The following is a 57,409-nucleotide window of genomic DNA, read 5'->3' as shown; positions in this document are numbered from 1 at the left end:
ATGCCTATGATTTGAGCAAAGCCGGGCATAGCTCGGCCATCTGAGGCCTGCCGAAGGCCCCCCGCCCGCAAACGCGGCCGATCTATTGTCCGGTCGCGGCCTCATCCGCTTTCAAATCCAGCGCCGCAGCCAAAAGCGCGGCGGTATATTCGGTTTGCGGCGCATCAAAGATTGCCCCCGCTTCGCCCGCCTCGATGACATCACCTTGACGCATGACAATCATCTTGTGGCTCATGGCGCGCACGACGTGCAAATCGTGACTGATGAAGAGATAGGCAAGACCGTATTTCACTTGCAAGTTCCGCAGGAGATCGACGATTTGCACCTGCACGGTCATATCAAGCGCCGAAGTCGGCTCGTCCAGAACCACCAATTTGGGGCGCAATATCATCGCACGGGCAATGGCAATCCGTTGACGTTGACCGCCGGAAAACTCATGCGGGTAGCGATGCATCATCTCGGGGCTAAGCCCCACTTCGACCATCACATCGGTGACCATTTGCCGCCGGTCCTTGCCCGCAGAGGTGCCATGCACACCCAGCCCCTCGGCGATGATCTGCTCGCAGGTCATGCGCGGGCTGAGTGATCCGAAGGGGTCTTGAAACACGATTTGCATATCGCCGCGCAGGCTGCGCAAGCCGCGTGTCGATATCTTGTGCAAATCACGGTTATCAAACTGAATACCGCCCTGTGAGGCAATCAAACGCATAATCGCCAAGGCCAACGTCGTCTTGCCCGACCCGCTCTCGCCGACGATGCCAAGCGTTTCACCCGCCCGCACAGAAATCGACGCGTCATTCACCGCTTTGACATGGCCAACGGTTTTTTTCAAAAACCCCTTTTGGATCGGAAACCAGACTTTGAGATGCTCGGTCTGTGCCACCACCGGCGCGTCCGCAGCCACCGGCGCGGGCCGCCCGACCGCACGGGCCGCCAGAAGTTTTTGTGTATAAGGATGCTGTGGCGCGGCGAAAATATCCGCCGTTGGCCCCTCCTCGACGATCTCTCCGTCTTTCATCACGCAGACACGATCAGCAATCCGGCGCACCACGCCCAAATCATGGGTGATGAACAACAGCCCCATGTTCTCTTCGCGTTTGAGCTCGGCCAGCAATTCCAAAATCTGCGCCTGAATGGTCACATCAAGGGCCGTCGTCGGCTCATCCGCGATCAAGATGTCAGGCTTATTGGCCAAAGCCATAGCGATCATCACACGTTGCCTTTGCCCGCCCGATAATTGGTGCGGATAGGCACCCAACCGGGTTTCGGGGTCGCGAATGCCGACACGGAGCAGCAATTCGATAATCCGCGCACTCAGCGCCGCGCCGCGCAGCCCTTGATGCAACTCGATCGACTCCGCCAGTTGTTTTTCCAACGTATGAAGCGGATTGAGCGAGGTCATCGGCTCTTGGAAAATAAAGGAAATATCGTTGCCCCGCACCCGGCGCAGGTCGCGTTCATTTGCTCCGATCATCTCGGTGCCGTCATAGGTCACCGATCCGCTGACCTCGGCATTGCTGCCCAAAAGCGACACGGTCGACAGCGCCGTAACCGATTTACCCGAACCGGATTCGCCCACCAAAGCCACGGTTTCCCCGCGATCCAAAGCAAAGCTCACTCCTTTGACCGCCGCGTGGACCTTGCCATCCTGACGAAAGCCCACAGTCAGGTTTTTGACCTCTAGAATACTCATTGAAAGGTCTTTCTGGGATCAAACGCATCGCGCACGCCCTCGAAAATGAAAACGAGCAGCGACAGCATAATGGCAAAAGCGAAGAAGGCCGTGAAGGCGAGCCAAGGGGCTTCAAGGTTCTGTTTGGCCTGCAAGGTCAATTCGCCCAAAGACGGCAAAGATGCAGGCAAGCCGAAGCCAAGGAAATCCAGCCCCGCCAGCAAGGCGATTGTGCCCGTCACGATGAAGGGCAACATTGTCAGCGTCGCCACCATCGCGTTGGGCAACATGTGGCGGAACATGATGGTCGCGTTGCTGACGCCCAATGCCTTGGCCGCGCGCACATATTCAAGATTGCGCGCGCGCAAAAATTCGGCCCGCACCACGCCCACAAGGCTCATCCAACCGAACAGCACCGTGATGAACACCAACAGCCAAAACCCCCGCGGCAGGATCGAGAACATGATGATGATGACGTAAATTTGCGGCGTCGAAGACCAGATTTCCATCGCCCTTTGGGTGATCAAATCCACCCAGCCGCCAAAATACCCCTGTAACGCGCCCGCCGCGATTCCGATCGCTGTCGAGATCACCGTAACGATCAATGTGAACAAAACCGACAGTCGGAACCCATATATCACCCGCGCCAACACATCGCGTTTGGTGTCATCCGTGCCCAGCAGGTTTTGCCCGTTCGGCGGCAATGGCGCGGCACCGGGGCGGTCCACAGGCGTGTCATAACTGTAGGGGATCGGCGGCCAGATCGACCAACCTTTCTTGAACCCCTCGGCGCTATATGTGCCTGCGTCGATCTCTTTCAAAATATCCTCAGGATCGTCGAAACAATCCTCGATCCCGCCCGACCGGATCAGGCATTTAACCTCGGGATCGCGATAAATCGCTTCGGTTTTGAAATCCCCGCCAAACGCCACCTCGGGGTAGAATTTGAAAATCGGCATGTAATACCCGCCGCGATAGTTCACGAGGATCGGTTTGTCGTTGGCTAAAAACTCGGCAAACATCGACAGGCCGAAGAGAATGCTGAACAGGATCAAAGACCAAAAGGCCCGTCCGTTGCGGCGGAAATTACGCCACCGGCGGGCGTTGAGCGGCGAGAGCGTGATCAAAGCCATATCGCCTATCCCTCCCGCTTTTCAAAATCGATGCGCGGATCGACCAACACATACATCAGATCCGACAGGATGCCGACCACGAGACCGATCAGGCCAAAGATAAACAGCGTGCCGAACATCACCGGATAATCGCGCGCCACGGCGGCCTCGAACCCGAGCCGCCCCAACCCATCAAGCGAGAAAATCGTTTCGATCAACAAGCTCCCGCCAAAGAACACGCCGATGAACACGGCCGGAAATCCGGCAATCACGATGAGCATCGCGTTGCGGAACACATGACCATAAAGCACCCGCGACGCGGTCAATCCCTTGGCCCGCGCGGTCATCACATATTGCTTTTTGATCTCGTCGAGAAAGCTGTTCTTTGTCAGCAGGGTCAGCGTGGCAAAGGCCGAAATCGTCGATGCAATCACCGGCAAAGCGATATGCCACAGGTAATCCTTGGCCTTTCCAAAGGCGCTAAGTTGATCAAAGTTCTCGGAGGTCAGCCCGCGCAGCGGGAAGATTTGCCAATACGAGCCGCCCGCGAAGAGGACCATCAACAAAATCGCAAACAAAAATCCCGGGATCGCATAGGCGACGATGATCAACCCCGACGTCCATGTGTCAAAGCGCGATCCGTCATGTACGGCCTTGCGAATACCCAAAGGGATCGACACCAGATAGGCAATAATCGTGGACCACAGGCCCAATGTGATCGACACCGGCATCTTTTCAAGCACCAGATCAACCACCGAGATCTTGCGAAAATAGCTCTCGCCGAAATCAAGCCGCATATAATTCCACATCATCCCGAAGAACCGCTCAAGCGGCGGTTTGTCGAGGCCAAATTGTCGTTCGAGATCAGCGATGAACTCCGCCGGAAGGCCGCGCGCACCGAGGTATTTGTCATCCCCGCCAGCGCTGGCCATATCCGCGCCGCCATCATTGCCGCCACCGGCAAAGCCCTCGAACACATCGCCCTGCCCTTGCATTTCGGCGATGATCTGTTCGACCGGCCCGCCGGGGACAAATTGCACAAGCGCGAAGTTGATCACCATGATCCCAACCAGCGTCGGGATGATCAGCAGCAACCGCCGTAAGATATAGGCTCCCATTGCGGCGGACTACCTCAACGCGCCGGAGGCTTTGAGCGCCGCCGCTTTGTCAGCATTCCACCACCAGAAATCCAATACGCCCAAAGCATAGGGCGGCAATTCGGCGGGGTGTTCATACATGTTCCAATAGGCCACCCAAGAGGTCGGATTATACCAAACGGGGATCATGAAAAACTCATGCCGCAAGGCCCGGTCCAATGCCATGAGCGCAACATCCTGGTCCTCCCGCGTCGTCGCATTGAGCGACACATCGATCAATTTATCGACCAAAGGCGAAGCAAGACCCGCAGGGTTGAAGACGTTGTTTTCCACCTCGGAGGTGCCATACATTTGGATCAATCCGGTGCCGGTGCCCAAAAACGCGGAATAGCTGTCGAAGATCAGATCGTAATCACGGTCGCGACTGCGCAGGGTGAACTGGCTGGGATCAACCTTTTCGACCTTGATATCAATGCCCATGGCTTCGAGGTTTTGCGCAAAATTGGTGACGACCGCCTCCAATGTCGCGGAGCCGGAGGAGTTAACCGGGAAATCCAGCGACAGCTTTTGCCCCGCCGCATTGCGCCGGATACCGTCATCTCCCACCGCCCATCCGGCGGCGTCGAGCATCTTCATCGCGGCGCGCAGGTTGCGCCGGTCGGTCAACCGGTCCGGGTTCGAAGTATGTGCCAAAAGCGCCGGCTCGGTCAACATATCTTCGGGCACCAAATCCCCGAGCCCGCGAAGCAACTCAAGCTCCGCTCCCTCCGGCGCGCCTTTGGCTTCCAAGGGCGAGCCTTGGGTAAAGCTGTGGCGCTGCGCAAAAAGCCCGTATTGTAACGACGCATTGGTCCATTCAAAATTGAACGCCAAAGCAATCGCCTTGCGCACATTGCGGTCCTTGAGCACATCCTTGCCAAGGTTGAACACGATCCCTGTCGGGGTCGGCGGCGTGCCATCGGGCAATTCTTCGAGGATCACATCGCCGCGCGTGCGAGCCGGAAAATCATATCCTGTCGCCCATTTTTTGGAATCGCCTTCGGGCCGGAACGTATATTCGCCCGCCTTGAACGCCTCGAAACCCGCGCTGTCATCGGCGAAATATTCGATACGGATGCGATCGAAATTATGCCGCCCCTTGTTGATCGGCAGGTCCTTACCCCAATACTCGGGATTGCGTTTGTAGACGATGCGGCGGTTCACCTCGGCGCTTTGCATCACATAGGGGCCGGAGCCCGGTGCGGCATCAAGGCGCGGCTCGTCAAGGCGGGCCCCGGTTTTTTCATACCAAGCGCGCGGAAACACCGGCGTGCCGCCCACCTGATCAATCAACGAGCGGCGCGAAATGCCGGTGGCAAAGGTGAATTTCACCGTGTGATCATCCAGAGCCTCGGCACTTAGTATCCGTTTTTTCACTGCCGTCGCGTAGGACGGCAATCCCTGCTCGAGAAACAGGTTATGGGAAAACACCACATCATGCGCCGTCACCGGCGTGCCGTCGGAAAACCGTGCTTCCGGGCGCATATGGAAGATCACCCATGTTTTGCCTTCGTCATACTCAAGACGTTCGGCCAACAATCCGTAGCTTTCGCCATAGGTATCCGCGGGCAACCCGCCGCTGGTGGCGGGCATTTCACCCAGCAAACTTTCATAAATCATCCAGCTATAGCGCCCCGCGCGGCCCTTGCGGCTGTAGGGGTTCATAGAATCAAATGTGCCCGGTGCGGACAGGGAAATCTCCCCGCCCTTCGGCGCATCGGGATTAACGTAATCAAAATGAGGAAAATCCGCAGGATATTTCAAATCCCCAAAGAAGGAATAGCCGTGCGAGCGGATGATGCCATCGCCTGTGTCAGGCTGTGCATGGCTTTCTCCGCGCGCCAACCCTGCGGCACATACCGCCAAAGCGATCCCCATGACGCCCGCCGTTACCATATGGCGCAGGCCCTGTCCGGCGGCAGCGCCCCGGCGGCGCACCAGCGCGACAGCGCCTTTGCGATTCGAGTCGCGGCGGGGCTTTAAGGCGGGTTCGAGTTCGCGCATACGTGTCCTCCTCAGCACCGGAATGTCCGGCTGACAGTTTGGTCAAGGCTAGCGGAGGCAGCACCGGAGTTTCAAGTTGAGATTGCGTGAGGCAAGCGTGATCAGAGCCGGAAAACGCAAAAAAGGCCGCATCACAAGAGATGCGGCCTTTTCCAAATAAAATCAGTGCGCAAGCTTAGTCGCCGAGCGTGTCGAGATAGGCGATCAAATTGGCGCGGTCAGCAGGTTTTTTCAAACCCGCGAAGGACATTTTGGTGCCCGGCGCGAAGCCTTTGGGGTTCTCAAGGAAATGGTCAAGATTCTCAGGCGTCCAGGTTTCGGCCACCGCCACCAAGGCACCGGAATATCCAAATCCGTCAACGGCTCCAACGGCCCGGTTCACAATGCCGTACAGGAAAGGACCGGTGGCATTCGCACCATCTTCAACCTTGTGGCAGGCTTTGCATTTGCCGAAAACCTTCGCGCCCTTGCCAACATCCGCCGAAGCAAGAAGCTCTTCAAATGTCGGGCCCTCTTCGGCCTCCGAAGCCGCGCCTTCATCGCTCGCCACTTCGATGACATAGCCAGCGGCGTGATCGCCCTCGCCATGACCGCCGCCGGTTTCAAACAGCATATCGGCCGTGAAATTGCCCAGCAAGAATACCAGCAAAGTGCCACAACCCGCGCCCAAAGCTTTCGTCAGTGTCATTGTATCAAACATGGATCAGCCTGTTCTAAATCGGTGTCTTTGGGCGCGTATGTATTCGCTTCCCCTTACCGAACGCAAGGTATAGTTTCCGCGACCAAACGCCTCGACGCGTATTTTGCACCTCTTTGGATGGTTTATAGACGGGAATATTGGACGAATGACGAAACGAGTGGCTTTCCAAGGCGAACTGGGCGCCTATTCGCATCAAGCCTGTCGCGAGGCTTTGCCTGAGTATGAACCGATGGCCTGCAGCACCTTTGAAGACGCCATCGAAGCGATCCGCAAAGGCGAGGCGGAATTGGCAATGCTTCCCGTGGAAAATTCCACCTTCGGGCGCGTGGCCGATATCCATCACCTGTTGCCGGCGTCGGGCTTGCATATTGTCGACGAAGCATACGTGCGGGTACATATCAACCTGCTCGCCCTGCCCGGCACCACGTTGGACGAGGTGACCTCGGCCACCTCACATTCCATGTTGTTGGGACAATGCCGCGAATTTCTAAGCAAACACGGCATAGAGCGGATCACGGGCGCGGATACCGCCGGATCGGCACTGTTGATCTCCCAACAAGATGACAAACGCAACGCAGCATTGGCCAGCGAACTTGCCGGCGAGATCTACGGGCTTGATATATTGGCCCGCCATATCGAGGATCAATCCAACAACACCACGCGGTTTTTGATCATGTCGCGCACTCCGGATCTGTCGCGGCGCGGCAATGGCGGCATGAAGAGCACTTTTATCTTTGAAGTGCGCAACATTCCCGCCGCCTTGTACAAAGCCATGGGCGGGTTTGCCACCAATGGCATCAACATGACCAAGCTGGAAAGCTATATGGTGGGCGGCTCTTTCACTGCGACGCAGTTTTACGCCGATATCGACGGCCATCCTGACGACCGCAACGTGCAACTTGCGCTGGATGAATTGGATTATTTTACCAATTCGATGACCTTGCTGGGCGTCTATCCAGCGGCGAAAGTGCCGCAAAACGACAGTTAGCCATCACTCGACAGGGCGCTTTGCGTCTTCGCCGGCCTCTACCGCCGGAAAACCCGAAAAGCGCGCTACAAATTTGTGGGGTGTTATTCATTTATGCATTTCATTTGCGCATTCTGCGACGGAAGGACCGACGGCCACCGTATCACCAAGGACATTGATCGAAAGGATGACCCGATGAAACCTCTTTGGCTTAGCGCGCTCACTCTTGCCAGTCTCTTGGTCGGCGCCGTCGCTCTGGTACTTTCGGAACAATTGCGCGAGCCGCAAATCGAGGTTCTACAAGCGCCGCCAGAGGTGATCACTCTTAGAGCGCTTTGACTAAGCCCTAACGCCCGGCGCGGACCGCCTCAGGCCGTGCGAGCAAAACGATCTTCAAGCTCTTTGGCGTAGCCGGCCACTTTGAGATGAAACCGCTTGTTCAAATTGGTGCGCGCCAATTTCAAAGATTGCACCAAAAGCCGCGCCGACAGGGTTTTCGGGGCAAGTTCAACACTCAGACTGAGCCGTGTGCGCCCGCGCGACAACGCCACCAGATCCAGCCGCAATTCGCCTTCGATTCCCTGCGAGGTCGATTTGAAGACCATGTGGTTGGGTGCATCGTATTCGGTCATTTCGACATGCATGTCACGGGTCTTGCCACGCATCGGAAACCGCACGTCCCATGCCATACCTGCACTCGGCACAGGTCGGTCCTCGACCCGCTCAACCTCGGCCCCGCGCCGCAAAACCGACCGCTCGAACCCCGAAAAATCCGACACCTGCGCAAACACGTGCTCGATCGGGGCTTCGATATCTTCGCGGGTGGTAAACTGCATCGTGTCTGCTCTCGCCGGTTAGCCGATTTTCTGAGCGTTCAGTCTCGCCCTAATCCAATCTGTCCGCAAGCCAGTTGCGTAGAATAAAATGTGCAATTGCACCTTTCCGTGCAGGCAACATCTCGGGGTTTTGGCCGGCAAATGCGGATAGGATCTCTTCGCGGGTGAACCAACGCGCCGCCTCGATTTCTTTTGGATCAATGGTGACCTCGGTGCTCAGCGCCGCCCCCCAGCACCCGAACATCAAAGAATTGGGAAACGGCCATGGTTGACTGGCCAGATATTCGACCTCCCCGACACGCACCTGAGTTTCCTCGAACACCTCGCGGCGCACAGCGCCTTCGATTGGCTCGCCCGATTCCACGAATCCCGCCAACAGCGAATACATCCCTTCGGGCCACCCTGGCGAGCGCCCCATCAATACCGAATTGCCATGCGTGATCAACATGATGACCACCGGATCAGTGCGTGGGTAATGCTCGCTGCCACAGGCGGGGCAAATGCGTTGCCATCCGGCCAGGGCCATCTGTGACGGCTTTCCACATTTCGAGCAGAACATATGGCTTCGGTGCCAATTGAAATTCGCAAGGGCCGAGGCCACTAATTCGGCCTCCATCGGATCCAGTTGCGCCGCCATCACAAGCCGCAATTCCGCGAATGCCCCCTCGGGCACAGCCGGGTGCGCCTGCAACGAGCGATCCAGAAAGTTACCCATCTGCGCCGCGTCACTTTCTTCGGGCTCCCAATCGGACAGATCGGCGGCGAATAGATATGCGCCGTGCCTGTCACGCCCGAGCAAAATCCTTGCCTCAGAGGCCTGTTCGAAGATCGGGTGGTCCATCGGCAGCAACATCAATCCGCCCAGCCCCCGATCCGCGATCAACGGCTTTCCGCGCCAGAGCGCCATCGTACGGCTGCTTGGTGCAGCCTGCGCCGCTGCCAGCGCCGCAGGATCGCTGCGCACCTCGCCCGCACGGTCCAATCCCGCGCCGCCAAATGTCACCGTCTCTGCAATTCTCATGCGCGTCCCTTTCTCAGCCGCTCATCCATGCACCCCGATATCGCCCATACGTGCCGCATAAGTGAGTGATGCCCCGACAACCAACAAAGTGCAATGCACAGCACATTCACCACACTTGAATTTTTTTTGCAAATACAGCCTAAAGTTGATTGCCTATATAAAACATTGTGTTAAGACAGGGGCGGAAGTTTCAAGTGATGCTGTTTATGCAAGCCTACCCTGTGCCTAAGACGCACAACCCCGCCACTCTGCTACTAAAACCAAACAGGTCCACCTTGTCATATCCGCTCCCAAATCCCGCTGCGCCCCATGCTTCGGCGCAAGCAACGCTTCGGCTTCTGGCCACGTCCGACATGCATATCAACCTGCGTGGATATGACTATTTTGCCGACCGGCCCTCTGCTGCGGGTGGTTTGGCACGGATCGCAACATTGGTGCGCCAACAGCGGCACAGCGCCGAAAACAGCCTATTGGTGGACAATGGCGATTTCCTACAGGGTAGCTTGATTGGGGATTACATCGCCTATGAGCGCCCAGATGACAACCCCGCGTCCCACCCGGCCATCGCGGCGATGAATCGGCTGAACTATGATGTCGTTGGTCTGGGCAATCACGAATTCAACTTCGGCATCGACTTCCTCGAAACCGCCCTAAACGATGCCCGGTTTCCAGTGATTTCCTCGAATGTATTTTCCCCCGCCCAAGCCCAACGCCACAGCATTTTCGAACAATCCTTCATGCCGCCCTTTGCCATCCTGTCGCGGCAAATCACCTGTGACGATGGCTCTACCCAGCCTCTGCGCGTCGGGTTTTTCTCTGTACTGCCGCCACAGGTGATGGTCTGGGACCGTAGGCATGTCCTCGGACGCGTGGAAATCCGGGACATCGTCGAAACCGCCCGCACCTTGGTGCCAAAAATTCGGGCAGAGGGCGCCGATATCGTCATCGCCCTATGCCATTCGGGCATTGGCGATGAACAGTACCGCCCGGACATGGAGCACGCGGCTATTCCGTTGGCGGGCATCGCCGGTATCGACGCGATGGTCTGCGGACATAGCCATCTGCAATTTCCGGGGCCGGATCACGCCGCCAGCCCCCAAATCGATCCCGACGCCGGCACCCTATGCGGCACCCCCGCCATCATGCCGGGGTTCGGCGGCAATGTGTTGGGACAAATTGATCTGACCTTGCTGCGCGAGGGCAACATCTGGCGGGTCAAAAGCCACGAAAGCCGATTGATTCCCACCGCCGCCCGCGGCGCGGATCATCGTTTGCTGCCTTTGATTGAAGAAGACGAAGAGGTGCTCGCCTGTACCGAGACCGCACATGCTGAAACGCTATCGTACTTACGCCGCCCCGTGGGGGCGATCGACCGCGCAGTGCATAGCTATTTCTCGATGCTGGGCACCGATGCGTCGGTTCAGATGGTCACCCAAGCCCAAAGCCACCACCTGCGCAGCCTCATCGAAGGCACTGAATGGGAGGGATTGCCCGTGCTGTCCGCCGCCGCCCCCTTCAAAACCGGGGGGCGCGGCGGGCCGGACAATTACACCGACCTGACCTCTGGCGCGCTGACGATTGGCAATCTGGCCGATCTCTACGTTTTTCCCAATATGTTTCGCGCGGTTCATGTGACGGGCACACAATTGGCCGGATGGCTCGAACGTGCGGCGGGGGCCTTTTGCCAGATCACGGCAGGGGGCCAAGATCAAATGCTGCTCGACCCCGATTTCCCCAGCTATAATTTCGACGTGATTGACGGGCTGACCTATGAAATCGACCTGACCCAACCTTCGCGGTTTACCGCACGCGGACAGATGCAAAACCCCGCCGCATGCCGCATCACAAATCTGCGCCACAATGGCGCATTGGTCGAACCCGGGGCGCGTTTTCTGGTCGCAACCAATTCTTTTCGGGCCGGCGGCGGCGGTGACTTCCCCGGGGCCGAAGGCGATAGCGTCGTCCTGCGTGGTCATAAGACAAGCCGCGACATCCTGCTCGACTATGTTCAATCGGGTGCCGCCGAAGGCCTGGACCATCGCGAAATTTGGTCCTTTGTTCCGGCAGGGAAGGCGACAGTGTTATTTGACACCTCGCCGTCCGCCCGCGCCCACATCGATGAAATCGCCCATTTTGCGCCTGAACTCCTTGGCGATCTAGACAGCGGGTTTACCCGCTTCCGGCTGACTTTGTAATCACGCGGACGGCATGCGCGCCAAGGCGGGCGGCCTCCCCTGCGGCACGCGCACGCCGACACTTCATCTAGACATCTGCCGCGAAATCGGATTTTGCATGCGCACCGCCCGCCGCCTTCGCGCGGGGATTAACAACAGGACGTTTCACATGCGCACCCTTCCCCTCGTCTGGCTCTGTCTCGCGGCGGTTTTCGTTGGGCTTGTCGCTGCGGTCATGACCCGCCCCACGACATCCGATCTTATGGACCATGTGCCCGGCGCCCTGCGCCGCGCGGTGATGGCCCAAAGTTTTATTCCCGAGAATTTGATCGTGGCAGAGGGGCTGACTGAAATTTGCAAGGTCTCGGCCACGGCCTGCTTTGAGATTGTCAAACCGCAGGTGAGGCAGGATTTCACCGACCATTTGATTTATAACCGTTACGCGATGACCGGATTTGGCCGCACGCTTGCGTGCTATGGCCTGTTTGGGCAGATCCGTTGCGGCATCCGCACGCCATAAACCGCAGGTGTCCCTTCGGACACACCGCGTGCGTAAGGCTTGCGAATCCACTGCGCTGCCCCTATATGCAGCCGTGAGAGGTTGGCGCGGGCGAGCGCCTCGCCAACCCGGTCAGATCCGGAAGGAAGCAGCCGTAACGAGCCCCGCTTGGGTCGTTGTCCAGCCTCTCACCTTGCTCCGCCGCGTCGTGCGGACGCAAACCGGCCCTATATTGGCCGGTTGCCTGCCACCCATGCCCGACCGGAGGGATGTTCATGATCTGCATTTATGTCCTGCCGACGGCCGCCTGACCGCTGGATTTGGCGCGGCTCACCTCCCATTGGCCAATCTGCTCGGCGTGCTGCGGCCCCGAACCTATCGCGCTATGACCGATAGGCCCGCCGCCCCCATGCATTGCAATGCCGATCTCGGTTGGAGCCGCTATTTTGCCGATCAGATCACCGAAGACGAGGCGCGTATCGGGTTTTATCGCATCACCCATCTGGAGCGCGCCGGCGCCACGGGCCTCAATGAAGCGGGTCCTGTCGCGTTGCATTTTCCGCCGGGGCTGACCACTGGCGAGGTCGCCGTCGGCGATTGGGTTCTGGCCCAGGACACCGGCCGCGTCGTGCGCATCTTGACCCGCCGCTCGCTGCTGACCCGCCGCGCAGCCGGTCCCGAAGTGCGCCCTCAATTGATCGCGGCCAATGTAGATACGCTGTTCATCGTCACCTCCTGCAATGCCGATTTCAACGTCGCGCGGTTGGAACGCTATGTTGCCTTGGCGCTGGAGGCTGACACCACCCCGGTCATTTTGCTCACAAAAACCGATTTGGCCACAGGCCGCCCCGCCGAAGATTATGCCGCCGAAGCACAAGCGATCTCGGACCGGATCGAAGCCGTTTTAACCCTGAATTCCAAGGACGAAAACGACCTGAAGCGGTTGCGCAAATGGTGCGGGGCGGGACAAAGCGTGGCCTTTATCGGCTCGTCCGGGGTTGGGAAATCCACGTTGATCAACGGGCTGACGGGAATTGACCGCGATGCTTTGCGCGCCCGATCCGTGCCGCAAGCCACAGGAGACATCCGCGAGGATGACGCCAAAGGCCGCCACACCACCACCGCCCGCAGCCTGCATTTGCTCGATGGCGGCGGCGTTTTAATCGACATGCCGGGGATGCGCGAATTGGGATTGATCGACGCCGCGGCGGGCATCAACACCGTGTTCGAAGATATTGTTGATCTGGCTGCCACCTGCCGGTTTCGCGATTGCGCGCATGACGGCGAGCCGGGTTGTGCCATCGGCGCCGCGATTGACGCCGGCGCGTTGGACGCCGAGCGGGTCGAACGTTGGCGCAAGCTGACCGATGAAGACAACCGCAACACCGAAAGCGTCGGCGAAAAACGGCGGCGCGAGAAGAAACTTTCGCGGTTTCACAAACGGGTGCAATCCGAAGGGCAACAGGGCAAGCAAGGCAAATATCGCCGTTGATCCCGCCCCGGTATTCGGCACCCTCTCCACACCGACATTCCCCGCCGAAGCCCTACAATGCGTCCCAAGAGCTAAGCTTGAATTCTATGGCTTTGCGGCGCGCGATCAATGCGGCGCCGATGCCAAAGAAAACGCCAGCCAGAACTCCCGTAACCACGATAATCTGGGCCGAAAATAAATTGTCGCGATTGTAGATCAGGGCCAATATCGGAAGGAAAATCGCCGCGAACGACACCCCGTTCACCACGACCGTGTGCCAGAAATCTCGATAAAACGCGGGTCGGTGCGGCACCCCGATGCGGCGCAAGAGGCGCTGCGCCCAAGGATCGGCATCACGCGGCGCAACACCGGCGCGCGCCATTTCGCGCAGTGCATTTTGATATTTGGAGCGGTGAATCTGACCCGGCTGCAGGAGCATCTGACGCGCCCTTCCGTCTCTGACGACAATCACATAAAATCAATCTATACCTAAGAAGAACTCTACACGCTTCCCTTAGGTCACTCAACGCCGCCATCCTGCCTAGAGGCGGCCCGCTGCAAAAGTGTCACACTGCCCGATATCGCCGCGGTCATAGCCACGCTTAAACCATCCGGCGCGCTGCGCGCTGGTGCCATGGGTGAATGTGTGTGGCTGCGGCACGCGCCCGGCGTTGCGTTGCAATGTGTCGTCACCGATCTGGCGCGCGGCATGGAGCGCCTCGTCAAGATCCCCCGGCTCGAGCAATCCGCCAACGGCGCGGGCCCAAACACCGGACAGGCAATCGGCCTGTAACTCCAACCGCACGGTCAGAGCATTGGCCTCGACCTGCGACACCGCCGCGCGGCGGCGATTGACCTCGGGCAAGATGCCCAATTCGTTTTGCACATGATGCGCGACCTCATGGGCGATCACATAGGCGGCGGCGAAATCGCCCTTGGCGCCCAATTGCTGTGCCATCGTGGCGAAGAATGCGGTGTCGAGATAGGCTTTGCGATCCGCAGGGCAATAAAACGGCCCCGTCGCACCGGACGCCCCGCCGCAGGGGCTTTGCGTGACACCTGCATAAAGCACCATGATCGGTGGACTGTAGGGCTTGCCGACCTGCTGTGCGAAAACCTGCTCCCAAACTTCTTCGGTGGTGCCGAGAACCCGCGCGGCGAACGCTCCGGCTTGCTCTTCTTGGGCGGTTAATGTGCGGCTGTTGTTTTGTTGCTGCATCGGCGCCGCACCCTCAAGCAAAGGCGTCACGTCGATCCCCGCAAAATAGCCCACGGCCAGAACAATCAGCAGGCCAACGCCGCCAATTCCGCCCGCTTTGGCGCCGCCTCCACGGCGACGGCGATCTTCGATATTGCGGCTGGCGCGGGTGCCCTTCAAACGCATGGCGTATCCTCCGGTGTGAGCCGCGCCGCTATACGCGGCGCTTTGGCCGACCTTACCGTGATGAGAGCATAGATGAACAGAGCCGCAAGCGCGCCCTAAAGCAGAATATTATCCACCGTCAGGCCTTGCCCGCCGACGACCATAACCACCGGCACACCACCGATTGACACCATCGCGCCGCTGCCATCCTCAAGATCGGCCACGGTGACGGGGTCGGTGATCGGATCCGTCACATAATCCTCGACCCGCTCATAGATTTCCAACGTATCATTGGCCGGATCAAAATCGGTGATGGTCACCACGTCATATCCTGCTTCGACCGCACCATGAATTTCGACATGAACCACATCTTGCCCCGTCGATGTGGTGACGAGATCGCCTTCATCCACATAAATTTCGTCGCTGCCGCGTCCTGCATAAATCTCATCAGGGGTCACCCCGTCTTGGTCCACTGCGACCAACAAATCCGCACCATTGCGCCCCTTGAGGACATTCCCGCCATAGCCATCCGCCACGAAATCATCGCCGCTGCCGCCGCTGATCGTGTCATTTCCACCTTCGTATTCGGCCTCGGTGCCAAAAGGCGCGAAATCGTTCGGGAAGGAAACATAATCATCGGGGTAATTCATAACCCGCCAATCAACGCCCGACACATCCGACCCGTCGCCCAGCACGATTTCATCATCGCCAGCACCGCCATCGACGATATCATCGCCCGCGCCCGCATCCAAAGTGTCGTCGCCATCCGAGCCGAGGATCGAATCCTCGCCGCCGCCCGCATCAATGTTCATTGGACCTGTGACAAAATGCGTTGCCGCAATTACCTCGTCATATTCATCTCTGGTGATTTCACCTTCGCCAACCAGATCAAGCCCATAGGCTTCGAATCCGTCACGAAAATCCTCGGAAATGATTGCGTCATCGCCGTCAGAATATTCATCAGGCTCCTCCGACTCCTTGGCCCCGGATGCGTCATCATCAGGCATCAACAACGACATCGTCAGGCCAAGCCCCAGTAACATCAAAATCGGTAACATTTTCATCACTCTTTATTAAACTCACCCCTGCCTAACCTCGTTTGAAAGTTCCGTAAACGTGCCGGAATAGAAATCACTGTTCCCCGTTTTCGAACAATCGCACATCTGCCGCCCATAATGGCACGAAGCACAGTCAACGGTGGACCTTCGCCGCGCGCGCATTTATCCTTTCCCGGATAAGAATCTAGGAGCCTTCATGAGCCAGCACGGCGACACAGAGCAGACCGCCTATAAGGTCCTTGCGCGCAAATACCGCCCCGAGACCTTTGCCGATCTCGTCGGGCAGGATGCGATGGTGCGCACGCTGAAAAACGCCTTTGCCGCCGACCGGATCGCGCAGGCGTTTATCATGACCGGCATTCGCGGCACCGGCAAAACCACCACCGCACGGATCATAGCCAAGGGCATGAATTGTATCGGCGTGGATGGCACCAGCGGCCCGACCACCGAACCTTGCGGACAATGCGAGCATTGCACCGCCATCATGGAAGGTCGTCATGTCGATGTGATGGAAATGGACGCCGCATCGCGCACCGGCGTGGGCGACATTCGCGAAATCATTGATAGCGTGCACTACCGCGCCGCCTCGGCCCGCTACAAAATCTACATCATCGATGAAGTTCACATGCTCTCGAACAACGCCTTCAACGCGCTTTTGAAGACGCTCGAAGAGCCGCCCGAACACGTCAAATTTATCTTCGCCACAACCGAAATCCGCAAGGTGCCGGTGACGGTGCTGTCGCGCTGCCAACGGTTTGATTTGCGCCGCATTGAACCCGAAGACCAAATCGGATTGCTGCGCAAAATCGCCGATAGCGAAGGCGGCGAGATCACCGACGAGGCGCTGGCCCTCATCACCCGCGCCGCCGAAGGCTCGGCCCGCGATGCGACCTCGCTCCTGGACCAAGCCATCAGCCACGGCGCGGGCGAAACCACCGCCGATCAAGTGCGCGCCATGCTGGGCCTTGCCGATCGCGGCCGCGTTATGGATCTGTTTGAAATGATCATGCGCGGCGATGCGGCGGCGGCTTTGACGGAATTGGGCAGCCAATATGCCGATGGGGCCGACCCGATGGCCGTGCTGCGCGATCTGGCGGAAATCACCCATTGGATTTCTGTGGTGAAAATTACCCCTGATGCCGCCAATGACCCGACCGTATCGCCCGACGAACGCGCCCGCGGCACCGATTTGGCCGAGCGGCTCGGCATGCGCGCGATGACGCGGATGTGGCAAATGCTGCTCAAGGCACTCGACGAGGTTGCCGCCGCGCCCAATGCAATGATGGCCGCCGAAATGGCGGTGATCCGGCTGACCCATGTGGCGGAATTGCCGTCACCCGAAGACCTTGTGCGCAAATTGCAAAACACACCGCGCCCCGATGGCCCCGCCCCGCAAGGCGGCTCTGGTGGCAGCTCTGGCGGCGGGGCAGGCACACATAACAATGCGCCCGCGCAAACCGGCGGATATGCCTCTGGACCGGCCCATCCCATCGGCAGGCCTTCCCATACACCGGCCATGTCGTCCAGCGGTGCAGGCGCCGGTGCGCCAACCGCGATGCTCGCCGGTGAACCGAATGCCGCGCTGGCGCGCTACCCGACTTTCGATCACGTGATCGACCTGATCCGCGCCAACCGTGATGCCAAACTGCTGATCGAGGTGGAAACCACCCTGCGCCTTGCCTCTTACCGGCCCGGACAAATCGAATTTGTCCCAACCGATCGCGCCCCTGCCGATCTATCGCAACGCCTTGGCCAATGCCTGCAACGCTGGACCGGCAATCGCTGGGCGGTGATCCTCGTCAATGAGGGCGGCGGCGAAACCATCGCCGAACGCCGCGATGCCAAAGAAAACGCCATCAAAGCCGAAGCCGCCGCGCACCCCTTGGTGCAAGCCGTGCTCTTGGCCTTCCCCAAAGCGCGCATCACCGATGTCCGCACCCCCGCAGACATCGCCGCCACGGCGCAAGCCGAAGCCCTGCCAGAAGTCGAGGATGAATGGGACCCTTTCGAAGCAGACTGACGCCCGCGCCCGTCGCCGTGGTTGCCACCGCCCTGCTCGTGCTCGGCGCGGGTCCGGCTTTGGCCGAGGTCTGCGACAAAGAGCGGCCCAACTGGTCGCCCGCAGACGGACCCGCCAGCGGGCTGAGTGAGACATTCCACGTGTTCACCACCGCGCCCGGCCTCGTGCTCATCGCGCTGGTTACCGCCGCGCTCTATTTCAAACGACCCAGCCTTTGGACCCCGACAGCCCTCGTCGCGGGCCTCTTGGCGCTGCTGACATGGGCAGGCGCGAAACTTGACCCGACCGGCTTTTACCAAATGGCCCGCTCGGAAGGCTGTGTCGCCGACCCGACCTTGCCTATCATTATCCTTGCCGCCATATCGATCATAGCAATCATACAATCACTGCGGCCCGCGCGCCGCGAGAAGGAGTTATAAAAACATGCTCAAAGGTTTGGGCGCCATGGGTGACATGGCCAAAATGATGAAGGCTGCCAAAGAGATGCAGGAAAAAATGGCCTCGCTGCAAGAGGACATGCATGCCATCACCGTCACCGGAGAATCCGGCGCGGGCCTTGTCAAAGCCACCGCCACCGCCAAGGGCGAATTGAAAACGCTCGACATCGACCCGTCGATCTTTTCCGGCGATGACAAAGAGGTCGTCGAAGACCTGATCCTCGCCGCGATCAAGGACGCCCAGCAAAAAGCCAATGAGCGCGCCCAATCGGAGATGAGCAAGATCACCGAAGGCATGGGGCTGCCTGCTGACATGAAGCTGCCGTTCTAATACGGCACCCATCCGAACGGGGCGGGAAAAAACGCCCGCCCTGTTCTGCTTTCCCGAAAATATCCCCGCCGGAGGCTCCTGCCCCCCGCATCTTCCCGCTAGGTTCCCACCATTGAGCAGCACCCGCGACATTGATGCCCTGATCGAGATGATGGCCAAGCTTCCCGGGCTTGGCCCGCGCTCGGCGCGGCGCGCCGTGCTGCAATTGATCCGCAAACGCGCGCTGCAAATGGAACCTTTGGCGGACCTCATGACCTCCGTCGCTGCCACCGCTTGTGAGTGCCGCAATTGCGGCAATATCGGCACGCAACCCGTTTGCGATATCTGCCTGTCGAATGAACGCGCCACGGGGCAAATATGCGTTGTCGAGGACGTCGGAGATCTATGGGCAATGGAACGCTCGGGCGTGTTCAAGGGGCGTTATCATGTGTTGGGGGGGACGTTATCGGCGCTGGACGCCATCGGGCCTGAAACCCTGCGCATCCCCAAATTGTCAGAGCGGGTTGAAAGCGAGGAGGTCACCGAGGTGATCCTCGCGCTCAACGCCACGGTCGATGGCTTGACCACCGCACATTACATTGCGGATCAATTGGACGGCCGTTGCCGGATCACATCCTTGGCCCAAGGCGTGCCAATCGGCGGCGAATTGGATTACCTCGACGACGGCACGATCACCGCCGCGTTGAATGCACGGCGCGAGGTCTGACCGCCCCTGCCACCGCTTTTGCCTCGTGGGTGGTGATGGATGCCTCCGGCGGGGATATCTTCCAGAAAGCAGAAAGGCACGCGGAATTTATTCAATTGGATCGAAGAGGGCATTTTTCAGAGTGCAATCACGCAGGGTATCTTGCCCGCAGGGCACCGGATCGAGCGTTTTTGACAGGCAAATCCGCGCCTCTTGAATGCGGCCCTGTTTGCATGTCACGGTGATCATATTCGGCTCTAGCGCGGGGTTTGATTGAAGGAAGGCTTCCTCGATCAATTTGGCGGGCAACGTCACCGGTTTCGTGAGGTTTCGAAACACCGGCGGGCGGGTGATCCCGTCATAGGCCTTGCGCGCCAGCGCGTAGTAGTCCGGCGCTGATAGCCCCGAGCAAACCCCGTGTTTCTTCCATTGGTACCACGCAAGGCCCGATGTCCCCATGATATCGGCCATGTCGGCGGTCATGCTGCGGCTGGGGTGACGAGCGGTTGTCGGACAAAAGGCGGGCCAACCGCGATGATATTGCGGCCAAAGCCCATGCAGCACCCATCCGAAATCCGCCGCCGCATCACATTGCGGCGATCCACGTGCATCGCCTTCCAAGGCGCACCATGTCGGCGACCAACTCAATGACAGAACATAATAATCAAACACGCCGCTGGGTTCGCCATCGGCCCGCGATGGCGCGGCCCAAAGGCAAAATCCGGCCAAGCCGGCAAACAGTGTCAAAACCGCGATGCGCATTCACTCTTCCCTTATAGGTTTTTGCGTAGTATATCGCCGGTAAGTTCCCCCACAATGGAAACCAGACCCTGCGCGCAGGGCCGCCTCTTTCAGGCGACGGGAAAGATTTGCCCGACAGGTTTCCGGCGTAGGCCCGCCCGCCGGTGGCGCACGTTCCGGCATACATACAAGTAAGGAGGCCGACATGGCACAACCGATTATGGCAAAAGCCACAGCTGTTTGGCTTGTGGACAACACCACCATCACCTTTAAACAGATCGCGGATTTCACCGGCATGCACGAATTGGAAATCCAAGGCATCGCGGATGGCGACGTCGCCGCAGGTGTGAAAGGGTTTGATCCGATTGCCAACAACCAGTTGACCCAAGAGGAAATCGACGCTGCGGAAAAAAACCCGCTGCATAAGTTGAAATTGAAATTCAACTCCGCCGCCGTCGGCGAGGAAAAGCGTCGCGGCCCGCGTTATACCCCCTTGTCCAAACGTCAGGACCGCCCGGCGTCGATCTATTGGCTGGTAAAATTCCACCCCGAGCTCAGCGATGCGCAGGTGTCAAAATTGGTTGGTACCACCAAACCGACCATTCAGGCGATCCGCGAGCGCACGCACTGGAACATCGCCAACATCCAACCGATTGATCCGGTGGCGCTTGGCCTGTGCAAACAATCGGAATTGGATGCAGCTGTGCAAAAAGCCGCCGCGAAAAAGGCTGCTGATGGCGCCTCCATGACCGACGATGAGCGCCGTAAATTGCTGTCGACGGAACAAAGCCTGTCAATGGATCCGGAACCGAAAATCCCCAGCGCCATCGAAGGCCTCGAAACATTCACCCTGTCAGATGACCGCGAAGAAAAAGAAGAAGAGAAGGTTTTCGATGCCGACAGCTTCTTCAACCTGCCCGATGATGATGGCAAGGATGACGATGACGCCTAAACGGTGCCGTCACGATAAGATCCGAAAGCCCGTGCAGATGCGCGGGCTTTCTCGTTTAAAATCATACAGCTTGTAGAAAATAGGCAATCATCGGTTGATCCAGAAACCGTCCCCTTGGACCGGTTTGCACATGCTGGTTGAACAGGGCCTGAACCTCGGCGGCGCAGGATGCAGCGCGCTCGGAGCGGGCCGGATCGACCTGCACCAGCGATTTTAAAACTGAATCTGCGTCCGTGACCGGCACCGCCGTGTCATACTCCAACCGGAAAGCACAACCGATACGCCCTGCGGCAATCTCGGCATCGAGCACCTGCAACGCAGCAGCGCGCACAACGGTTTCGTCCTCGACCGGGCGCGCGACCTCGAAATACCCGCCGCGCGCCGCCGGTTCGATCACCAAAAGCCCCGCCCCCTTGACCAGAACACGCAAACATTCGGTCAGCGCCAAAGCCACGCTGTCTTGCGTGAAATGATGCAGGCTGTTGAGAATGATTGCGCCCTCGAATTGCCCCTCAGGAAAGGGAAGAGATTCGGCAGCGGCCTCCTGAATATCAAGCGCGGGATACCGCGCCTGCGCCGCTGCGACGGCGCTGGGTAAGGGGTCCACACCGACAGGAACCGCCCCGCGTTTGGCCAACGCGCCCAACAAGTTGCCGCCGCCGCAGCCAACATCAAGAAGCGCCCGCCCCGCCAGCGGGGCAAAGCAAGCCTCGATCAGCTGCATATTCGATGTAATTCCGCTTGGCGCTTGCATGATAGCCTCCTGTCGCGCCGGATTAGCGCAAATTTTCCCCTCTATTCGAGCACCGTTTCCAAACCCGCGTCAACCGCGAGATTACAGCTCGGTGCCAAGCCGAAAAGACATGTTCTTCGACTGCCTGACGTCAGCGCCTATGGGGCCAAATAGGTCGATTTGCTAAGAGAGAGTTTGTTGCTCATCTTAATCAGATCAACCTATGAGGTGTCGTGAGAACGTCTCCGCAGGCTCAATTGGCTCCCTGAAAGGCTTCAGGGCCACGGATGTGGGTGATGATGTTCGTCAGGCTGCGTAATTTACGTCGAACGCGTGGCGCTCGGGTTCGGAACGGGTAAATTTGCGAATTCTACGTCAGCGCGGCGGAATTTCAAAGAATCGAAGGACGAAATAGCTTTTCTGGCCCCAGACCCCACTCTTGCCCGGTCAAGGTGTCACGTTGGCCCAGCGAGGTACCATTTTCGACCGAACATTACAAATTTGTGGCGTCCGGTGACGATTGGAAACTGGGGAAAAATTAAGTATTTGATATGGGACAGATTTATTCTGGATGTCCTAAATGAATTGAAACCTATTCCGCGCAAGACCGGAACCCGCTATTTTGTACTCAGAATACATCTCAGATTTTATGTCGCTGACCAAAGTCTATACGCAGTTGGCAACCGATACGATGCGGCTCAGTTAAGGTTCGAGATGTGGTAAGATCGGCCTGTTCTTGACATTATCTATGCTCCGGCCACGCCGCAGTGCGGCCCGTCGGACCGGACCTTCTCCGCGAGCGCACACTAGCCAATAAGTAGCTGCCGAAGAACCGCCTAAGCGACGTCCAAGCTGGGAACTGCCAACATGACATATCCCCCAACTCCAAACACTAGGGAGCATATTCGTGCGGGCTTATAGGTGTGCATCATACCGTCCCACCACTCTCTCGCGAGAAAGCCTATGTAGTCGCCATGCCTCGAGAACATCTGGGCTCTGACGTCTGGCCTAAAACCTGAAACCACAGGCTTCTTGGAGCGCTGTGTACCCCAGAATTTCCAAAAGGACTCGGTTCGTTCTGCCCACGAGTTAGAGTAAACGTGCTTTTCTATTTGGGCGAGCTCGTAGACGCTGTATCGCTGTCTTACTAATTCAGAAAAGTCTAGGTCGTTTTTGGCGACCTCCAACACTTCTGGACGGAACAATCTGTAGGTCAGAAACGAGGAGAGCACGGATAGGCTTCCGAAGAACACCAATCGAAGCTTGGTCAGGCCGTCCAAGAGGAAAGGCGATCTCTCACCTTCACCGACGCCTGCCAATGCATCGAAAGAAAGCATCCCAGCGATTTCATCGTTGAACAGGATCAGGTAACCGGCAATAGGTATCAACCCAATGACCCGCGTGAAGTCATTGTTTGCAATACCCTTTACGGATTCCCAACGCACACCTTTCCAATCTGTTTTCGCTTTCATCCGCAACGTACCTCCGCAAAATTCTCTTATCTCTACTATTCGGACTACTATGTGTCATATTATGAAGTGGTCCGGCTTTTCTAGACAGGTTTGCGGTTGAGCTAAGATGTAGCCGGGCTAGGTTGCATGCCGCTTGGTTCACCTGTATCGCATCAAAGTATGCGTCGTCGGGCGTTCGTTTATCAAGCGCCGTGTGCGGTCGATCAGCATTGTAGAAAACGATCCAGTTGTTGATGGTGCGTTCGGCTTGGAACCCATCCTGCAATTTATGCAAAGAAACCGCCTCCTGCTTGAGGGATCGCCAGAGCCGTTCGATGAAGATGTTGTCCAAGTATCGGCCGCGCCCATCCATCGAGATTTTGATTTTGGCATCGGTCAGGGTGGGGATCCAGACCGCCCCGGTGAACCGGGAGCCCTGATCACTGTTCATGCTCTCAGGCTTGCCGTATTTGGTAATAGCCTCGTTCAAAGCTTCGACACAGAAGCTGGCATCCAACGTGCTCGACAACCGCCATGAAACTGAAAACAGCCGCATGAATTCTACGGCTGAACCCCATTAAAAAATGGGGGGATTACCGAGTAAATTTTCGGATTTCACATCAATGCGACAGAAACTTTATAATCAAAAGAGGAAATATCTATTCTGGCCCAAAACCCCAGTCTTGCCAGGTCAAGGTTCCAAGTTGGACCGGTTAGGTTCCAATTTTGACCGAACATCACAAATTCAGAAAATTGGCTGGGATGGTAGGATTCGAACCTACGGTACACTGTACCAAAAACAGTTGCCTTACCACTTGGCTACATCCCAACTGAGGCCGCTGATTACGCCGAACGCGGGCGCTGATCAAGTCCTATGATGGAAAAAAATTGCTATTCTTGGTTTGCACCTTCGCGGTTTAGCAAATCTGCGTCTGCCAGAGCCTCCCGTTCCTCGTTGACCATTGATTTTAACGAGGCTTCTGCCTCCGCGCCGGTCCCATGCCCGGGAATCGGTTTTGCGCGTGCCGGTGGGGCGGTGGTAGCCGGCTCGCTTGAGGCGGCGGGGGCAGCGGCGGTCATGCCGCGCAAACGGTAAGTCGGTTCAGGCATGTCGATACCGGCCTCTGTTAAAGCCGTGAGGCTATGCCGAATCGCCTCGCTTTGTGCCATGACCAGCGAGGTTTCACTTTGCTTGATCCACGCCGCCAAGCTCAAGGTCACGGTGCTGTCACCGATGCCCGACAGCCATGCGTTCGGCGCAGGCTCGGCCAAGACAAAGGGCAGTTCTTGCAGCGCCACCAACGCCACCTGCTGCGCCGAGGCCAGATCCGCATCCGGTGCGACGCCGATGTCAAAGGTAAGCCGCCGCTCGTCATTGCGGGTGTAATTGATGATCCGTGATTTAAACACCGTGGAATTGGGAATGCGGATATGGTTGCCGTCAAAGCTGAGCAGAATGGTAGCACGTGCGGTCATGCGGATCACATTGCCAGTGTCGCCGTCGATCTCGATCGTGTCATTGGGTTTGAAGGGCTGGCGGATCGATAGCAACACCGAGGCGATGAAATTTTCCACCGTATCCTTGACCGCAAAACCAATGGCCAATCCCGCGATCCCTGCCGCCCCGAGGATGGTCGAAAGCAGCGCTGTGGCGCCCAAGATATCAAGCGCCACCACCAGCGCAGTGATCACGGTCACCAGCCGCAAAATCTGCCGGTAGATATCTGCAATAAAAGCGTTCGGCGCCATGCGCGTCCAGGGTTGCTGCCGCCGGGCGATTGCGAATCCGAGCATGACCACAGCGCAAAATGCCGCAATCGCAATCGCCAGCAGCGGCAGATAGCTCACGACAGTTGCGATACGTTCGCGCAACCGGTCAACCAACGGCGACAACCGTTCGGCGACATCGGTGGTTTCTGCGACCTCGTTTTCAATCGCCACAACGCCTTCGACACGGGACACCAGCTCGTCCAGCCGTGTGGTCGTGGCCGCATCCGGCGTGATGCCGCGCAGGGTGACAATGCCTGACGTCACGGTGACCGAAATGTCGTCATAGCCGTCCAGTTCTCCCAAAATGTCACGGATACGGCGCGCGATGGCCGCGTCTTGCGCGGCGTTGTCGCTGACGGTGATGGTGCCGCTGGGTTGCTCGGTGGCGATTTGCGCAGACACGGGCACCGCCGCCACGCCCCACAGGCTTAGCGCCAAGAGCATCGACAAGGACAGCGCGGCCAAGCGCGGCCGGAACCCCGCAGGCTTCCGCATAGGGGCGCGCAGACGTCGCGAGAGCGGGCGGAGAAGGGACATCAACAGAAGGTCGGGCATGGGGCATGGATTCCAAGATGGGACTTTGTTCCACGCTAGCGCCATTTCCCCTGCGGGCAAGCTATTCGCGGATCTCGTCGGGAGCAACGCCCCAAAGTGCCGATTTCGGCGCCCAACCTTTATAGCCACCGGCATTGAGATAACACCAATCGGGGGTGCAATCGTTCAACCGTGCAATCACGCCCAGCTCCAACCGTGCGGTAATGGGGGTCCCATCTTGTGGTTTCTTCAGCAGCGGCAGCATGTCTTTTTCGACGATCACGGTGCGCACACCGGACAAAAGCGAATAATGCACCCAGCCACCCGCGCCGTCGCGATCACGCACGCGCCGCCAATGGCCGTGCTCTGCGGTGATCTCAAGCGGCATCTCGCGGCGTTTGAACACCCAATCGACACGGTGGGTCAAAGACGGGCCGCGCCGCACGTTGCCCTCGGTGGCTTTCATTGAAACGAACCGCGGCAATGGCAGGTTGGTCACGCTGCCGCGCTCTTGTGCCAATGCAGGTTTTGCGGTCACAAAGATCACGGCGACGATCATCACCGCGATCCTCATCGCGGCGGCGCACAGGAAAATCCGTCTCATTTGCTGTGTCATAGGGTCTGCTTGCTGGGTTCTGATGGCTCGAAACTTATTTGTTTTTGCGCGGGGTTCTTGTGCCTCGGCTGTCTATGGGCTTTGATGCCACAGAACCGTCGGCTTTGGAAGGATGAGGAGGCCCCTATGCCATCACCCCGTTTGAGTGTTGTTGTTACGCGACGCCTGCCTGATGCTGTTGAAACGCGTATGAGCGAATTGTTCAACGTGGCATTGCGCGAAGACGATACGCCGATGAGCCGCGAAGAGTTGGCGGATGCCATGCGCACAGCCGATGTGCTTGTTCCCACATTGACCGATACCATTGATGCGGCCTTGATCGCGCAGGCAGGACCGCAATTGCGCCTGATTGCCAATTATGGTGCCGGCGTGGATCACATCGACGTGCAAACCGCCCGACAACGCGGCATTCTTGTCTCTAATACGCCCGGCGTTTCCGCCGAAGACACCGCCGATATGACCATGGCGCTGATTCTCGGCTCGACGCGGCGCATTCCCGAAGGCCTGAGCCATATGACCTCGGGCGAATGGACCGGATGGTCACCGACGGCTCTGCTGGGTCGTCGCGTGAGCGGGCGCCGTTTGGGCATTTTGGGCATGGGTCATGTCGGGCAAGCCGTGGCTCGCCGCGCTACAGCGTTTGGCATGCAGGTGCATTACCACAATCGCAAACGTCTGCGCCCCGAGGTTGAAGATCGGCTTGAGGCAACTTTTTGGGAAAGCCTCGATCAGATGGTGGCACGGATGGACATCTTGTCAATCAACTGCCCACACACGCCATCGACCTATCATTTGTTGAACGCCCGGCGGCTGAAGTTGATGAAACCGGATGCGATGATCGTGAACACGTCACGCGGCGAAGTGATCGACGAAAACGCGATGGTACGGATGCTGCGCGCCGGTGAATTGGCCGGTGCGGGGTTGGACGTCTATGAACACGGGTGGGAAATCGCCCCGGCGCTGCGTGAATTGCCCAATGTGCTTTTGCTGCCGCATATGGGATCGGCGACCGTTGAGGGGCGGATCGAAATGGGTGAGAAGGTGTTGTTGAACATCAAGACATACGCCGACGGTCATCGTCCACCGGATCAGGTCGTGCCCGCGATGCTGTAACCGCTTACAAATGGCGCGCGCCGCCCGCAAAGAGGGGCGCGCATTTGCGCAGCATCGCGCGTCTTCGCCTAAAACAAAGGCAATCGGCGAGGCTCCGCTGGTGTTTCACCCGCCTTTGGCAAAGTATTAGCTCTCTTCCTTCTTTGATATCTCATGGTGTTTGTGAGGGTGCGCGTTGCGTGCGGCAAGCAAGCCCTTTGTTTTTGGTAGGAGGAAAGATGATGGTGAACAACACGGCGCCGTTTTGGCGCGATACATTGGCCTACGTTGGCGTATGGTGCTTGGATGCAAATGGATCGTTGCGTTTCGAGGGTCTGGTGCCGGACCGCCCCGCAGTTTTTGCCATGGTTGTCGACAACATGCCTGTCTATGTCGGATTAACAGGGCGGGCACTGACCGAGCGGCTGGACGATTTCAGAGCAACCCATAGTGACCAGCTCTCTCAATCTGGAAAGATCAAAGCCCGCGTGCATCAGGAGATCATTTCGGTTCTCGGTGAAGGGCGCGAGGTCGAAGTCTATGTCCACAGTTTCCGCGATGTGCGCGATTTCGCTCAGAACGCATGGGAATTGCGCAACAATTTGCGCGCCGCCTATGTGCCCGATTGGAACCGCGCCAAAGCTGCATAATCGCGCTCAGCGATAGATTTGATCCTCGCTTGGGAAGGCGCGGGATTTGACCTCTGCGGCATACTCTGCCACGGCCCGCTCGATTGCGGGGCCAAGGTCGCCGTATGTTTTCACAAACTTCGGCGTCCATTTGTTCAACCCGAGCATATCTTCAAGCACCAAAATCTGTCCGTCACAGTCGGCAGAGGCCCCGATCCCGATGGTAGGAATGGCTACTTGCTTGGTGATCTTCGCGGCCAATGGTTCGACCATTCCCTCCAGCACCACGGCGAATGCCCCGGCTTCGGTGACAACCCGCGCGTCTTCTTCATGCAAAGGCCAGCTGTCTTCATCGCGACCTTGGGTCTTGAACCCGCCCATTACATGGCTTGATTGCGGGGTCAGCCCAATATGCGCCATCACCGGAATGCCGCGTTCGGTCAAAAAGCGAATCGTCTCCCCCATGCGCGCGCCGCCTTCCAGTTTCACCGCGCCACAACCGGTTTCTTTCATGATTTTCGCCGCATTGCGAAAGGCCAGTTGCGGGCTTTCTTCATAGGTGCCGAAGGGCATGTCGACAACAATGAGCGCCTTTTGCGTGCCGCGCACCACGGCCTGACCATGGGTGATCATCAAATCCAGCGAGACGCCAACAGTGCTGTCCATACCGTGCATGACCATGCCAAGGCTGTCCCCAACAAGGATGAAATCGGCGTAGCCATCAACAATCGTTGCTGTATGAGCGTGATAGGAGGTCAACGAGACAATCGGCTCGCCGCCCTTGCGATTTGCGATTTGCGGCACGGTGGTGCGACGGATTGTGGTTTGTATGCTCATGGCTGTATCACCCTTTGGTCAATCAAGAGAATGTCGGAAAATTGCGCAGATATCATCACCGCCAGCGGCGCGCCGAGCGATCCGGACATTTCGGTCAGATCGCTGTGGTGGACCGTATCGAGGCCGGTCAGTGTGGCGCGCGGCTCTGCATCGATCGTGTCTTGGATCACGGCGCGAATGCTTTCAACCGTGCCGCCCGTGGTGGCGACGGCTTCTGCAGCGTCTAACGCGCGGCTCAATACCACGGCTGCGGCGCGGTCCGCATCGGTCAAACGCACATTGCGCGAGGACATCGCCAAGCCGTCCGCCTCGCGGACCGTAGGCCCGCCGATGATTTCAATCGGCATATGTAAATCGCGCACCATACGGCGGATCACCTGCAATTGCTGATAGTCTTTTTCTCCGAAGACGGCGACATCAGGCTGCACAATATTGAACAAACGTGTGACCACCGAGGCGACACCGCGATAATGACCGGGGCGCACTTGCCCGTGCAGGATATTCGCCAACCGCGTGGTTTCGACAATGGTTTCGTCGCCGGGAGCATAGATTTCGTTGACTTCGGGAATGAAAACAGCATCGACGCCTTGTGCTTCCAACATGTCGAGATCGCGCGCTTCGTTGCGGGGATAGGCATCCAGATCGGCAGCTTGTCCGAACTGCGTCGGGTTGACGAAAATGGATACAACACAGCGGTCCGCATGGGATTGCGCGCGGCGCACCAAAGACAAATGCCCGTCGTGCAGAAAGCCCATGGTCGGCACGAACCCCACCTTTGCACCGGTTTGCCGCCACGCCTGCACGCATCCGCGCAGCCCGTTGATTGTACGGAAAATCTCCAAAATCCTGTCCTTGATCTTAGGGGTGCGGCGTTCTTACCCCGCTTTATCCTCCCTTCTATCAGCCCAATTAAATTGCGGCAACTACGGTATTGTTGGTGCCGCGTTTTTGGCGCCTTACGGCAGCAGATATGCGGTGGACCGAAGAAGACAAAACCGGCGCGACATTGCAAAATGACCCCTGCACGCAGGTGCGCCAAGCCATCAGCCGATCGATCGGAGACCATATGCCCCGCTGAGCGCGCCGGATTGCCGTAAACAAGGGTATGGCGCAGAGTCTGGGTCAGGCCCTGCAAATCATTGGCGGCTCTGCACGCTGAAGAGCTCGCCGCGCACGTCGTGGGCGCCGCAAGACGGTATTGGCTTGCCAGACCCGAGCGCGCAGAAATCTGTCACAGGGGCCTTGCGATGAGATAGGGCCATATTGTCTCAAGTTACGCGAGCGTGTCAGATCGCGTAACATCGCCGGAGCGATCAGCCGCCGCGCGGTGAATATGCACCTCACACAGGCCGGAATTCGGCGGCGCACTATCCCAAAACCGTCGGCGCGTCGCATTTGAACGCTACCCTGTCGGAGGAAATGCGCCGCGTTGCGCGCAGGTCCGCCATATCTTGAGGAACGGATTTGCAGGAGTGAGCGCCATGAAAACGCATGTCAAAGCCTTGGTTGTTGGCGGAGGCGCTGTCGGCACCTCGGTTGCCTATCATCTGGCGCGCGCGGGATGGGCTGACGTCATGCTTTTGGAACGCGACGAGCTGACGTCCGGCAGCACATGGCACGCAGCGGGGTTGTTGCCGTTATTCAACATGTCCTTTGCCACGACCCATATTCACCAATATTCGGTCGAGTTCTACAAAACGCTGGAGGCCGAAACCGGCCTCAACGCTGGATTTTCCGTGGTCGGCAACCTGCGTATGGCCCAGACAAAGGCGCGCATGGATGAATATATGCTCTACGCCACCACGGCAGAAACCTGCGGGGTGCCATATGAATGGATGACGCCCGCACAGATGAACGAGCGGTGGCCGTTGTTGCGCACAGACGATCTTGAGGGGGCGATTTTCCACCCGACCGACGGCTATATCAACCCCGCCGATGTGACCATGGCCATGGCCAAGGGCGCGCGGCAGCGCGGCGTGGTAATTGCGCGCAAATGGCAAGTGGACGGTTATGAATGGACCGGATCGGAATGGCGCGTGACCCTGACCAAGATGGTCGAAAAGGGCGGCAATTTGGTGCCTTCAGGCGAGCAGCAGATCATCACTGCCGAACATGTGGTTACCGCGACCGGCAACCATGCGCAGCGCACGGCGCAACTCTTGGGTCTCAAGATCCCCGCCATTCCGGTCGAGCATCAATTCATCGTCACCGAACCCGATCCGGCTTTGGTTGCATATCGCAAAAACGGCGGGCCGGAGCATCCGGTTTTGCGCGATGCCGATGCCAAATGGTATGTGCGCGAAGAACGCGGCGGCTGGCTTCTTGGCCCCTACGAAAGAAACGCCCCCGCGCGGTTCCAATATGGCGTGCCGGATCATTTCCGTGCCGATTTGTTCCCGCTCGATCTGGAGCGGATCGAAGCAGAATATATGTCGATGATCCATCGCCTTCCGACCTCGGAAGAGGTGGGCCTAAAGGATGATTTCAACGGCCCTATTTGCTACACTCCGGATGGCAACCCATTGGTCGGCCCCGCCCCCGGATTGCGCAATATGTGGCTGGCCGAGGGGTTTTCATTCGGTATCACGGCAGCGGGCGGCACGGGCTTTTACCTCGCGCAGATGATGGTGGAGGGCGAGGCCGAGATCGACATGGCCTCGCTTGACCCAAAACGCTTTGGCGCGTGGATGACCACCGATTACGCGGTTGCCAAGAATGAGGAAGCGTATGAGCATGTCTTCATCCTCCACCACCCCGATGAAGAACGCCCCGCCGCGCGCCCTTTGCGCACCTCACCCGCCTATGATCGCCAAGCCGCCCTTGGCGCACAATTCGGTCAGGTCAACGGGTGGGAACGCCCGAACTACTATGCGCCCATCGGGTTTGACGATCACGCGGCGCGCAGTTTCCGGCGCGGCGGATGGTGGCAGTATGCCGTTGATGAGGCCAAGGCGATCCGGACGGGGGTGGGCCTGATTGATGCGACGGCCTTCACCAAACATGTGGTCAAAGGCCCCGGTGCAACGGCGTTCCTGGATTGGTTCACCTGCAACAAATTGCCCAAGGTCGGACGGATCAATTTGACCTATGCGCTCACCGCTGCGGGCACCACGCGCACCGAATACACCATCGTGCGGCGCGGCATTGATGAATATTACCTCGTCTCGGCGGGCGCGTGGACGGCTTATGACAGCGACCATTTGCGCAAGGCGGCCGAGGATAAGGCGGGCGCATTCGGCTATATCGAGATCCACGATGTGACCACGCAATATGGCGTTTTCGCCATCGCGGGGCCGAAAACGCGCGACGTTCTGGGCGCAGTGATCCGGGATGCCGATCCGCAAACCGTGCTGAGCAATACGCGATTCCCATGGCTGTCATCGCGCAAGATCGAGTTGGGCATGTGCCCGGTTGACGCGATCCGCGTCGCCTATACCGGCGAACTGGGTTGGGAATTGCACCACCCGATCGAGATGCAAAACTATCTTTTTGATTTGCTGATGGCGGCGGGCGAGGCGGATGACCTCAAACTGGTCGGCGCGCGGGCGCAAAACTGGTTGCGGCAGGAAAAGTCCTACCGGGCATTTGGCGCAGAACTTGGCCGTGATGCCACGCCGCAAGAAGCCGATCTGTCGCGCTTCATAGATCTGGACAAAGAGTTTCACGGCAAGCAGGCGATGCTTGATAAAGGCATCCGTTCGAAATGCTGCACGTTGCTCATCGACGGGCCACCCGATACCGACCCCTGGGGGCGCGAGGCGCTTTATTTGAGCGGTGAAAAAATCGGACGGTTGACCTCTGGCGGCTATTCTGTGGCCTTTGGCAAAAGTATCGGCATGGGGTATCTGCCGCCGGCGCTGGCCGTTGATGGCACCAAGGTCGAAGTTAAAATGCTGAACCGGCTTTGGCCCGCGACCGTCACTTGCGACAGCCCCTATGATCCAAAAAACCAGAGCATCCGCATGGACGGCTGATCGCAAAAATCCGCCACGCCCGCAGTGCCGCGTCATAGTCTCCGGATCGTGCCGGCGCGGTTCTGTTGGCCATCGTCTTGCAGTGGGGGCCTTACCAATAGAGACAGAGTTCCCGCTGCCACACACCCTCGAAGCAGATCCCGCACCCCGCCCAACGGCGCAAACTGCAGCGCCTGCGATCTGTTGCTCCATTGCCGCCATGATGCCTTGGGTGAAACGGGCGAGGGAAACCGGCACCAAGCCCGCAGCACGGTCACGATATCGCGGGAACATCCAAACCGATTGGCCTGCCTATATCAAAGGTTTAGAGCACCGGCAGCCTGCGTGAGCGACCGGCGGGATGTGGCGTTAAGAACTACTCCTTTGAGGACAGTTCATCATAACATTCTAACGCCTTTCCCGCGTACATCATTGCGGGGCCGCCGCCCATTTGAACGCACATGGCCAAGACATCCGACACTTCTTCGCGGCGGGCTCCGGCCTTTATCAAAGTCTCTACATGCAAGGCGATACAGGCCACGCACCGGGTCGAAACGGCGATGCCAAGGGCGACGAACTCCTTGGTTTTGAAATCCAAAACCCCACCTTTCTTCACGGCTTTGGACAGCCCGCCAAAGGCGCGGCTGGCTTCGGGGATGGCTTTGTTCAGGGTGCGCAACTGGTTGCGGGTATCAGACAATTTGTCGGTCCAGATCATATCAGAGTCCTTGCATGTATCTGGTGCAAGCCAGATCACGGCACAGCGGCGCGGACCTTGATCTTGATCAGATTCGAGACCGATCGCATGAAAATAGCGGTGTGATTTTGATCTACCCGAACCGATGCGGTGATAGCGCGGCGACTGTGGCTTGATCTATGTCCGGCGCACGGCCAAGGATCAGATCGGCAGCCAATTGGCTGGCTGCAGGAGCTGTTTGAAATCCGTATCCGCCTTGCCCGGCGACCCAGAAAAACGAGGGCACGGCCGCATCGCGGCCAATGGTGAGCGCGCGATCGGGCGAGAATGTCCGCAGTCCCGCCCAAGAGGCAATCACCCGATCAACCGGCGCGGTGACCATTGCCGCATAGCGCGCCAACCCTTCGGCCAAAACCATATCATCGGGCCATGCGTCATGTGGCACAGCCAGATCCTCATCGGCGGGCGAGACGATCCAAGCGCCGGCGTCCGGTTTGCCATACCATTGCTCGCCTGCGCCGATCACCATAGGCCAACGGGAAACATCCCGCCCTTGCGGCGCCGGAATCCGCGCCATGGACCGGCGCAGCGGGGTTAAGCCGATGGGCGTGATGCCCGCCTGCAAGGCAATCTGATCGGCCCAAGCCCCGGCGGCGTTGATCACCATATCGGCGCGGCGGGCCTCATCATCCCACCGCAGGGTCCAACCGCGCGCATCATAGGCGATGGTTTCGACCCTTGCGCGGGTGATCAAGGCGCCGCCGTTCTGACGGATCTCCCGGCGAAAATCCTGCAGCATCCGGTCGGTATCCAAATCCCATGCTTCGGCGTGATACCCTGCATACGCCACCGCATCTGGGTTGAGTATCGGCAGATACCTCATAGCTTCGGCAACTGGAATTTCATGCATTTTGAGATAGGCAAGGTCGGTATCAAATTGTCCACGCGCCTCGCCGGGAGCCACCAACATCAACCCGCGCGGGGTGGTGTATCCGCCATGGGCAGTGTGATGAAACTCCGCGCTGGCTTCTGATAGGGTGACGGTGGTGGGGGCGCCGTAATTGGCTTCGAACAGGGCCGCCGAACGGCCGGAAGCGTGATACCCAATGTTGTCTTCTGCTTCGAGCACAGTGACGTGCGCATGAGGGGCCAAACGCGCGGCAACCGATAGACCAGCAACCCCGCCGCCGATAACGATGATATCGCTCATGGCTGTTCCCCCGTGCGCGCCTGCAGCCAAGAGTGCCACGGCAAGCCCGCAAACGAAAGGCACCATGCAAGAAATGACGGATACAAAAAAGGCCCACGCAAATGGCGGGCCTTTTCGTTTTGGTCTCTCACGCGCGCTTATTGCGGAATGTCGCCTTCGATGCCTTCGACATAGAAGTTCATCCCCGCCAATGTGCCGTCATCGGCGGTTTCGCCTTCTGCCAACCAATCGCTGCCGTCCTGCTTTTTGAGCGGCCCGGTGAAGGGATGGTAGTCACCCGATGCAATGCTGTCCTTGAGGGCCAGCGCTTCGGCTTTGACCTCGGCGGGCACCTTGTCGGTGATCTCGCCGATACCAACCATGCCGGGGCCTATGCCATCCCATGTCATGGCGCTTTCCCATGTGCCGTCGATAACGGCTTTGGTGCGTTGGATGTAGTAGGGTGCCCAGTTGTCGATGATCGAGGAAACCCGCGGGCCATCGGCAAATTCGGCCATGTCCGAGGCCTGCCCAAAGCCGATCACATTGCCGGCGGCGGCTGCCGCGGCCAAAGGTGCGGTGGAATCTGTGTGCTGCAAGATTACATCGGCGCCTTGCTCGATCAAAACCTTGGCGGCATCGGCTTCTTTGGCGGGGTCAAACCACGTATAGGCCCAAACGATTTTGAACGTTACATCAGGGTTGACCTTTTTGGCGTGGATATAAGCCGCGTTGATGCCACGGATCACTTCGGGGATCGGGAAAGACCCGATATAGCCGACGACATTGCTTTCTGTCATGTGGCCCGCGATGGTGCCTTGCACGGCGCGGCCTTCATAGAAACGTGCCGAATATGTCGAGACGTTCGGCGCGGTTTTATAGCCCGTGGCATGTTCGAATTTCACCTTGGGGAATTTCTTCGCCACATTGATCGTTGGATCCATATAACCAAACGAAGTGGTGAAGATCAGATCCGCACCCTCAAGCGCCATCTGTGTCATTACGCGTTCCGCATCCGCGCCTTCGGGCACGTTTTCGACAAACACAGTTTCGACCGCATCGCCAAATTCTTTTTCAACCGCCAACCGGCCTTGGTTGTGCTCATAGGTCCAACCACCGTCGCCGACCGGACCGACATACACGAATCCGACCTTGGTTTTGTCGCTGTGGCTTTCGGCCCATGCCCCACCGGAAAGAACCAGCGCCAGAGCGGTGGCCGCCCCTGTCATAATTTGTCTGCGTTTCATGTTAAAACTCCCTGTTTTGGTATTTGGCAGCAGTGCCTCATTGTGAGGCGTGGAAAATCCGGCCGAGCGAGGCGGGTGCCTTGCTGCGATCCGATGACATGATGACCAACACAAGGATGGTGATCAGGTATGGAGACATGGAAAGGTATTCCACGGGAATGGCAAGGCCCGCCGCTTGCAGGTTCAACTGCAAGACGGTGACACCGCCAAAAAGATAAGCACCCAGAAGGACACGCCATGGTTTCCATGAGGCGAATACCACAAGGGCCAATGCGATCCATCCGGCGCCGGCGGTCATGCCTTCCGTCCATTGCGGCACGCGGATGAGGCTGATGTAAGCCCCGCCAAGACCGGCACAGGCCCCGCCGAACATGATCGCCAGAACACGGATGCGCACGACCTTATAGCCCAACGCATGGGCGGCATCATGGCTTTCCCCAACCGCGCGCAATATCAATCCCACGCGGGTGAATTTCAGCGCCGCCCATACAGCGGCCACCAAAGCGAGGGCGAAATAGACCATCATATCGTGGCGAAACAGGATTTGCCCCAAGACCGGAAGATCCGACAAAATGGGAATATCAAGCTGTGGCGTCGAGGGCGGTTTTAACCCGACGTAATCTTGCCCCAACAGCGACGACAGCCCGAGGCCGAAGAGCGTCAAGGCAAGGCCCGATGCAACCTGATTGGCGAGGGCGAATTGCGTCAGGAAGGCAAAGAGCAGCGACAGTAGCGCACCACCTACTGCGGCGGCGACAAATCCGATCGCGGGCGATCCGGTTTCAATCGTCGCGGCAAATCCGCAAATGGCGCCGGTGATCATCATGCCTTCGACGCCAAGGTTCAAAACGCCGGATTTCTCGGTCACCAATTCGCCAATCGCCGCCAAAAGGATGGGCGTGGCCGCAACCATGAGCGAGGCCAGAAGAAGCGCGGGGTTGATCGCAGAAAGATCCATCATGCGGCTCCTTTTTGGGAAAATCGAAGGCGGTAGTTGGTCAGGACATCCACTGCCAACAGAAAGAACAATAGCATGCCTTGGAACATCTGGATTGCTGCTCCGGGCAGGCCAAGGCTGCCTTGGGCGATCTCGCCGCCGATATAGGTCAGCGCCATCAAGAGGCCCGCCAGCAATATGCCAACCGGATGCAGGCGCCCCAAAAATGCGACGATGATCGCGGTAAACCCATAGCCGGTATTGAAATCAATGCTGATCTGACCCGCAGGTCCAGAAACTTCAAACAGTCCCGCCAGCCCGGCCAAGGCCCCCGATGCGCCAAGACAAAACAGGATCAACCGCGCCGGATTGATGCCCGCAAACCGCGCCGCGCGCGGCGCTTCGCCGGTCAAACGGATCGCGTATCCGAGCATATGCCGGTTCAGCAGAATATAGGCGAAGATCACCGCGATGAAGGCAAAGGCCACCCCCCAATGCATACCCGATCCTTCAATGATGTCGGCGTTATGGGCCGAGGCATATTGCTGCAAATTGCGGCTGCCCGGGAAACCGAACCCTTCGGGGTTTTTCAACAGCCCCAATGACATAGAAGCCAAGAGTTGTTCCGCGACATAGACCAGCATCAGGCTGACCAAAATCTCGTTGGTCCCGAATTTCACCTTCAAAATCGCCGGTATCATTGCCCAAAGCATGCCGCCAATCGCGCCCGCGAGGATCATCAATGGAAAGATGATCCAGCTTTCCATCGGATAAAACGCCAATCCCGTTCCGGCGCCGCAAATCGCGCCGACGATATATTGCCCCTCGGCCCCGATATTCCAAATTCCAGCCTTAAAGCCGAGACTTAGGCCAATCGCGATCAGCACCAAAGGCGCGCCTTTGACCAACAATTGCGGGCGGTAGTAAAAGGAAAATTCGCCGAACAACGGATCCCAGAAAATCGTACGGATCGCTTCAATCGGGTCTTTGCCCAAGGCCGCAAACATAAGCCCGCCGGCGATCATTGTCGCGAGCACAGCCAAGAGCGGCGTCAGATAGGCAAAGGCCCGTGACGGCTGCGGGCGTTTTTCAAGCATCAACATGGGCCACCTCCATATCGCTAGCGCCGCCCATCATCAGCCCGATTTCCTCAATCGTCAGCCCCGCCGCAGGGCGAACAGGCGTCAAGCGCCCCTCGTTGAGCGCGGCAAATGTGTCGGATATTTCCATCAACTCATCCAAATCCTGGCTGATCACGATGATCGCCGCCCCCCCTGCGGCCAGATCGAGCAAAGCCTGCCGGATCGCGGCAGCAGCAGAAGCATCAACCCCCCATGTCGGTTGGTTCACCACCAAAACCTCGGGCCGCTGCAAGACCTCGCGGCCAATGACGAATTTTTGCAAATTGCCACCCGACAGCGCCCGCGCGGCGGTGCCTGCGCTGGGCGTGCGCACGTCAAATGCGGCGATAATTCTCTCGGCAAAATCCTTGGTGGTGCCCCATTTGAGAAACCCGCGCGCGGTCAATCCTTCGCGTTCTGCCCCTGTCAGCAAGGCATTCTCGGTCAAGCTCATGTCCGGCGCGGCAGCATGGCCCAATCGTTCCTCGGGGGCGGTCAAAAGTCCGATTTTACGGCGCATCTTCGGACCCATATTGCCAATCTCTGCGCCGCCAAACGTCACGGCACCTGCCGCGCTTTTCAATTCGCCCGACAGCGCGCCAAGCAATTCGTCTTGTCCGTTGCCCGCAACGCCGCCGATGCCCAAAACCTCGCCGCGCCGCACGGTCAGGCTGACATCCTTGAGCGCGGTGCCAAACTCCGAGGGCGAGGCGAGCGACAGATTCTCGATCTCCAAGGCGACAACACCCGCGTCGCCCTCGCGCCGTTTGGGTGGTTTCAATGCGCTGCCGACCATCATTTCCGCCATCTGCGCGGCGCTAACCTCGCGGGGGACGCATTCGCCCACCTTCTTACCAAGCCGCAAAATCGTCGCCTCGTCGCATAGGGTGCGGATCTCTTCGAGTTTGTGACTGATATACAAGATTGCCGTGCCTTCGGCTGACAGCTTGCGCAGGGTCTGGAAGAGAATTTCCACCTCTTGCGGGGTGAGAACCGAAGTGGGTTCGTCCATGATCAAAAGTTTGGGGTCTTGCAGGAGACAGCGGATAATTTCGACCCGCTGGCGTTCACCCGCCGACAAATCCCCCACCGTGCGGAACGGATCGAGCGGCAAGCCGTAAGCCTCGGACACCTCGCGGATACGCGGCGCGAGATCGCGCGGCGAGGGCGGATTTTCCATCCCGAGTGCGATGTTTTCGGCCACGTTCAGCGCGTCAAAGAGCGAAAAGTGCTGAAACACCATCGCCACGCCGGTCGCGCGCGCGGCCCGTGGCTCTGCGGGGGCGTAGCGCGCGCCATTGAGCGCCATCGTGCCCTTGTCGGGTTTGACCAGCCCATAGATCATTTTGACCAACGTGGATTTACCGGCCCCGTTCTCACCAAGCAAAGCATGCACCTCGCCGCGCTTGATATCGAAGGACACATCGTCGTTGGCGACCACGCCGGGGTAGGCTTTGGTCAGCCCATCGATAGAGAGCAGCACCTCTGTCATGCGCGGATTTCCTTTCGAGCGTGGAGGGGAGGCTGTTGCAGCAGCGCGGCGGCGACACCGACGGCAATCGCCTGCGGGTGTTTGCCGAGCTCGGGCGCGCCAATCGGGCAAGTCAGGCGCAAAATATCCGCCTCTGCATGTCCCAGCGCGGCCAATCGTTTGCGAAACCGGGCCCATTTGCTTTTCGATCCGATCAAGCCGGCAAAGCTGAACCCGCGTTGCAATAGCGCGTGGCAAATCGCCAGATCAAGCACATGCGAGTAGGTCAGGATCAAATGCTCTGCCCCCTGTGGCACATGGGCGGCCAGCCGCTCAGGCGTCTGCGCGGTCAATGGCGTTACGCCGTCGGGGATCACATCGGGAAAGCGATCTGCAGCGGTGTCCACCCATGTGATATCGAAATCAGGCAACGGCGAGAGCGTGTTGACGAGCGCGCGCCCGACATGGCCCGCGCCCCAAATCCACAGCGGCCGCGCTGGCCGCGCGACAGGTTCAATCATCCAGCCGTCTATAAATTGCGCGGTGGGTCTTTCGCCTTTGGCGCGGGCACCCTGCAGGGCGCGGCGGACCGATAGTGGCATATCGCCGGTGCCACGGGCGATCACGTCCTGCGTTTCCAATACTGGCATATCCGCAGCGGTAAACAGGTCGAAAAACAATTCGACCGCGCCGCCACAACATTGCCCCAAATCGGGACCAAGCGCTTGCAGGCTGTGGCGCGGGTGCGGACCGTCCAATGCGGCATTCGCGGCTTCAAACTCCAACGCGCCGCCGCCGATGGTACCCGATTGCGCGCGCCCTGCCGGCCCGTCCCAGATCAACATTGCGGCGCCGGCGGCGCGCGGTGTGGACCCGCGCACAGCGGCCACCACGACCCGCGCCACACAGGAGGCTTGGGTCAAGGCCGCGCGTAGCGCCGCAAGATCAAATCCGGTGTCGTCGCGCGTATCAGCCCTCATCGCGCAGCCTTTCGATCGTCGCCCAAATCCGTTCGGGTGTAGCAGGGGCATCCAGTGCCGGATAGGCGTCGCCACAGGCCGCGACCGCATCGCTCAGGGCCAAAAACGCCGAAATGCCCAACATAAACGGCGGCTCACCCACGGCTTTGGAGCGATAAATCGTCTCCTCGCGGTTCGGCGCATCCCATAATGCCACGTTAAACACATCGGGGCGGTCCGACACGGCGGGAATTTTATAGGTCGAAGGCGCGTGGGTTTTCAGCGCGCCTTTATCGTCCCACACCAGTTCTTCACAGGTCAACCATCCGGCTCCTTGCACATAGCCGCCTTCAATCTGCCCGATGTCGAGGGCGGGGTTCAAGCTCTCGCCCGCGTCATGCACAATATCGGCGCGCAGAATACGGTTTTCGCCGGTCAATGTATCGATGGCCACCTCGGTGACAGCCGCGCCATAGGCGAAATAGAAAAACGGCCGGCCTTGGCCTTTGATTCGGTCCCATGCGAGCTTTGGCGTGGCGTAAAACCCTGTGGCCGACAGGCTGATCCGTGCCTCATAGGCGGATTTTGCGGCTGCGGCGAAAGGCATCGCCGCGCGGCCCGCCGTGACCATTCCATCCACAAAGGTCACCTCCTGCGGCGTGCAATCATGCCGGGCGGCAAGATGCGTGGAAATACGCCCCCGTATGGTATCGCAGGCGATCTTGACGGCCATGCCGTTCAAATCGCTCCCCGAAGAGGCCGCCGTGGCCGAGGTGTTGGGCACTTTGCCCGTGTCTGTTGCGGTGATTTTGATGGCATCCATCTGCAGGCCAAACCGGGCTGCGGCGACCTGTGCGACCTTTTGGAACAGCCCTTGGCCCATCTCGGTGCCACCGTGGTTCAAGTGCACCGATCCGTCTTGATAAACGTGCACCAATGCGCCTGCCTGATTCAGGTGGGTCAGCGTAAAGGAAATGCCGAACTTTACCGGCGAAAACCCGATGCCGCGTTTGATGGTCGGGTGGGACGCGTTCCATTTGGCCACGGCGTCGCGGCGGGCGGCATAATCCGAAGTTTTCAACAATGCCTCGGTCATCTCGTGCAGGATGCAATCCTCGACCACCTGCCCATAGGGCGTGGTCTGCTCTGCTTTTGCGGCGGCGGGCGCGTAATAATTGCGGCGCCGGATTTCAATCGGGTCCAGTCCAATCACATGGGCGCCGTGATCCATCACCCTCTCGATTCCGAACACGCCTTGCGGTCCGCCAAATCCGCGATAGGCGGTGGCCGATTGCATATTGGTGCGCAAACGGTGGCTTTCGATGCGGATGTTGGGGATAAAATAGGCATTGTCAGCGTGCAACATCGCGCGGTCCGCCACCGGAAGCGACAGGTCCTGTGCCCAGCCACAGCGGGTATATTGCCCAAACTCGATGCCTGAAATCCGCCCGTCCGCATCAAATCCCGCGCGATAGGTGATGCGAAAATCATGGCGCTTGCCGGTGATGGTCATGTCGTCGTCGCGGTCATAGCGCATCTTGCAAGGGCGTCCCGTGGCCCGCGCCGCCACGGCGCAAATCACTGCCAACGCATTGCCCTGACTTTCTTTGCCGCCAAACCCGCCGCCCATGCGCCGGATTTCGACCCGCACCGCATGCATCGGCGCGCCGATGGCTTCGGCGACTTTGTGCTGGATTTCGGTGGGGTGCTGGGTGGAGCTATGCACCACCATATCGCCGCCCTCTTGCGGCAGGGCAAGGGCGGCTTGCCCTTCGAGGTAGAAATGCTCTTGCCCGCCCATGTCCAGCGTGCCGTCGATCACATGCGCGGCGGTGTTGATCGCGCTTGTGGCATCGCCCTTGGTGTAGATACGCGGCCCCTCTTCGAAACGTGATCCGGCAGCCAGCGCCTCTTCGATGGTCAGGATCGGCGCCACCGCTTCATAGCGCACTTTGGCCAAACGCGCGGCTTTGCGGGCGGCGAGGTGGCTGGTGGCGATCACCGCAAAAAGGGGCTGCCCAATGTAGTGAACCGAGCCATCGCTCAAAAGCGGTTCGTCATGGACGGAGGGCGAGACGTCGTTGGCAAAAGGCAGATCATCCGCCGTCATCACCGCCACGACGCCCCTCGCCGCGCGCACTGCGGAAAGATCCATCACGGAGATGGTGCCGGCCGCAATCTCGGACAGGCCAAAGGCGATATGCAGCGTGTTGGCAGGTGTCGGGATGTCATCAACGTAACGCGCGGCGCCGGTCACATGCAGGGCGGCGGCGTCATGAGGAAGAGGTTTATGAGGCAGGGGTTTATGTGCGATACTCATGCCGTGACCTCGGCCAGGGGCGCGCTGAGGCCCTGGTCTTCTTGCCAATACCGCAAAAGCATATTTTGCGCTGTGCCGATGCGATAGCGGCCTGAAGCCCGCATGTCGCTCATCGGGGTGTAATCATCCGCGATTGCGGCCATGGCCGCGCGGATTGTGCTGTCGGACCACGGTGCACCGATGAGCGCCGCTTCGGCGGCATTGGCCCGTTTGGGGGTGCCCGCCATGCCGCCAAAGGCGATGCGGGCGGCGGTGACTGTGGAGCCTGTGACCGTGATATTGAAGGCACCGCAGAGCGCGGAAATATCTTGGTCAAAGCGTTTCGATAATTTGTAAACCTTGAGGCGATCCGCCTGTTTGGGGATGCTGATGGCCTCGACGAATTCGCCGGCGGCGCGGTCCTGTTTGCCATAGTCGAGAAAGAAATCCTCAAGTGCAATGTCGCGGCGCGCATCCCCCTTGCGCAGATGCAACCGAGCCCCGAGCGCAATCAGAGGCGGCGGGCCGTCGCCGATCGGCGAGCCATTGGCGATATTGCCGCCAATCGTCGCCGCGCCGCGCACCTGTGCCGAGCCATAACGGCGCAGCATGGTGCCGAAAGAGGGATGCAACCGGTCCATCACGGCGATCAGATCGGCAATGCGGACGCCGGCGCCGATGCGCAGGCTACGATCCGTTTCAACGATATGCTGCATATCGGTGCACAAATGCAAAAACGCGGCGTTTTCGATCTCGCGCAACTGTTTGGTGATCCACAGGCCAACATCGGTCGCCCCCGCGATCAATGTGGCGTCTGGGTGCGCCTCATACCACGTTGCCAAATCCTCCGAGGAGGTCGGCAAAACCACGTTGCCCGTCATATCGCCAGCGGCGGGCTGCGCGGGCAGATCTGCGGGCAGTTCATCATGGAGCCAATTCGGCACCGGCGCGGATTTCGCCGCCTCCGCTGCGCGCATGATCGGCGCATATCCGGTGCATCGGCACAGGTTGCCCGCCAGAGCGGTGTTATAATCATCGGTGCCGTTGCAATGCGCCACGGCCATCGAGGCAATGAAGCCCGGTGTGCAGAACCCGCATTGTGATCCGTGATGGGCGACCATGGCTTCTTGCACGGGATGTAATGTACCGTCGGGCGCGGTGATGCCTTCAACCGTTCGGATGGCTTTGCCCTGCACTTGCGGCAGCAGCAAAATACAGGCGTTCAACGCCCGCACGCCGTTCTCGTCGCTGACCATAACGGTGCAGGCGCCGCAGTCACCTTCGTTGCAACCCTCTTTGGTGCCGGTCAACCCGCGCGTCTCACGCAGCCAGTCAAGCAAAGTGGCCATCGGAGCCACGTCCTCGATCGACACGCTCTCTCCATTGAGAAGAAAGGTGATATCCATGAATGTAAAACCTGCCGCCTTACCGATGGTCGTGACCTGATGCCTGCCTTCGATGCGACGTAAAAAACAGACGGCCATGGGTCAGCCTTAACCAAGGCCTCAGACAGGTAAGCACATCAAAACCTGTTGCTGCAAGAAAAACCCGCATCGGATTTGCCGACCATTTGGGCGCATGCTTGTTTTTTATGCACGCATGCCGAGGCCGTCGCGGGCCTGTTGGTCACAGGCGCGCCCATGGCAGCAGATCTGTCATCGACCGTCGGCTTGGGGGTTAAAATGGCAGGAAGCCATCGCCCAAGCCATAGCTTTTGACGGCAAGCAGGGGCTGGTCACCCTCATAAGAGAACACAAATACATGCGCCATTTCATTGGCCAGAGTCATCCGGCAAAACACCACATCGGTGTCGAACTGGGCCGGGCAGCCATCGAGATCGACATGCGGAAGTGCGGTTTCGAAAACCTCATAGGTCAGGCTACCGTTTTCCAGATAGTTGGTGCCACCCACATGAGTTTCGCCCGGTCCGCTGGCGATAGCGGTTGTGGCACTTGCGCAGAGGAAGGCAGCGAGGATTGCTTTGGTCATGACAAAATCCAGTGTGTTGTATCACAATAAATTCTTACTAAATTAGTAGGAATTATAAAACCCGGTTTGACGCCCTTTCCCTTGTTTCGCCCGCGCCATATGGTCACGCCATGACAGAGCCCCGATTCATCCACCTGCGCACCCATACCGAATACTCGCTTCTTGAGGGGGCGATGCGGATGAAGAAATTGCCCGGCCTATGCATCGATATGGAGATGCCTGCGGTGGCCGTGACGGACAAAAACAACATGTTCGCGGCGCTTGAATTTGCGGTCACGGCACGCGGCGCCGGTGTGCAACCGATCCAAGGGTGCCAAGTCGATGTCGCCTATATCGATGCCGCCCCGGGCGAGAAACCGCGCGATCCGGCGGCTTTGGTGTTGCTGGCGCAAAACGAGGCCGGTTACGAGAATCTGATGCGGCTCAACACCTGTCTGTATGTGGATAAAGGCGGGCAGTTGCCGCAAGTCACATTGGCAGAGCTTGAGGCCAATTCGGACGGATTGATTTGCCTGTCGGGCGGACCGGACGGGCCGGTGGGGCAGCTTTTGCAATCGGGCCAACGCCCCGCCGCCGAGACCTTGATGCAACGCTTGGCCCGCGCCTATCCCAATCGGCTCTATGTTGAATTGCAACGTCATCCGGTGGACGGAGGATTGCCCGAGGCCGAACGTTTGACCGAACGCGGGTTTATTGAAATGGCCTATGCGATGGATTTGCCTTTGGTGGCGACCAATGATGTCTATTTCCCCAAATCCGAAATGTACGAGGCGCATGACGCATTGATTTGCATCGCCGAGGGCGCCTATGTCGATCAACAAGAGCCGCGCCGCCGGCTGACCCCACAACATTATTTCAAGTCGCAGCAAGAGATGATCACCCTCTTTGCCGACCTGCCCGAAGCCATTGAAAACACCGTCGAGATCGCCAAACGCTGCGCCTTTGGGGCCTATCTGCGCGATCCGATCCTGCCGAAATTTGCTGATGACGAGGTGCAAGAACTGCGCCGTCAGGCCAATGAAGGCCTGCAAGCGCGCCTTGCGGTGATCCCCCATGCCGATACAGTCGAAGCCTACCAAGCGCGGCTTGATTTCGAATTGGACATCATCGAGGGCATGGGGTTCCCCGGTTACTTCCTGATCGTTGCGGATTTCATCAAATGGGCCAAGGATCACGATATTCCCGTCGGTCCCGGCCGTGGGTCGGGCGCGGGCAGCCTTGTGGCCTATGCCCTGACTGTGACCGATCTTGATCCGCTGCGCTACAGTTTGCTGTTCGAACGCTTCCTCAATCCCGAACGCGTCTCGATGCCCGACTTCGATATCGATTTTTGCATGGATCGCCGCGAAGAGGTGATCCGCTATGTGCAGGAAAAATATGGCCGCGATAAAGTCGGGCAAATCATCACATTCGGCGCGCTTTTGTCCAAAGCCGCCGTGCGCGATATCGGCCGCGTGTTGCAAATGCCCTATGGGCAGGTTGACCGCCTGTCGAAAATGATCCCCGTCGAGGGGGTCAAACCGGTCAGCATCGAGCAAGCCCTCGCGCAAGAAGAGCGGTTGCGCGAAGAGGCCAAAAACGAAGAGGTGGTCGACCGCCTGCTCAAATACGGGATGCAGGTCGAAGGATTGCTGCGCAACGCCTCGACCCACGCGGCGGGCGTTGTGATTGGCGATCGGCGCTTGGATGCGCTGGTGCCGCTCTATCAAGATCCACGTTCGGACATGCCCGCGACGCAGTTCAATATGAAATGGGTCGAGCAGGCCGGTCTGGTTAAGTTTGACTTTTTGGGCCTGAAAACCTTGACCGTGATCAAAAATGCCATCGAGCAAATCCACCGCGGCGGGCGGGATTTGCATGTCTCTGCCGACGGGCGGCAACTGTATGAACCTGCCGAAGGCGCCGAGAACGATATCGGCCACATCCCTTTGGACGACGCGCCGACCTATGAGCTCTACGCCAGCGCCAAAACCGTCGCGGTGTTCCAAGTTGAATCCACCGGCATGATGGATGCGCTGAAACGCATGAAGCCGACCTGTATCGAGGATATTGTCGCGCTTGTGGCGCTCTATCGTCCCGGCCCGATGGAGAATATCCCGACCTATTGCGAGGTCAAAAACGGCCTTAAGGAGATCGAATCCGTCCACCCTTTGATCGACCATATTCTTGAGGAAACCCAAGGTATTATCGTTTACCAAGAACAGGTGATGCAAATCGCGCAGGTCATGGCGGGATATTCGCTTGGCGGGGCGGATTTGCTGCGCCGCGCGATGGGTAAGAAGATCAAAGAGGCGATGGACGCCGAGCGCCCGAAATTTGAAAAAGGCGCGGCTGAAAACGGGGTTCCGGCGAAAAAAGCGTCGGAAGTTTTCGACCTGTTGGAGAAATTCGCCAACTACGGTTTCAACAAATCCCACGCCGCCGCCTATGCGGTCGTCAGCTATCAAACCGCATGGCTCAAGGCCAATCACCCAGTCGAATTTATGGCCGGTGTGATGAATTGCGATATTCATCTGACCGACAAACTGGCGATTTATTTCGAAGAGGTGCGCAAGCGGCTCGAATTGCCCTATGTGCCGCCCTGCGTGAATCGCTCGGATGCGACGTTCAAGGTCGATGACGGCGCTTTGGTCTATGCGCTGGGCGCGCTCAAAAACGTCGGGACAGAGGCGATGCGGTTGATCACCGACGGGCGCAAAGTGGACGGGATCGACAAACCCTTTGCCACGTTGTTTGACCTTGCCCGCCGTGTCGATTTGAAACGTGTGGGCAAGCGACCGCTCGAAATGCTGGCGCGGTCCGGCGCCTTTGACCAACTCGACACCAACCGCCGCCGCGTCTTTGACAGCCTCGATGCGCTGGTCGCGTATTCTGCCGCGATTCATGAGCAAAAGAACTCGAACCAAGTGTCGCTTTTTGGCGAGGCGGGCGATGATTTGCCCGAACCGCGCATTGCGCCGGTGAACGACTGGATGCCTGCCGAACGGCTGAGCGAAGAATTTAAGGCCATCGGGTTTTACCTCTCCGGTCACCCGCTCGATGACTATATGGTGCCGCTGAAGCGCAAGGGCATCCTGACCCTTGACGAGGTCACGGCCAAGGCCGAAGGCGGGCCGTTTATCGCCAAACTGGCTGGCATTGTCGCAGGGCGGCAAGAGCGTAAATCCGCGCGCGGCAACCGGTTTGCCTTTGCCCAACTGAGCGACACGACCGGCGCCTATGAGGTCACGATCTTCTCGGACACGTTGGAAAAATGCCGCGACCATATCGAAACCGGCATGAAGGTGGTCGTCACCGCCGAAGCCACGATGGAAAGCGATCAATTGAAATTGCTGGCGCGCGGCATTGCCCCCATCGACGGGGTGGTGGCCGATGCCGGTTCGGTGGGGTTGAAGATCTTCGTTGAAGATGCGGCGGCGGTTGCCACCGTGGCCGAGGTGCTTGAAGACGCGTCACAGAAAATCAAATCCGGCGGGCGCGGTCCAATCATATTTTGCCTTATGGATCCGGATTTGCCCGGCGAAGTCGAAGTCGATACCGGCCGCGAATATCCCGTCACCCCGCAAATCAAAGGCGCGCTCAAAAGCCTGGATGGTGTGATGGAAGTGGAAGAAGTCTAACCGCCGCTTCTACGGCCTTTCCCGCCCGCCTCATGTCTCATGATCCTGCGGAATGAGGGGCATTCAGTGGCCAGCCTTCGCCGAAGTCCCCGCCCCGCGCAATCAACGGTGGCTCTTGTGGGCAAGTTTTTGTAAACCCGCCGTAAAGGGAACAGGAGATGGGGCAAGGCGTGATCAAACGCGGATTTCATGGACGTGCCGCTGTGGTGATGATGGCGCTATGGGGGCTTGCCGCATGTGGTCATCCCATTGATAAAATTCCGCGCCTGTCAGATGTGCCTTTGGCTGCAGATGCCCCGCAAGCCGACGCCATGGCCGCCCCCACGGAGGGGGACGCGCAGGACGAAAACGAGGGGCTCTTTACGCGCCTGTTCCGCAAGAACGCCCCCGCGTCCGCCGACACCCCGCCAAGCTTGCCAACCGATCCGGCGCAGAATGCCGCCGACGCGGCACAGCCCGATGCGGCGCCGCTTGATCGGTTGGGTTCTGATCCACAGGATTCGGGGGACACGCAAGATACCACCACCGCGCCCGCAAAAGTGACCGAACAGGCGCCACCGCCTCGCAAACGCGGGCTCTTGGGCATGTTGGGCTTTGGGGGCAAGACCGCGCCGACCTCTGCCGCCGCGCCCGCACAAGCCGCAATGCCCGACAGACCCGCCCCCGATGCCATAGCTTTGACCGCAGATGCCTTGCCCGTATCCGCATCCGCGCCGCGTGAAAGCACCGCAAAACCGACGCGCAGGGGTATCTTGAGTTTTCTGCGTTCCGGCACCGCGTCCGAGGCGGGCCATGATGGTCCTGTGCCGCCCCCCGACGACGCGGCCGATGCGCCCGGCGAAGCAGTCGCGCTCGCGGCCCTCCCGGATCCCGATCCCGCACCGCAAGCCGATTTAGAATCGCAAAAACCGCGCGGGTTGTTTGGCCTTCTGTCCGGGGTGAAATCGCCGCCGCGCCGCACCGGCCCCGACGCCATGCTTGTCTCCTACGGGACGCAGTTGCCCTATGGAGAGATTGCGCATCTGTGCAATTTGCCGAGATCCGCAATGGGCACCGAAGTCGCCAGCTATCCCGAGCGGCGCGCCAAATATCGTCTTTACGATAGTTTGCCCGGACACACGGGTGCGCATACGTTCTACATCACCGGATTTAACGACGGGTGCGCACGGCAATTCACCGCCGCTTTGGCGGTCTTCGGCCGCGCCTCGATGTATGAACGTTTGCAATATTTGTTGCCGGTGAAGCAGCGCCCGAACGGGGCAGCGGATCAAGCCTATGAAAAGGTGAAATCCAAAACCTGCGGCGTGGCGCGCGGCGCAGCATGCGGTAAGAAGATGGATGTCTTGGAACGCGACACGGTGTTCTTGTCTCTCTACGAGCGCTATGGCGATAATGCCCGATGGAGCAATGTTTTGCTACATGACGGTGCGGTCATCGCGAAGGATATGAAAATACCCTGACAGTCGGCCAACAGTTGCCATCTGTACTGCCAGTGTCATTGCGGTCGCCGTGAACTTACACGCGTTTAGAGCAGATCTCCGGTGATTGACCCATTCGGCCCATATGGGCCGGCCCCGATGGATTGCTCACCAATGTGGGGGGCGCTCGTCGCCCAAGAACACCTGCCCGGCGGTTCCCGCTTCGCGTTCGGCCTCGCGTTCCATCAACATTTGTACCCGCCGCGTCAACATGGCGATCTCGGTCTCTTGTCGCGCGACGACCTCCGAAAGGTCTTCGGTGACGCGGATCAAATGGGCAATTTTTTCTTCAAGGACTTGCATGTATTCACACATACGAGTGGCGCCGAACTGCGTCAACTCACCAAAAGCGGGCGGTTGGCCGGTCTCAGCCTGTCTATGCCGCCAATGTGGCGGGTCTTCGCGCGGCGGCCCCTTGCTGCATCGCTTGCTCCTGCGGTCCCCTTCGGATAAACGCGGCGCAAGATTTGCCTGCACGGAACCTGCAAGGAAAGAGCCTATGTCCAAGCAAAAGAAACAGCCCCGTCCCAAGGCGCTTCCGCCCAAAGGATTTCGCGATTATTTCGGTGCCGAAGTGGTCGAACGCGGCGAGATGCTACGCAAGATCGCAGGGGTCTATCATCGCTATGGATTTGATGCGCTGGAAAGTTCGGGGGTCGAAACGGTCGAAGCCTTGGGCAAGTTCCTGCCGGATGTGGACCGGCCCAATGAGGGGGTTTTTGCATGGCAGGAGGACGCCGAAGCCGACAAACCCGGCGATTGGCTGGCGCTGCGCTATGATCTGACCGCGCCTTTGGCCCGTGTCTATGCGCAGCACCGCAATGATTTGCCGACCCCCTATCGCCGTTATGCGATGGGGCCGGTATGGCGCAACGAAAAACCTGGGCCGGGACGGTTCCGGCAGTTTTACCAATGCGATGCGGATACGGTCGGCGCGCCCTCGGTGGCGGCGGATGCAGAGATTTGTATGATGTTGGCCGACACCTTGGAGGCCGTGGGTATCCCGCGCGGCGATTACATCATCCGCGTCAACAACCGCAAGGTCTTGAACGGCGTGCTGGAGGCCATGGGCCTGACCGAGGATGTGGAGCGCCGCGATGCGGTGCTGCGTACCATCGACAAATTCGACAAGGTTGGCGAATCCGGCGTGCGTGAGTTGCTCACCAAAGGCCGGTTGGACGCGTCGGGCGCCTTCATTGATGGCGTCGGCCTTAGTGATGACCAAGCCGAACCCGTGATCGCCTTTCTGACATCCAAGGCCGAAACTGCCGAAGCGACGCTGACCAACTTACGCGCTGCGGTTAGCGGCTCGAATGTCGGCGAAGAGGGCGTTCAGGAGCTAGAGCAAATTGCGGCGCTCGTCGCAGCGGGCGGCTATGACACGGCGCGCATCGATATCGATCCGTCGGTGGTCCGCGGCCTCGGCTATTATACTGGTCCCGTCTATGAGGCCGAACTTACCTTCGAGATCAAGGACGAGAAAGGCCGCACGCGCAACTTCGGCTCTGTCGCGGGCGGGGGGCGCTACGACGATCTGGTCAAACGCTTCACTGGTCAAGCCGTGCCGGCCACCGGCGTGTCGATCGGGGTCGACCGTTTGCTCGCAGCGCTGCGCGAAAAGGGCCGGATGACATCCCTGGCCCAAGGGCCGGTGATCGTCACGGTCATGGATAAAAACCGCATGGCCGATTATCAGGCCATGGCAGCCGAATTGCGCGCCGCAGGCATCCGTGCCGAAGTCTATCTTGGCAATCCGAAAAACTTTGGCAACCAATTGAAATACGCCGACAAACGCATGTCACCCGTTGCGGTGATCGAAGGCGGTGACGAGAAAGAAAAAGGCGTGGTGCAGATCAAGGACCTGATCCTTGGTGCACAAATTGCCGAGACCGCCACATTGGAAGAATGGAAAGACCGGCCCAGCCAATTTGAAGTGCCGCGCGCCGAATTGGTCGACAAAGTGGCCGAGATCGTCGCGCTGCATGCGCCTGCAACAGCCACAAGCGGAGATCTGTGATGTCCTCCCGTGCTGCGATCCGCAACGAGGCCGCGCGGCTGCGCGCCGGTTTTGAAACCGCTGGCGCTTTGCCTGTCGAAACCGCGATCTTGCAACCCGCTGAGGTGTTGCTCGACCTGTATGGCGAAGATATCCGCGCCCGTGCCTATGTGACCTCCGATGCCCTGCGCGGCGAGCAAATGTTGCGCCCGGACTTTACCGTTCCCGTGGTGCAAATGCACATGCAACACGGCGCGACCCCCGCGCGATATACCTATGCGGGCGAGGTGTTCCGCCGCCAAGAGGACGATCCCGACCGCGCAAATGAATATTTGCAGGTCGGCTACGAGATTTTCGACAAAGAGAACCCCGCCGAAGCCGATGCCGAGGTTTTTGCCCGTATCCGTGCCGGATTGGGCGATTTGCCTTTACGTGCGGCCACCGGCGACATCGGCGTGTTGTTGGCGGCGGTGACGGCCTTGCGCACCACAGAGCAACGGCGCGCCGCCTTGATGCGCCATATTTGGCGGCCACGCCGGTTCCGCGCGCTGCTCGACCGATTTGCAGGGCGGACACCGCCCCCCGCCAGCCGTGCGGCGTTTCTGGCCGAGGACGATCCCTTTGGAGACGCGCCACAAATCGGGTTGCGCTCGCGCGCTGAAATAGAAGAACGCATCGCCACGCTGCGCGCCGATGCGGTGGCCGAACCAATTCCGGAAGGTGATGTTTTGGTGATCGATTCGATCCTGAATGTGCGCGAAACTATGCCGCATGCGTTGGCGCGGCTGCATGATATTACCGTTGATATGCCTGCGATCGGCACGGCGGTAAATCGTGTCGAAGCGCGTATGGAGGCGCTGGCTCGTTGCGGGGTTGATGTTGAAACGCTTGATTTCGAAGCCTCCTACGGCCGCAGCCAGATGGAATATTATGATGGGTTCGTTTTCGGGTTTTACTCCGAATCCCGCCCCGATTTACCCGCAGTTGCCACCGGTGGACGCTATGATGCGCTGACCCGTGTGCTGGGACAGGGCGCAGAAATTCCGGCCGTGGGTGGGGTGATCCGTCCCGGTTTGGTGGTCGAACTTGGAGGTGGCGCATGAGCATTAAACTTGGAGTGCCCTCCAAGGGCCGCTTGATGGAGAAAACCTTTGACTGGTTTGGCGCCCGCGGTGTGACCTTGGCGCGCACAGGGTCCGAGCGCGAATATTCCGGCATTGTCGAGGGCGTGGAAAATGTCGAGTTGATCCTGCTGTCCGCCGGCGAAATTCCACGCGAATTGGCGGCGGGGCGTATCCATTTAGGGGTCACCGGTACGGATTTGATCCACGAAAAGATCGCAGGATGGGATATGCAGGTCGAAGAGTTGGCGCCCTTGGGGTTTGGCTTTGCGGATCTGATTTTGGCTGTGCCGAACGTCTGGGCCGATGTGAATTGTCTTGACGATCTGGATGCCGTTGCGGCGCAGTTTCGTGCCAAACACGGGTTCCGGTTGCGCATTGCCACGAAATATCACCGGTTGGTGCGCGAGTTTTTGCGCGAAAATGGAGTGGCGGACTACCAATTGGTCGACAGCCAGGGCGCGACCGAAGGCACCGTGCGCAACGAGACCGCCGAAGCGGTGGCCGATATCACCACCACGGGCGACACCCTGCGAGCCAACCATTTGAAATTGCTCGAAGACGGTTTGATCTTGAAATCGCAAGCGACGTTGTTTCGAAGCCGCAAGGCCGAGATCAGCGACGCCGATCGCAAGGTGTTGAACACCCTTTGCAAAACGCTCAAGGTCGATTGAGGGTCTAAAGCAACCCGATGTCCGCCAAGGCGGCCGACAATTCCGGTGGCAAGGCCTCCTCGCCATCCCGGGTCTTGGGGAGGTCGGCAGGGGCATCTTCAGGGTCAAGATAGCGCCACCCTTGGAACGGGCGGCGCAGGGCGCTGGCGGTGCGGTGGATTTCGGGATCAAGGACGATAGCACAACGCCGGATTCCGTCGCCGCGATCCACCTCGTCGAGGCGCAAAATCTTCTGGCGGGCCTGAATTTGGCCTTTGATCACCCAATAGATTGATCCGCCTGCCAAAATCTCCGGCTCGCGCTTGGGCCTCATGCGGGTGACATGGCACGGAAAGCCGTCTTTTGTCTGCACTTGGGGCTGTTTTTGCCATGCCGCGAGGTCATCCACTCCTTCGGTGCCGACCGAAAGTTTCACAAGATGTATGTGTGTTGTCATCGCCACGCCCCAAAGTGTTGAGTCTAAATATAGGGCCAAGTAGGCCAATGGCAAGTTGACCCGCAGCGGGCATCCGCTTAGGTTCGAAAGCCTTCATGCACATCTGCGGGATTGTGCGAATCTGACTCTGTGTTAGAGCCTGTGCCCCTGCGAAACCCGAACAGACGCTGCTGCCACGTAGCCAAAACCCCAATAGGATTACCTTATGAGCCGTTTTTCCGCCCCCATCGCCGAACAAATTTGGGACATGAAATACCGCCTGAAGGATGCCGACGGCACGCCGCGCGACCAATCCATCGAGGATACATGGCGGCGAATCGCACGCGCGCTCTCCGAGGTGGAAAAAGAACCGGCCAAATGGGAAGATGCATTTTACGGCGCCTTGGAGGATTTCAAGTTTCTCCCCGCAGGACGTATCACTGCCGGCGCCGGCACGGCACGCAAGGTCACGCTGTTCAACTGTTTTGTCATGGGCACGATCCCCGATAGCATGGCCGGCATTTTCGACATGTTGAAAGAAGCAGCCCTGACCATGCAGCAGGGCGGCGGCATCGGTTATGATTTTTCGACCATCCGCCCGCGCGGATCGGATGTTTTGGGCGTGGCGGCGGATGCCTCCGGGCCCTTGTCGTTCATGGATGTGTGGGACGCCATGTGCCGCACCATCATGTCTGCGGGTTCGCGCCGCGGCGCGATGATGGCAACGATGCGTTGTGACCACCCTGATGTGCTCGATTTCATCACGGCCAAAGCCGACGCCGCGCGTTTGCGCATGTTCAACATGTCGGTTCTGATCACCGATGATTTCATGGAAGCGGTGAAGGCCGACGCGCCTTGGGAGCTTAAGTTCGACGGCAAAGTATATCACACAATGGATGCGCGCGATCTGTGGAACCAGATCATGCAGGGCACCTATGATGTGGCCGAACCCGGTGTGATTTTCATCGACCGGATCAATGCGGCGAATAACCTGAACTATTGCGAAGATATCGCTGCCACCAACCCCTGTGGGGAGCAGCCTTTGCCGCCCTATGGCGCCTGTCTTTTGGGGTCGATCAACATGGCGCGTCTGGTGAAAGATCCGTTCGACGCGGCGGCCTCGCTTGACGCCGAAGCCATGCAAGAATTGGTCGCCGTGGCAGTGCGGATGATGGACAACGTTGTTGATGCCAGCCAATTCCCGTTGGAAGCGCAAGCCCGCGAAGCCCATGCCAAACGCCGCATCGGGTTGGGTGTAACCGGATTGGCCGACGCCCTGCTTATGGTCGGCCTGCGCTATGGCTCTGACGAGGCGGCGCGTCAGACCGAAGAATGGCTCAAAGCGATCGCCCGCGCCGCCTATTTGGCGTCGGTGGACTTGGCAAAGGAGAAAGGCGCGTTCCCGCTGTTCGACGCCGAGCCTTACCTCGCCTCTGGCACGATGCAGGCGATGGACGAGGATGTGCGCGCGGCGATCCGCGAGAACGGCATTCGCAATGCTCTGCTAACCTCTATCGCGCCGACGGGCACGATCTCGCTCTATGCTGGCAACGTCAGTTCGGGCATCGAGCCGGTGTTCGCCTATGCCTACACCCGCAAGGTTTTGCAAAAAGATGGCTCGCGCACCGAGGAGGAGGTCGTTGATTACGCCGTGCAAATGTGGCGCGATAAAATGGGCGACGCGCCCTTGCCCGATTATTTCACCAATGCGCAAACTCTGGCCCCCGGCGACCACGTCAAAATGCAGGCCGCTGCGCAGAAATGGATCGATAGTTCAATTTCCAAGACCATCAATTGCCCCGAAGACATCGATTTCGAAAGCTTCAAAGATGTCTATATGCAGGCCTATGAAACCGGCTGCAAAGGCTGCACCACCTATCGTCCCAACGATGTGACCGGATCGGTTTTGAGCGTCTCGGAGAAGAGCGATGAAAGCCCCGAAGTCGATCACGGCGCCGACGTCATCTATATGGCCGACCCGTTGGAGCGTCCGAAGTCCTTGGATGGTGCGACGTATAAATTGAAATGGCCTGATTCCGAGCACGCGATTTACCTGACGGTGAATGACATCGTCATAGGCGGTCACCGCCGCCCCTTCGAGGTCTTCATCAACTCCAAAAACATGGAGCATTTCGCATGGACCGTGGCCTTGACGCGGATGATTTCAGCAGTGTTCCGGCGCGGTGGCGATGTGTCCTTTGTCGTCGAAGAACTCAAAGCCGTGTTCGATCCACGCGGCGGTGCATGGATGGAGGGGAAATACATCCCTTCGATCCTCGCGGCCATCGGCGGTGTTCTGGAACGCCATTTGATTTCCATCGACTTCATCGAGGGCGAAGGCATGGGCCTCAAGGTTGATCCGCAAGCCGAAGCGATGGGGGTGGACAGCCGTCCCAAAGGCAAGGCCTGTGCCTCTTGCGGGCAGTACACTTTGATGATGGTCGAAGGCTGCATGACCTGCTCAAGCTGCGGTCATAGCAAGTGTTCTTAGCGAATTGTCGGGACGGGTGTTGTTGTTCTGACCACCAATAAATAGCCATCGGCCGGGCTGAAATGTCCATTTCGCAAGCAAAAAAGGTCAATCGGGCGGAAACGCCCGATTTTCGCGCGTTCCAGGTCCTCTTATGAGTTAAATGGGGGTTCGAGGCTGCCGGGGAGGATATGGGGCGGCGTTGTGGCGAGCAAAAACAATTTTTTGTTTTTTCCATCCACCAGAGCCATCCGAATGTGCAGCCGCAACGCCAGACCGGTCAATCCTTGGGCTGCCTTAGATGAGGGGTCTCCCGAGTATCCAGAGGCGTACCAGCACATCACCATACCCTGGGTTTAAGACAAGAACCCAGTCCAGGTGTTTCAACGGGAAAAGGGCGGCTCGCGCCGCCCTTTGATATCGTTTTTCAGTGTTTCTATCGTGAACGCTGGGCGCGTAGCGCGCCTTCGATGCGTGCGAAGGCTTTGATTGCATCATGTCTTGAATGGCGCCCAAAACAAGCGGGACATCGAAAGCTATCTCCGCTCGCCTTCTGAATCGAATATCCTAAAGCCAAGAAGGCCTCGAAGGCGATTGGGGTCATCGACACGGATTGTGAGGCTATTCCGGTGACCGAAAGGCCTACGATTTCGCGGCTGCGTTGGGTGTAGAGCCGATCAACCAGCACACGTGCTTTCGACATGGAGAACTTTTGGTTCAGCCAGAGCGTGATATCGCAAATATCTTGCTCAGGCCCGAATGAGTTAGGGTGATCTCTCAGACGCTTTTCTTTGATGAGCTGCAATGGACCTGTCACGCTTTTGTGCCGCTCCAAGTGCTCGTTTAAGCCACTTTCCGTTCAAAAGCGACCGGGCTTTTCCAGCCTAATGCTGAGTGTCGGCGGCGCGGATTGTAGAACCCGTTAATGTATT

Annotated in this window: 51 protein-coding genes, 1 tRNA gene and 1 other RNA gene (1 of these 53 cut by a window edge); 21 read left to right on the top strand and 32 right to left on the bottom strand. The window is 58.7% G+C overall.

Going from position 1 to position 57,409, the window contains the following annotated elements:
* Positions 1-44, top strand: partial view of an oxygen-independent coproporphyrinogen III oxidase gene (gene hemN, locus DI396_RS14790; RefSeq protein ID WP_110797020.1) — the 3' portion only. It extends 1,312 nt beyond the left edge of the window; the window shows 44 of its 1,356 coding nt (coding positions 1,313-1,356); its start codon lies off the left edge, out of view; the stop codon is at positions 42-44.
* Between the two features lie 38 nt (positions 45-82).
* Here hemN and DI396_RS14785 read toward each other — a convergent pair whose 3' ends face one another.
* From DI396_RS14785 to DI396_RS14765, 5 genes are all read right to left on the bottom strand, one after another.
* A complete protein-coding gene (locus tag DI396_RS14785) occupies positions 83-1,693 on the bottom strand; it encodes an ABC transporter ATP-binding protein (RefSeq protein ID WP_110797018.1) in 1,611 nt (536 codons plus the stop codon).
* The gene (locus DI396_RS14780) at positions 1,690-2,796 is read right to left on the bottom strand and encodes an ABC transporter permease (RefSeq protein ID WP_110797074.1); all 1,107 of its coding nucleotides are present in this window, start codon (positions 2,794-2,796) and stop codon (positions 1,690-1,692) included. The genes DI396_RS14785 and DI396_RS14780 overlap by 4 nt, the downstream gene beginning before the upstream one ends.
* Before the next feature lie 14 nt (positions 2,797-2,810).
* A complete protein-coding gene (locus DI396_RS14775; protein ID WP_110797016.1) occupies positions 2,811-3,902 on the bottom strand; it encodes a microcin C ABC transporter permease YejB in 1,092 nt (363 codons plus the stop codon).
* A gap of 9 nt (positions 3,903-3,911) precedes the next feature.
* Entirely contained in the window at positions 3,912-5,816 is a 1,905-nt protein-coding gene (locus DI396_RS14770; RefSeq protein ID WP_110797073.1) for an extracellular solute-binding protein, read from the bottom strand.
* A 283-nt stretch (positions 5,817-6,099) separates the two neighbouring features.
* A complete protein-coding gene (locus DI396_RS14765; protein ID WP_110797014.1) occupies positions 6,100-6,624 on the bottom strand; it encodes a c-type cytochrome in 525 nt (174 codons plus the stop codon).
* Positions 6,625-6,769: 145 nt separating this feature from the next.
* On the opposite strand from DI396_RS14765, the gene DI396_RS14760 reads away from it, so the two are divergent.
* Both DI396_RS14760 and DI396_RS16465 read left to right on the top strand, forming a co-directional pair.
* Positions 6,770-7,612: a prephenate dehydratase gene (locus DI396_RS14760; RefSeq protein WP_110797013.1), complete on the top strand. Its 843-nt coding sequence runs from the start codon at positions 6,770-6,772 to the stop codon at positions 7,610-7,612.
* A gap of 174 nt (positions 7,613-7,786) precedes the next feature.
* Complete coding sequence (locus tag DI396_RS16465; RefSeq protein ID WP_162617244.1) at positions 7,787-7,930, top strand: hypothetical protein; 144 nt, start codon at positions 7,787-7,789, stop codon at positions 7,928-7,930.
* A 29-nt stretch (positions 7,931-7,959) separates the two neighbouring features.
* Here DI396_RS16465 and DI396_RS14750 read toward each other — a convergent pair whose 3' ends face one another.
* Together DI396_RS14750 and nudC are read right to left on the bottom strand one after the other, a co-directional pair.
* Positions 7,960-8,427, bottom strand: a complete 468-nt coding sequence (locus DI396_RS14750) for an SRPBCC family protein (protein ID WP_110797010.1) — start codon at positions 8,425-8,427, stop codon at positions 7,960-7,962.
* Between the two features lie 49 nt (positions 8,428-8,476).
* Positions 8,477-9,448: an NAD(+) diphosphatase gene (nudC, locus tag DI396_RS14745; RefSeq protein ID WP_110797009.1), complete on the bottom strand. Its 972-nt coding sequence runs from the start codon at positions 9,446-9,448 to the stop codon at positions 8,477-8,479.
* A 275-nt stretch (positions 9,449-9,723) separates the two neighbouring features.
* On the opposite strand from nudC, the gene DI396_RS14740 reads away from it, so the two are divergent.
* From DI396_RS14740 to rsgA, 4 genes are all read left to right on the top strand, one after another.
* Positions 9,724-11,643: a bifunctional 2',3'-cyclic-nucleotide 2'-phosphodiesterase/3'-nucleotidase gene (locus DI396_RS14740; RefSeq protein ID WP_162617243.1), complete on the top strand. Its 1,920-nt coding sequence runs from the start codon at positions 9,724-9,726 to the stop codon at positions 11,641-11,643.
* A 148-nt stretch (positions 11,644-11,791) separates the two neighbouring features.
* Positions 11,792-12,142, top strand: coding sequence for a hypothetical protein (locus tag DI396_RS14735; protein WP_162617242.1), 351 nt, complete (start codon positions 11,792-11,794; stop codon positions 12,140-12,142).
* A 74-nt stretch (positions 12,143-12,216) separates the two neighbouring features.
* An RNA gene (ffs, locus tag DI396_RS14730) (signal recognition particle sRNA small type) lies at positions 12,217-12,315 on the top strand.
* Positions 12,316-12,506: 191 nt separating this feature from the next.
* Entirely contained in the window at positions 12,507-13,613 is a 1,107-nt protein-coding gene (rsgA, locus tag DI396_RS14725) for a ribosome small subunit-dependent GTPase A (RefSeq protein WP_110797072.1), read from the top strand.
* A 52-nt stretch (positions 13,614-13,665) separates the two neighbouring features.
* Here rsgA and DI396_RS14720 read toward each other — a convergent pair whose 3' ends face one another.
* The 3 genes from DI396_RS14720 to DI396_RS14710 form a co-directional block, all read right to left on the bottom strand.
* Complete coding sequence (locus DI396_RS14720; RefSeq protein ID WP_110797003.1) at positions 13,666-14,031, bottom strand: DUF6404 family protein; 366 nt, start codon at positions 14,029-14,031, stop codon at positions 13,666-13,668.
* A gap of 102 nt (positions 14,032-14,133) precedes the next feature.
* Positions 14,134-14,976 (bottom strand): KPN_02809 family neutral zinc metallopeptidase, encoded by an 843-nt coding sequence (gene ypfJ / locus DI396_RS14715; RefSeq protein ID WP_110797001.1) that lies wholly within the window; start codon positions 14,974-14,976, stop codon positions 14,134-14,136.
* 95 nt (positions 14,977-15,071) lie between these two features.
* Entirely contained in the window at positions 15,072-16,013 is a 942-nt protein-coding gene (locus DI396_RS14710; RefSeq protein ID WP_162617241.1) for a calcium-binding protein, read from the bottom strand.
* Between the two features lie 196 nt (positions 16,014-16,209).
* Here DI396_RS14710 and DI396_RS14705 point away from each other — a divergent pair, with 196 nt between their 5' ends.
* From DI396_RS14705 to recR, 4 genes are all read left to right on the top strand, one after another.
* Positions 16,210-18,033, top strand: coding sequence for a DNA polymerase III subunit gamma/tau (locus DI396_RS14705; protein ID WP_110796998.1), 1,824 nt, complete (start codon positions 16,210-16,212; stop codon positions 18,031-18,033).
* The gene (locus DI396_RS14700; protein WP_162617240.1) at positions 18,009-18,452 is read left to right on the top strand and encodes a hypothetical protein; all 444 of its coding nucleotides are present in this window, start codon (positions 18,009-18,011) and stop codon (positions 18,450-18,452) included. The genes DI396_RS14705 and DI396_RS14700 overlap by 25 nt, the downstream gene beginning before the upstream one ends.
* A gap of 4 nt (positions 18,453-18,456) precedes the next feature.
* The gene (locus DI396_RS14695; RefSeq protein WP_110796994.1) at positions 18,457-18,801 is read left to right on the top strand and encodes a YbaB/EbfC family nucleoid-associated protein; all 345 of its coding nucleotides are present in this window, start codon (positions 18,457-18,459) and stop codon (positions 18,799-18,801) included.
* 112 nt (positions 18,802-18,913) lie between these two features.
* Positions 18,914-19,507, top strand: a complete 594-nt coding sequence (recR, locus tag DI396_RS14690; RefSeq protein WP_110796993.1) for a recombination mediator RecR — start codon at positions 18,914-18,916, stop codon at positions 19,505-19,507.
* An 87-nt stretch (positions 19,508-19,594) separates the two neighbouring features.
* Here the strand turns inward: recR and DI396_RS14685 are convergent, their stop codons facing one another.
* On the bottom strand, positions 19,595-20,248 hold the full coding sequence (locus DI396_RS14685; RefSeq protein WP_110796991.1) for a ribonuclease T2 family protein: 654 nt from the start codon (positions 20,246-20,248) through the stop codon (positions 19,595-19,597).
* A 184-nt stretch (positions 20,249-20,432) separates the two neighbouring features.
* On the opposite strand from DI396_RS14685, the gene DI396_RS14680 reads away from it, so the two are divergent.
* The gene (locus DI396_RS14680) at positions 20,433-21,179 is read left to right on the top strand and encodes a DUF1013 domain-containing protein (RefSeq protein ID WP_110796989.1); all 747 of its coding nucleotides are present in this window, start codon (positions 20,433-20,435) and stop codon (positions 21,177-21,179) included.
* 61 nt (positions 21,180-21,240) lie between these two features.
* Here DI396_RS14680 and DI396_RS14675 read toward each other — a convergent pair whose 3' ends face one another.
* From DI396_RS14675 to DI396_RS14650, 6 genes are all read right to left on the bottom strand, one after another.
* A complete protein-coding gene (locus DI396_RS14675) occupies positions 21,241-21,933 on the bottom strand; it encodes a class I SAM-dependent methyltransferase (RefSeq protein ID WP_110796988.1) in 693 nt (230 codons plus the stop codon).
* Positions 21,934-22,748: 815 nt separating this feature from the next.
* Entirely contained in the window at positions 22,749-23,384 is a 636-nt protein-coding gene (locus DI396_RS14670; protein WP_110796987.1) for a hypothetical protein, read from the bottom strand.
* Positions 23,320-23,736 (bottom strand): integrase core domain-containing protein, encoded by a 417-nt coding sequence (locus tag DI396_RS16960; RefSeq protein ID WP_407936317.1) that lies wholly within the window; start codon positions 23,734-23,736, stop codon positions 23,320-23,322. Before DI396_RS16960 ends, DI396_RS14670 begins: the two co-directional genes overlap by 65 nt.
* A gap of 381 nt (positions 23,737-24,117) precedes the next feature.
* Positions 24,118-24,192 (bottom strand) — tRNA-Gln (locus DI396_RS14660).
* Positions 24,193-24,254: 62 nt separating this feature from the next.
* Positions 24,255-25,628 carry a mechanosensitive ion channel family protein gene (locus tag DI396_RS14655; RefSeq protein WP_235851895.1) on the bottom strand — a complete coding sequence of 458 codons (1,374 nt, stop codon included), beginning with the start codon at positions 25,626-25,628 and terminating at the stop codon, positions 24,255-24,257.
* A gap of 121 nt (positions 25,629-25,749) precedes the next feature.
* On the bottom strand, positions 25,750-26,241 hold the full coding sequence (locus DI396_RS14650) for an SH3 domain-containing protein (protein ID WP_110796984.1): 492 nt from the start codon (positions 26,239-26,241) through the stop codon (positions 25,750-25,752).
* A 168-nt stretch (positions 26,242-26,409) separates the two neighbouring features.
* Here DI396_RS14650 and DI396_RS14645 point away from each other — a divergent pair, with 168 nt between their 5' ends.
* Together DI396_RS14645 and DI396_RS14640 are read left to right on the top strand one after the other, a co-directional pair.
* The gene (locus DI396_RS14645) at positions 26,410-27,396 is read left to right on the top strand and encodes a 2-hydroxyacid dehydrogenase (protein ID WP_110796982.1); all 987 of its coding nucleotides are present in this window, start codon (positions 26,410-26,412) and stop codon (positions 27,394-27,396) included.
* A 218-nt stretch (positions 27,397-27,614) separates the two neighbouring features.
* Positions 27,615-28,025, top strand: coding sequence for a GIY-YIG nuclease family protein (locus tag DI396_RS14640; protein WP_110796981.1), 411 nt, complete (start codon positions 27,615-27,617; stop codon positions 28,023-28,025).
* A 6-nt stretch (positions 28,026-28,031) separates the two neighbouring features.
* On the opposite strand, the gene panB is transcribed toward DI396_RS14640, so the two are convergent.
* On the bottom strand, positions 28,032-28,841 hold the full coding sequence (gene panB, locus DI396_RS14635) for a 3-methyl-2-oxobutanoate hydroxymethyltransferase (protein ID WP_110796979.1): 810 nt from the start codon (positions 28,839-28,841) through the stop codon (positions 28,032-28,034).
* Positions 28,838-29,683 (bottom strand): pantoate--beta-alanine ligase, encoded by an 846-nt coding sequence (panC, locus tag DI396_RS14630; protein ID WP_110796978.1) that lies wholly within the window; start codon positions 29,681-29,683, stop codon positions 28,838-28,840. Before panC ends, panB begins: the two co-directional genes overlap by 4 nt.
* Before the next feature lie 639 nt (positions 29,684-30,322).
* Here panC and DI396_RS14625 point away from each other — a divergent pair.
* On the top strand, positions 30,323-32,815 hold the full coding sequence (locus DI396_RS14625) for a GcvT family protein (protein WP_110796976.1): 2,493 nt from the start codon (positions 30,323-30,325) through the stop codon (positions 32,813-32,815).
* Between the two features lie 355 nt (positions 32,816-33,170).
* Here DI396_RS14625 and DI396_RS14620 read toward each other — a convergent pair whose 3' ends face one another.
* From DI396_RS14620 to DI396_RS14575, 10 genes are all read right to left on the bottom strand, one after another.
* Complete coding sequence (locus DI396_RS14620; protein WP_110796975.1) at positions 33,171-33,512, bottom strand: carboxymuconolactone decarboxylase family protein; 342 nt, start codon at positions 33,510-33,512, stop codon at positions 33,171-33,173.
* Between the two features lie 112 nt (positions 33,513-33,624).
* On the bottom strand, positions 33,625-34,701 hold the full coding sequence (locus DI396_RS14615; protein WP_110797069.1) for an NAD(P)/FAD-dependent oxidoreductase: 1,077 nt from the start codon (positions 34,699-34,701) through the stop codon (positions 33,625-33,627).
* 137 nt (positions 34,702-34,838) lie between these two features.
* Positions 34,839-35,927 (bottom strand): BMP family ABC transporter substrate-binding protein, encoded by a 1,089-nt coding sequence (locus DI396_RS14610; RefSeq protein ID WP_110796974.1) that lies wholly within the window; start codon positions 35,925-35,927, stop codon positions 34,839-34,841.
* Positions 35,928-35,964: 37 nt separating this feature from the next.
* Positions 35,965-36,885, bottom strand: a complete 921-nt coding sequence (locus DI396_RS14605) for an ABC transporter permease (protein ID WP_110797067.1) — start codon at positions 36,883-36,885, stop codon at positions 35,965-35,967.
* A complete protein-coding gene (locus DI396_RS14600; RefSeq protein ID WP_110796972.1) occupies positions 36,885-37,967 on the bottom strand; it encodes an ABC transporter permease in 1,083 nt (360 codons plus the stop codon). Before DI396_RS14600 ends, DI396_RS14605 begins: the two co-directional genes overlap by 1 nt.
* Positions 37,954-39,477, bottom strand: a complete 1,524-nt coding sequence (locus tag DI396_RS14595; RefSeq protein ID WP_110796970.1) for an ABC transporter ATP-binding protein — start codon at positions 39,475-39,477, stop codon at positions 37,954-37,956. Before DI396_RS14595 ends, DI396_RS14600 begins: the two co-directional genes overlap by 14 nt.
* Complete coding sequence (gene xdhC / locus DI396_RS14590; RefSeq protein WP_110796968.1) at positions 39,474-40,436, bottom strand: xanthine dehydrogenase accessory protein XdhC; 963 nt, start codon at positions 40,434-40,436, stop codon at positions 39,474-39,476. Before xdhC ends, DI396_RS14595 begins: the two co-directional genes overlap by 4 nt.
* Entirely contained in the window at positions 40,426-42,735 is a 2,310-nt protein-coding gene (gene xdhB, locus DI396_RS14585) for a xanthine dehydrogenase molybdopterin binding subunit (protein ID WP_110796967.1), read from the bottom strand. The genes xdhC and xdhB overlap by 11 nt, the downstream gene beginning before the upstream one ends.
* Positions 42,732-44,120: a xanthine dehydrogenase small subunit gene (gene xdhA / locus DI396_RS14580; RefSeq protein WP_110797065.1), complete on the bottom strand. Its 1,389-nt coding sequence runs from the start codon at positions 44,118-44,120 to the stop codon at positions 42,732-42,734. Before xdhA ends, xdhB begins: the two co-directional genes overlap by 4 nt.
* 271 nt (positions 44,121-44,391) lie before the next feature.
* Complete coding sequence (locus DI396_RS14575; protein ID WP_110796966.1) at positions 44,392-44,703, bottom strand: hypothetical protein; 312 nt, start codon at positions 44,701-44,703, stop codon at positions 44,392-44,394.
* A gap of 110 nt (positions 44,704-44,813) precedes the next feature.
* On the opposite strand from DI396_RS14575, the gene dnaE reads away from it, so the two are divergent.
* On the top strand, positions 44,814-48,323 hold the full coding sequence (gene dnaE / locus DI396_RS14570) for a DNA polymerase III subunit alpha (protein ID WP_110796964.1): 3,510 nt from the start codon (positions 44,814-44,816) through the stop codon (positions 48,321-48,323).
* A gap of 158 nt (positions 48,324-48,481) precedes the next feature.
* Positions 48,482-49,783, top strand: a complete 1,302-nt coding sequence (locus tag DI396_RS14565; RefSeq protein WP_110796962.1) for a hypothetical protein — start codon at positions 48,482-48,484, stop codon at positions 49,781-49,783.
* Between the two features lie 126 nt (positions 49,784-49,909).
* Here the strand turns inward: DI396_RS14565 and DI396_RS14560 are convergent, their stop codons facing one another.
* Positions 49,910-50,104: a SlyX family protein gene (locus DI396_RS14560; RefSeq protein ID WP_110797063.1), complete on the bottom strand. Its 195-nt coding sequence runs from the start codon at positions 50,102-50,104 to the stop codon at positions 49,910-49,912.
* A 196-nt stretch (positions 50,105-50,300) separates the two neighbouring features.
* On the opposite strand from DI396_RS14560, the gene hisS reads away from it, so the two are divergent.
* The 3 genes from hisS to hisG are packed head-to-tail and all read left to right on the top strand — an operon-like array spanning position 50,301 to position 53,592.
* Positions 50,301-51,818: a histidine--tRNA ligase gene (gene hisS, locus DI396_RS14555; RefSeq protein WP_110796961.1), complete on the top strand. Its 1,518-nt coding sequence runs from the start codon at positions 50,301-50,303 to the stop codon at positions 51,816-51,818.
* Positions 51,818-52,900: an ATP phosphoribosyltransferase regulatory subunit gene (locus DI396_RS14550; protein WP_110796959.1), complete on the top strand. Its 1,083-nt coding sequence runs from the start codon at positions 51,818-51,820 to the stop codon at positions 52,898-52,900. Before hisS ends, DI396_RS14550 begins: the two co-directional genes overlap by 1 nt.
* Positions 52,897-53,592, top strand: a complete 696-nt coding sequence (hisG, locus tag DI396_RS14545; protein ID WP_110796957.1) for an ATP phosphoribosyltransferase — start codon at positions 52,897-52,899, stop codon at positions 53,590-53,592. The genes DI396_RS14550 and hisG overlap by 4 nt, the downstream gene beginning before the upstream one ends.
* Before the next feature lie 4 nt (positions 53,593-53,596).
* Here the strand turns inward: hisG and DI396_RS14540 are convergent, their stop codons facing one another.
* Positions 53,597-54,028, bottom strand: a complete 432-nt coding sequence (locus DI396_RS14540; protein ID WP_110796956.1) for a DUF1489 family protein — start codon at positions 54,026-54,028, stop codon at positions 53,597-53,599.
* Between the two features lie 205 nt (positions 54,029-54,233).
* Here DI396_RS14540 and DI396_RS14535 point away from each other — a divergent pair, with 205 nt between their 5' ends.
* Entirely contained in the window at positions 54,234-56,498 is a 2,265-nt protein-coding gene (locus DI396_RS14535; protein ID WP_110796954.1) for an adenosylcobalamin-dependent ribonucleoside-diphosphate reductase, read from the top strand.
* A 415-nt stretch (positions 56,499-56,913) separates the two neighbouring features.
* Here the strand turns inward: DI396_RS14535 and DI396_RS16460 are convergent, their stop codons facing one another.
* On the bottom strand, positions 56,914-57,282 hold the full coding sequence (locus DI396_RS16460) for a hypothetical protein (protein ID WP_162617239.1): 369 nt from the start codon (positions 57,280-57,282) through the stop codon (positions 56,914-56,916).
* Positions 57,283-57,409: the final 127 nt, after the last annotated feature.

It is taken from the genome of Litorivita pollutaquae (assembly GCF_003205515.1).
Classification (GTDB): domain Bacteria; phylum Pseudomonadota; class Alphaproteobacteria; order Rhodobacterales; family Rhodobacteraceae; genus Litorivita; species Litorivita pollutaquae.
Note: the sequence above shows the minus strand (reverse complement) of the source record. Positions and strands in the feature narration are given on the sequence as shown.

What these genes read in the sequence shown, in the direction of transcription:
- DI396_RS14785 (WP_110797018.1), bottom strand. Translation starts at nt 1,693, where the DNA reads ATGAGTATTCTAGAGGTCAAAAACCTGACTGTGGGCTTTCGTCAGGAT.
- DI396_RS14775 (WP_110797016.1), bottom strand. Translation starts at nt 3,902, where the DNA reads ATGGGAGCCTATATCTTACGGCGGTTGCTGCTGATCATCCCGACGCTG.
- DI396_RS14770 (WP_110797073.1), bottom strand. Translation starts at nt 5,816, where the DNA reads ATGGTAACGGCGGGCGTCATGGGGATCGCTTTGGCGGTATGTGCCGCA.
- DI396_RS14765 (WP_110797014.1), bottom strand. Translation starts at nt 6,624, where the DNA reads ATGTTTGATACAATGACACTGACGAAAGCTTTGGGCGCGGGTTGTGGC.
- DI396_RS14760 (WP_110797013.1), top strand. Translation starts at nt 6,770, where the DNA reads ATGACGAAACGAGTGGCTTTCCAAGGCGAACTGGGCGCCTATTCGCAT.
- DI396_RS16465 (WP_162617244.1), top strand. Translation starts at nt 7,787, where the DNA reads ATGAAACCTCTTTGGCTTAGCGCGCTCACTCTTGCCAGTCTCTTGGTC.
- DI396_RS14750 (WP_110797010.1), bottom strand. Translation starts at nt 8,427, where the DNA reads ATGCAGTTTACCACCCGCGAAGATATCGAAGCCCCGATCGAGCACGTG.
- nudC (WP_110797009.1), bottom strand. Translation starts at nt 9,448, where the DNA reads ATGAGAATTGCAGAGACGGTGACATTTGGCGGCGCGGGATTGGACCGT.
- DI396_RS14735 (WP_162617242.1), top strand. Translation starts at nt 11,792, where the DNA reads ATGCGCACCCTTCCCCTCGTCTGGCTCTGTCTCGCGGCGGTTTTCGTT.
- rsgA (WP_110797072.1), top strand. Translation starts at nt 12,507, where the DNA reads ATGACCGATAGGCCCGCCGCCCCCATGCATTGCAATGCCGATCTCGGT.
- DI396_RS14720 (WP_110797003.1), bottom strand. Translation starts at nt 14,031, where the DNA reads ATGCTCCTGCAGCCGGGTCAGATTCACCGCTCCAAATATCAAAATGCA.
- ypfJ (WP_110797001.1), bottom strand. Translation starts at nt 14,976, where the DNA reads ATGCGTTTGAAGGGCACCCGCGCCAGCCGCAATATCGAAGATCGCCGT.
- DI396_RS14710 (WP_162617241.1), bottom strand. Translation starts at nt 16,013, where the DNA reads ATGTTACCGATTTTGATGTTACTGGGGCTTGGCCTGACGATGTCGTTG.
- DI396_RS14705 (WP_110796998.1), top strand. Translation starts at nt 16,210, where the DNA reads ATGAGCCAGCACGGCGACACAGAGCAGACCGCCTATAAGGTCCTTGCG.
- DI396_RS14700 (WP_162617240.1), top strand. Translation starts at nt 18,009, where the DNA reads ATGGGACCCTTTCGAAGCAGACTGACGCCCGCGCCCGTCGCCGTGGTT.
- DI396_RS14695 (WP_110796994.1), top strand. Translation starts at nt 18,457, where the DNA reads ATGCTCAAAGGTTTGGGCGCCATGGGTGACATGGCCAAAATGATGAAG.
- DI396_RS14685 (WP_110796991.1), bottom strand. Translation starts at nt 20,248, where the DNA reads ATGCGCATCGCGGTTTTGACACTGTTTGCCGGCTTGGCCGGATTTTGC.
- DI396_RS14680 (WP_110796989.1), top strand. Translation starts at nt 20,433, where the DNA reads ATGGCACAACCGATTATGGCAAAAGCCACAGCTGTTTGGCTTGTGGAC.
- DI396_RS14675 (WP_110796988.1), bottom strand. Translation starts at nt 21,933, where the DNA reads ATGCAAGCGCCAAGCGGAATTACATCGAATATGCAGCTGATCGAGGCT.
- DI396_RS14670 (WP_110796987.1), bottom strand. Translation starts at nt 23,384, where the DNA reads ATGAAAGCGAAAACAGATTGGAAAGGTGTGCGTTGGGAATCCGTAAAG.
- DI396_RS16960 (WP_407936317.1), bottom strand. Translation starts at nt 23,736, where the DNA reads ATGGATGGGCGCGGCCGATACTTGGACAACATCTTCATCGAACGGCTC.
- DI396_RS14655 (WP_235851895.1), bottom strand. Translation starts at nt 25,628, where the DNA reads ATGCGGAAGCCTGCGGGGTTCCGGCCGCGCTTGGCCGCGCTGTCCTTG.
- DI396_RS14650 (WP_110796984.1), bottom strand. Translation starts at nt 26,241, where the DNA reads ATGAGGATCGCGGTGATGATCGTCGCCGTGATCTTTGTGACCGCAAAA.
- DI396_RS14645 (WP_110796982.1), top strand. Translation starts at nt 26,410, where the DNA reads ATGCCATCACCCCGTTTGAGTGTTGTTGTTACGCGACGCCTGCCTGAT.
- DI396_RS14640 (WP_110796981.1), top strand. Translation starts at nt 27,615, where the DNA reads ATGATGGTGAACAACACGGCGCCGTTTTGGCGCGATACATTGGCCTAC.
- panB (WP_110796979.1), bottom strand. Translation starts at nt 28,841, where the DNA reads ATGAGCATACAAACCACAATCCGTCGCACCACCGTGCCGCAAATCGCA.
- DI396_RS14625 (WP_110796976.1), top strand. Translation starts at nt 30,323, where the DNA reads ATGAAAACGCATGTCAAAGCCTTGGTTGTTGGCGGAGGCGCTGTCGGC.
- DI396_RS14620 (WP_110796975.1), bottom strand. Translation starts at nt 33,512, where the DNA reads ATGATCTGGACCGACAAATTGTCTGATACCCGCAACCAGTTGCGCACC.
- DI396_RS14615 (WP_110797069.1), bottom strand. Translation starts at nt 34,701, where the DNA reads ATGAGCGATATCATCGTTATCGGCGGCGGGGTTGCTGGTCTATCGGTT.
- DI396_RS14610 (WP_110796974.1), bottom strand. Translation starts at nt 35,927, where the DNA reads ATGAAACGCAGACAAATTATGACAGGGGCGGCCACCGCTCTGGCGCTG.
- DI396_RS14605 (WP_110797067.1), bottom strand. Translation starts at nt 36,885, where the DNA reads ATGGATCTTTCTGCGATCAACCCCGCGCTTCTTCTGGCCTCGCTCATG.
- DI396_RS14600 (WP_110796972.1), bottom strand. Translation starts at nt 37,967, where the DNA reads ATGTTGATGCTTGAAAAACGCCCGCAGCCGTCACGGGCCTTTGCCTAT.
- DI396_RS14595 (WP_110796970.1), bottom strand. Translation starts at nt 39,477, where the DNA reads ATGACAGAGGTGCTGCTCTCTATCGATGGGCTGACCAAAGCCTACCCC.
- xdhC (WP_110796968.1), bottom strand. Translation starts at nt 40,436, where the DNA reads ATGAGGGCTGATACGCGCGACGACACCGGATTTGATCTTGCGGCGCTA.
- xdhB (WP_110796967.1), bottom strand. Translation starts at nt 42,735, where the DNA reads ATGAGTATCGCACATAAACCCCTGCCTCATAAACCTCTTCCTCATGAC.
- xdhA (WP_110797065.1), bottom strand. Translation starts at nt 44,120, where the DNA reads ATGGATATCACCTTTCTTCTCAATGGAGAGAGCGTGTCGATCGAGGAC.
- DI396_RS14575 (WP_110796966.1), bottom strand. Translation starts at nt 44,703, where the DNA reads ATGACCAAAGCAATCCTCGCTGCCTTCCTCTGCGCAAGTGCCACAACC.
- dnaE (WP_110796964.1), top strand. Translation starts at nt 44,814, where the DNA reads ATGACAGAGCCCCGATTCATCCACCTGCGCACCCATACCGAATACTCG.
- DI396_RS14565 (WP_110796962.1), top strand. Translation starts at nt 48,482, where the DNA reads ATGGGGCAAGGCGTGATCAAACGCGGATTTCATGGACGTGCCGCTGTG.
- DI396_RS14560 (WP_110797063.1), bottom strand. Translation starts at nt 50,104, where the DNA reads ATGCAAGTCCTTGAAGAAAAAATTGCCCATTTGATCCGCGTCACCGAA.
- hisS (WP_110796961.1), top strand. Translation starts at nt 50,301, where the DNA reads ATGTCCAAGCAAAAGAAACAGCCCCGTCCCAAGGCGCTTCCGCCCAAA.
- DI396_RS14550 (WP_110796959.1), top strand. Translation starts at nt 51,818, where the DNA reads ATGTCCTCCCGTGCTGCGATCCGCAACGAGGCCGCGCGGCTGCGCGCC.
- hisG (WP_110796957.1), top strand. Translation starts at nt 52,897, where the DNA reads ATGAGCATTAAACTTGGAGTGCCCTCCAAGGGCCGCTTGATGGAGAAA.
- DI396_RS14540 (WP_110796956.1), bottom strand. Translation starts at nt 54,028, where the DNA reads ATGACAACACACATACATCTTGTGAAACTTTCGGTCGGCACCGAAGGA.
- DI396_RS14535 (WP_110796954.1), top strand. Translation starts at nt 54,234, where the DNA reads ATGAGCCGTTTTTCCGCCCCCATCGCCGAACAAATTTGGGACATGAAA.